At 46.1% G+C, this 57,671-nt stretch carries 55 protein-coding genes (2 of these 55 cut by a window edge); 14 read left to right on the forward strand and 41 right to left on the reverse strand.

What is annotated here, in order from left to right:
• Both KNO96_RS02380 and KNO96_RS02385 read left to right on the forward strand, forming a co-directional pair.
• On the forward strand, positions 1–380 hold the 3' portion of the coding sequence (locus tag KNO96_RS02380; RefSeq protein ID WP_214702092.1) for a hypothetical protein. 262 nt of this gene lie to the left of the window's left edge; the window shows 380 of its 642 coding nt (coding positions 263–642); its start codon lies off the left edge, out of view; the stop codon is at positions 378–380.
• 64 nt (positions 381–444) lie between these two features.
• On the forward strand, positions 445–717 hold the full coding sequence (locus KNO96_RS02385) for a hypothetical protein (protein ID WP_214702093.1): 273 nt from the start codon (positions 445–447) through the stop codon (positions 715–717).
• Positions 718–782: 65 nt separating this feature from the next.
• Here the strand turns inward: KNO96_RS02385 and KNO96_RS14400 are convergent, their stop codons facing one another.
• Together KNO96_RS14400 and KNO96_RS02390 are read right to left on the reverse strand one after the other, a co-directional pair.
• Positions 783–911, reverse strand: coding sequence for a hypothetical protein (locus KNO96_RS14400; protein WP_026826038.1), 129 nt, complete (start codon positions 909–911; stop codon positions 783–785).
• Between the two features lie 60 nt (positions 912–971).
• The gene (locus KNO96_RS02390) at positions 972–3,635 is read right to left on the reverse strand and encodes a cation-transporting P-type ATPase (protein ID WP_214702095.1); all 2,664 of its coding nucleotides are present in this window, start codon (positions 3,633–3,635) and stop codon (positions 972–974) included.
• A 262-nt stretch (positions 3,636–3,897) separates the two neighbouring features.
• Here KNO96_RS02390 and KNO96_RS02395 point away from each other — a divergent pair, with 262 nt between their 5' ends.
• A complete protein-coding gene (locus KNO96_RS02395; protein ID WP_026826040.1) occupies positions 3,898–4,932 on the forward strand; it encodes a PTS sugar transporter subunit IIC in 1,035 nt (344 codons plus the stop codon).
• 51 nt (positions 4,933–4,983) lie between these two features.
• Here the strand turns inward: KNO96_RS02395 and KNO96_RS02400 are convergent, their stop codons facing one another.
• The 4 genes from KNO96_RS02400 to KNO96_RS02415 form a co-directional block, all read right to left on the reverse strand.
• Positions 4,984–6,024, reverse strand: coding sequence for a lipid II:glycine glycyltransferase FemX (locus KNO96_RS02400; protein WP_214702096.1), 1,041 nt, complete (start codon positions 6,022–6,024; stop codon positions 4,984–4,986).
• A 218-nt stretch (positions 6,025–6,242) separates the two neighbouring features.
• Positions 6,243–7,238, reverse strand: coding sequence for a Gfo/Idh/MocA family oxidoreductase (locus KNO96_RS02405; RefSeq protein WP_214702098.1), 996 nt, complete (start codon positions 7,236–7,238; stop codon positions 6,243–6,245).
• Positions 7,239–7,294: 56 nt separating this feature from the next.
• Positions 7,295–7,783 carry a GNAT family N-acetyltransferase gene (locus KNO96_RS02410; protein ID WP_026826043.1) on the reverse strand — a complete coding sequence of 163 codons (489 nt, stop codon included), beginning with the start codon at positions 7,781–7,783 and terminating at the stop codon, positions 7,295–7,297.
• Between the two features lie 74 nt (positions 7,784–7,857).
• A complete protein-coding gene (locus KNO96_RS02415; protein WP_214702099.1) occupies positions 7,858–8,292 on the reverse strand; it encodes an OsmC family protein in 435 nt (144 codons plus the stop codon).
• Between the two features lie 84 nt (positions 8,293–8,376).
• Between KNO96_RS02415 and cls the strand changes: the two genes are divergently transcribed.
• Positions 8,377–9,840 (forward strand): cardiolipin synthase, encoded by a 1,464-nt coding sequence (gene cls / locus KNO96_RS02420; protein ID WP_483297746.1) that lies wholly within the window; start codon positions 8,377–8,379, stop codon positions 9,838–9,840.
• Between the two features lie 46 nt (positions 9,841–9,886).
• Here cls and KNO96_RS02425 read toward each other — a convergent pair whose 3' ends face one another.
• Positions 9,887–11,860 carry a methyl-accepting chemotaxis protein gene (locus tag KNO96_RS02425; protein WP_214702102.1) on the reverse strand — a complete coding sequence of 658 codons (1,974 nt, stop codon included), beginning with the start codon at positions 11,858–11,860 and terminating at the stop codon, positions 9,887–9,889.
• 235 nt (positions 11,861–12,095) lie between these two features.
• Here KNO96_RS02425 and KNO96_RS02430 point away from each other — a divergent pair, with 235 nt between their 5' ends.
• On the forward strand, positions 12,096–12,731 hold the full coding sequence (locus KNO96_RS02430) for a peroxiredoxin-like family protein (RefSeq protein WP_214702104.1): 636 nt from the start codon (positions 12,096–12,098) through the stop codon (positions 12,729–12,731).
• A gap of 24 nt (positions 12,732–12,755) precedes the next feature.
• Here KNO96_RS02430 and KNO96_RS02435 read toward each other — a convergent pair whose 3' ends face one another.
• The 11 genes from KNO96_RS02435 to adhE form a co-directional block, all read right to left on the reverse strand.
• Positions 12,756–13,316 carry a GNAT family N-acetyltransferase gene (locus KNO96_RS02435; protein ID WP_214702105.1) on the reverse strand — a complete coding sequence of 187 codons (561 nt, stop codon included), beginning with the start codon at positions 13,314–13,316 and terminating at the stop codon, positions 12,756–12,758.
• A gap of 60 nt (positions 13,317–13,376) precedes the next feature.
• Positions 13,377–14,024, reverse strand: a complete 648-nt coding sequence (locus tag KNO96_RS02440) for an alpha/beta family hydrolase (RefSeq protein WP_214702106.1) — start codon at positions 14,022–14,024, stop codon at positions 13,377–13,379.
• A 9-nt stretch (positions 14,025–14,033) separates the two neighbouring features.
• Positions 14,034–14,789: a UMP kinase gene (gene pyrH / locus KNO96_RS02445; RefSeq protein WP_214702107.1), complete on the reverse strand. Its 756-nt coding sequence runs from the start codon at positions 14,787–14,789 to the stop codon at positions 14,034–14,036.
• Positions 14,790–14,933: 144 nt separating this feature from the next.
• Positions 14,934–15,455 (reverse strand): GNAT family N-acetyltransferase, encoded by a 522-nt coding sequence (locus KNO96_RS02450; protein ID WP_026826051.1) that lies wholly within the window; start codon positions 15,453–15,455, stop codon positions 14,934–14,936.
• Positions 15,456–15,596: 141 nt separating this feature from the next.
• Positions 15,597–17,507 (reverse strand): PTS fructose transporter subunit IIABC, encoded by a 1,911-nt coding sequence (locus tag KNO96_RS02455; RefSeq protein WP_214702108.1) that lies wholly within the window; start codon positions 17,505–17,507, stop codon positions 15,597–15,599.
• Positions 17,504–18,433 carry a 1-phosphofructokinase gene (gene pfkB, locus KNO96_RS02460; protein ID WP_214702109.1) on the reverse strand — a complete coding sequence of 310 codons (930 nt, stop codon included), beginning with the start codon at positions 18,431–18,433 and terminating at the stop codon, positions 17,504–17,506. Before pfkB ends, KNO96_RS02455 begins: the two co-directional genes overlap by 4 nt.
• On the reverse strand, positions 18,430–19,173 hold the full coding sequence (locus KNO96_RS02465; RefSeq protein WP_214702110.1) for a DeoR/GlpR family DNA-binding transcription regulator: 744 nt from the start codon (positions 19,171–19,173) through the stop codon (positions 18,430–18,432). Before KNO96_RS02465 ends, pfkB begins: the two co-directional genes overlap by 4 nt.
• A 135-nt stretch (positions 19,174–19,308) precedes the next feature.
• On the reverse strand, positions 19,309–20,223 hold the full coding sequence (locus tag KNO96_RS02470; protein ID WP_214702111.1) for an alpha/beta hydrolase: 915 nt from the start codon (positions 20,221–20,223) through the stop codon (positions 19,309–19,311).
• A gap of 84 nt (positions 20,224–20,307) precedes the next feature.
• A complete protein-coding gene (locus tag KNO96_RS02475; protein ID WP_214702113.1) occupies positions 20,308–20,481 on the reverse strand; it encodes a hypothetical protein in 174 nt (57 codons plus the stop codon).
• Complete coding sequence (locus KNO96_RS02480; RefSeq protein ID WP_214702114.1) at positions 20,430–21,491, reverse strand: zinc-binding metallopeptidase family protein; 1,062 nt, start codon at positions 21,489–21,491, stop codon at positions 20,430–20,432. The genes KNO96_RS02475 and KNO96_RS02480 overlap by 52 nt, the downstream gene beginning before the upstream one ends.
• A 180-nt stretch (positions 21,492–21,671) precedes the next feature.
• Positions 21,672–24,263, reverse strand: a complete 2,592-nt coding sequence (gene adhE, locus KNO96_RS02485) for a bifunctional acetaldehyde-CoA/alcohol dehydrogenase (protein WP_026826057.1) — start codon at positions 24,261–24,263, stop codon at positions 21,672–21,674.
• A gap of 388 nt (positions 24,264–24,651) precedes the next feature.
• On the opposite strand from adhE, the gene KNO96_RS02490 reads away from it, so the two are divergent.
• The 3 genes from KNO96_RS02490 to KNO96_RS02500 all read left to right on the forward strand — a co-directional run bounded on the left by KNO96_RS02490 (position 24,652) and on the right by KNO96_RS02500 (position 27,354).
• A complete protein-coding gene (locus tag KNO96_RS02490) occupies positions 24,652–25,098 on the forward strand; it encodes a MarR family winged helix-turn-helix transcriptional regulator (protein WP_214702115.1) in 447 nt (148 codons plus the stop codon).
• 80 nt (positions 25,099–25,178) lie between these two features.
• Positions 25,179–25,892, forward strand: a complete 714-nt coding sequence (locus KNO96_RS02495; RefSeq protein ID WP_026826059.1) for a YebC/PmpR family DNA-binding transcriptional regulator — start codon at positions 25,179–25,181, stop codon at positions 25,890–25,892.
• A 142-nt stretch (positions 25,893–26,034) separates the two neighbouring features.
• Positions 26,035–27,354, forward strand: a complete 1,320-nt coding sequence (locus tag KNO96_RS02500) for a Na+/H+ antiporter family protein (protein ID WP_214702116.1) — start codon at positions 26,035–26,037, stop codon at positions 27,352–27,354.
• A 139-nt stretch (positions 27,355–27,493) separates the two neighbouring features.
• Here the strand turns inward: KNO96_RS02500 and KNO96_RS02505 are convergent, their stop codons facing one another.
• The 6 genes from KNO96_RS02505 to KNO96_RS02530 all read right to left on the reverse strand — a co-directional run bounded on the left by KNO96_RS02505 (position 27,494) and on the right by KNO96_RS02530 (position 37,046).
• Positions 27,494–28,945: a glutamate synthase subunit beta gene (locus tag KNO96_RS02505; protein WP_214702117.1), complete on the reverse strand. Its 1,452-nt coding sequence runs from the start codon at positions 28,943–28,945 to the stop codon at positions 27,494–27,496.
• Entirely contained in the window at positions 28,942–33,381 is a 4,440-nt protein-coding gene (gltB, locus tag KNO96_RS02510) for a glutamate synthase large subunit (RefSeq protein WP_214702118.1), read from the reverse strand. The genes KNO96_RS02505 and gltB overlap by 4 nt, the downstream gene beginning before the upstream one ends.
• A gap of 253 nt (positions 33,382–33,634) precedes the next feature.
• Complete coding sequence (locus KNO96_RS02515) at positions 33,635–34,384, reverse strand: tryptophan-rich sensory protein (protein ID WP_214702120.1); 750 nt, start codon at positions 34,382–34,384, stop codon at positions 33,635–33,637.
• Positions 34,385–34,500: 116 nt separating this feature from the next.
• A complete protein-coding gene (locus KNO96_RS02520; RefSeq protein ID WP_214702121.1) occupies positions 34,501–35,313 on the reverse strand; it encodes an aldo/keto reductase in 813 nt (270 codons plus the stop codon).
• A gap of 65 nt (positions 35,314–35,378) precedes the next feature.
• Positions 35,379–36,173 carry an ABC transporter permease subunit gene (locus tag KNO96_RS02525; RefSeq protein WP_214702123.1) on the reverse strand — a complete coding sequence of 265 codons (795 nt, stop codon included), beginning with the start codon at positions 36,171–36,173 and terminating at the stop codon, positions 35,379–35,381.
• Positions 36,174–37,046: an ABC transporter ATP-binding protein gene (locus tag KNO96_RS02530; RefSeq protein ID WP_214702125.1), complete on the reverse strand. Its 873-nt coding sequence runs from the start codon at positions 37,044–37,046 to the stop codon at positions 36,174–36,176.
• Positions 37,047–37,168: 122 nt separating this feature from the next.
• Between KNO96_RS02530 and KNO96_RS02535 the strand changes: the two genes are divergently transcribed.
• Entirely contained in the window at positions 37,169–37,732 is a 564-nt protein-coding gene (locus tag KNO96_RS02535) for a TetR/AcrR family transcriptional regulator (RefSeq protein WP_214702127.1), read from the forward strand.
• Between the two features lie 38 nt (positions 37,733–37,770).
• On the opposite strand, the gene KNO96_RS02540 is transcribed toward KNO96_RS02535, so the two are convergent.
• From KNO96_RS02540 to KNO96_RS02550, 3 genes are all read right to left on the reverse strand, one after another.
• Positions 37,771–38,880 carry an NAD(P)/FAD-dependent oxidoreductase gene (locus KNO96_RS02540; RefSeq protein ID WP_214702129.1) on the reverse strand — a complete coding sequence of 370 codons (1,110 nt, stop codon included), beginning with the start codon at positions 38,878–38,880 and terminating at the stop codon, positions 37,771–37,773.
• Positions 38,881–38,958: 78 nt separating this feature from the next.
• Positions 38,959–39,693 carry a Bax inhibitor-1/YccA family protein gene (locus KNO96_RS02545; protein WP_214702130.1) on the reverse strand — a complete coding sequence of 245 codons (735 nt, stop codon included), beginning with the start codon at positions 39,691–39,693 and terminating at the stop codon, positions 38,959–38,961.
• A 26-nt stretch (positions 39,694–39,719) separates the two neighbouring features.
• Positions 39,720–40,244 (reverse strand): type 1 glutamine amidotransferase domain-containing protein, encoded by a 525-nt coding sequence (locus tag KNO96_RS02550; protein ID WP_214702132.1) that lies wholly within the window; start codon positions 40,242–40,244, stop codon positions 39,720–39,722.
• 190 nt (positions 40,245–40,434) lie between these two features.
• On the opposite strand from KNO96_RS02550, the gene KNO96_RS02555 reads away from it, so the two are divergent.
• Positions 40,435–41,229 (forward strand): thymidylate synthase, encoded by a 795-nt coding sequence (locus KNO96_RS02555; protein WP_214702133.1) that lies wholly within the window; start codon positions 40,435–40,437, stop codon positions 41,227–41,229.
• A complete protein-coding gene (locus tag KNO96_RS02560) occupies positions 41,226–41,711 on the forward strand; it encodes a dihydrofolate reductase (protein ID WP_214702134.1) in 486 nt (161 codons plus the stop codon). Before KNO96_RS02555 ends, KNO96_RS02560 begins: the two co-directional genes overlap by 4 nt.
• 17 nt (positions 41,712–41,728) lie before the next feature.
• On the opposite strand, the gene KNO96_RS02565 is transcribed toward KNO96_RS02560, so the two are convergent.
• The 6 genes from KNO96_RS02565 to KNO96_RS02590 all read right to left on the reverse strand — a co-directional run bounded on the left by KNO96_RS02565 (position 41,729) and on the right by KNO96_RS02590 (position 48,172).
• Positions 41,729–43,219 (reverse strand): GGDEF domain-containing protein, encoded by a 1,491-nt coding sequence (locus tag KNO96_RS02565; RefSeq protein WP_026826073.1) that lies wholly within the window; start codon positions 43,217–43,219, stop codon positions 41,729–41,731.
• A gap of 168 nt (positions 43,220–43,387) precedes the next feature.
• Positions 43,388–44,788: a class II fumarate hydratase gene (fumC, locus tag KNO96_RS02570; protein WP_214702135.1), complete on the reverse strand. Its 1,401-nt coding sequence runs from the start codon at positions 44,786–44,788 to the stop codon at positions 43,388–43,390.
• 103 nt (positions 44,789–44,891) lie between these two features.
• Positions 44,892–45,284, reverse strand: a complete 393-nt coding sequence (locus KNO96_RS02575; RefSeq protein WP_026826076.1) for a reverse transcriptase-like protein — start codon at positions 45,282–45,284, stop codon at positions 44,892–44,894.
• Positions 45,265–46,047: a 5'-3' exonuclease gene (locus tag KNO96_RS02580; RefSeq protein ID WP_026826077.1), complete on the reverse strand. Its 783-nt coding sequence runs from the start codon at positions 46,045–46,047 to the stop codon at positions 45,265–45,267. The genes KNO96_RS02575 and KNO96_RS02580 overlap by 20 nt, the downstream gene beginning before the upstream one ends.
• Positions 46,028–46,978, reverse strand: a complete 951-nt coding sequence (locus KNO96_RS02585; protein ID WP_214702136.1) for a CobW family GTP-binding protein — start codon at positions 46,976–46,978, stop codon at positions 46,028–46,030. Before KNO96_RS02585 ends, KNO96_RS02580 begins: the two co-directional genes overlap by 20 nt.
• Positions 46,979–46,993: 15 nt before the next feature.
• Positions 46,994–48,172, reverse strand: a complete 1,179-nt coding sequence (locus KNO96_RS02590; RefSeq protein ID WP_026826079.1) for an HD domain-containing protein — start codon at positions 48,170–48,172, stop codon at positions 46,994–46,996.
• Positions 48,173–48,327: 155 nt separating this feature from the next.
• On the opposite strand from KNO96_RS02590, the gene KNO96_RS02595 reads away from it, so the two are divergent.
• Positions 48,328–48,840 (forward strand): hypothetical protein, encoded by a 513-nt coding sequence (locus KNO96_RS02595; RefSeq protein WP_214702137.1) that lies wholly within the window; start codon positions 48,328–48,330, stop codon positions 48,838–48,840.
• A gap of 38 nt (positions 48,841–48,878) precedes the next feature.
• On the opposite strand, the gene hfq is transcribed toward KNO96_RS02595, so the two are convergent.
• The 6 genes from hfq to KNO96_RS02625 all read right to left on the reverse strand — a co-directional run bounded on the left by hfq (position 48,879) and on the right by KNO96_RS02625 (position 54,839).
• The gene (hfq, locus tag KNO96_RS02600; RefSeq protein WP_012726185.1) at positions 48,879–49,127 is read right to left on the reverse strand and encodes an RNA chaperone Hfq; all 249 of its coding nucleotides are present in this window, start codon (positions 49,125–49,127) and stop codon (positions 48,879–48,881) included.
• 27 nt (positions 49,128–49,154) lie between these two features.
• Positions 49,155–50,090 (reverse strand): tRNA (adenosine(37)-N6)-dimethylallyltransferase MiaA, encoded by a 936-nt coding sequence (gene miaA, locus KNO96_RS02605; protein ID WP_214702138.1) that lies wholly within the window; start codon positions 50,088–50,090, stop codon positions 49,155–49,157.
• Between the two features lie 335 nt (positions 50,091–50,425).
• Positions 50,426–51,016 carry an AmiS/UreI family transporter gene (locus KNO96_RS02610; protein ID WP_214702140.1) on the reverse strand — a complete coding sequence of 197 codons (591 nt, stop codon included), beginning with the start codon at positions 51,014–51,016 and terminating at the stop codon, positions 50,426–50,428.
• Positions 51,017–51,221: 205 nt separating this feature from the next.
• Positions 51,222–52,751: a M4 family metallopeptidase gene (locus KNO96_RS02615; RefSeq protein WP_214702142.1), complete on the reverse strand. Its 1,530-nt coding sequence runs from the start codon at positions 52,749–52,751 to the stop codon at positions 51,222–51,224.
• A 176-nt stretch (positions 52,752–52,927) separates the two neighbouring features.
• Positions 52,928–53,926 (reverse strand): ABC transporter permease, encoded by a 999-nt coding sequence (locus tag KNO96_RS02620; protein WP_084483598.1) that lies wholly within the window; start codon positions 53,924–53,926, stop codon positions 52,928–52,930.
• Complete coding sequence (locus KNO96_RS02625) at positions 53,919–54,839, reverse strand: ABC transporter ATP-binding protein (RefSeq protein WP_214698369.1); 921 nt, start codon at positions 54,837–54,839, stop codon at positions 53,919–53,921. The genes KNO96_RS02620 and KNO96_RS02625 overlap by 8 nt, the downstream gene beginning before the upstream one ends.
• A 118-nt stretch (positions 54,840–54,957) precedes the next feature.
• Between KNO96_RS02625 and KNO96_RS02630 the strand changes: the two genes are divergently transcribed.
• Positions 54,958–55,707, forward strand: a complete 750-nt coding sequence (locus tag KNO96_RS02630; protein WP_214702143.1) for a GDSL-type esterase/lipase family protein — start codon at positions 54,958–54,960, stop codon at positions 55,705–55,707.
• 37 nt (positions 55,708–55,744) lie between these two features.
• Here KNO96_RS02630 and KNO96_RS02635 read toward each other — a convergent pair whose 3' ends face one another.
• On the reverse strand, positions 55,745–56,416 hold the full coding sequence (locus KNO96_RS02635; protein WP_214702144.1) for a hypothetical protein: 672 nt from the start codon (positions 56,414–56,416) through the stop codon (positions 55,745–55,747).
• A complete protein-coding gene (locus KNO96_RS02640) occupies positions 56,403–57,533 on the reverse strand; it encodes a mandelate racemase/muconate lactonizing enzyme family protein (RefSeq protein WP_214702145.1) in 1,131 nt (376 codons plus the stop codon). The genes KNO96_RS02635 and KNO96_RS02640 overlap by 14 nt, the downstream gene beginning before the upstream one ends.
• An 80-nt stretch (positions 57,534–57,613) precedes the next feature.
• Here KNO96_RS02640 and KNO96_RS02645 point away from each other — a divergent pair, with 80 nt between their 5' ends.
• On the forward strand, positions 57,614–57,671 hold the beginning of the coding sequence (locus KNO96_RS02645; RefSeq protein WP_214702146.1) for a helix-turn-helix domain-containing protein. It continues 1,145 nt past the right edge of the window; only the first 58 of its 1,203 coding nucleotides appear in the window; the start codon lies at positions 57,614–57,616; its stop codon lies off the right edge, out of view.

Raw genomic sequence — 57,671 nt, forward strand, 5'->3', positions numbered from 1 at the left:
TACTCGCCCCCTATTTGGCTTTTGCGAGACAATCTCCTTATCCGACCCCGGTCAAACCGCTTCCGACGCGTATCCTTGGTGTCGTGTTGCTATTAGTGACAATCGGACTGTTCATCGCTGCCGCGAATACGGGAAATGTCTCAGAATATTGGTCGTATGTAGAGAATAATCAGTTTGTGCGAACGATGACCGTTGACTTTTTCTTATTGGCGTTCATTCAAATCATATTAATGAATCGGGATGCGAAACGCTATAAGATGAGCCTTTGGCCACTTCCGTACATCCCGCTGTTCGGCTTAATCTTCTGGCTCATCATTCGACATCAGAAACCGTTTAACGAAGCTCCTCCGAAGCGCGAACGTGTTGAAATGCAACATTGATGTCCCGCTTTGTCTCATAAACGGCTATACTAAAAATTAGATTTGTTATAAAGGAGACCATCACATGCGCTATTTTCAGGTCACATCTTATGTGACTGTTAAAAATGAAGTACTCGAATTGAATGAATATGCTAAAGTGCCAAATCAAAAAGTAGATCAATTTTTAAAAGAAACACTAGAGCTTGATCTGTATGATGACAAGGTGACATTGCGTGAATGCGTTGTCGCAAAAGGAAAATGGGAATGTCCCGTCGGTGATTTTATCATCACAGAACATACAGATGAGAAAAAGTTCAACCGTCTACAAAACAGCCGTTCCTCAAAAATGACAAAGTAACCTCCACACCAAAAACCTCCTCGCCGATTCAGACGAGGAGGTTTTATTATACACAGGTAACTTGTTTATTCGTCCGACTCTTCTTCGGGATTTGGGTCAGGGTGTTGTGTCGGAGCTGGCTTCTTAGCCGGATTCGATTCATCATCTGGAATTGGGTCTGGATGTACCCCTGGTTGTGATTCATCTCGTTTCATCGTATCCCTCCTTCGTCGTTACTCCATTTGTTTATCCGTTTTCTACATACATGAAACGTATTAGTGAATGTTTTGATTTCCGATCACTCGTCTTGAGATAGCTTTTTCGATTTCAACGATGACAAACACCACGGCTCCAAATGCCACTGGGTAAATCCAATCTTCCCACGTAAGTGGTGCAGTCCCGAACAGCGTATGCATGAACGGCACGTACGTGATGAACAATTGAAGAGCGATGAGTAAACCTGATACGAGGAAAGCGATCTTATTGTCGAAGAACCGACGATTGAACGCAGGGACCAACTCGGTGCGACAGTTATATAAATGGAACAACTGTGCCATGACGATTGCATTTAAGGTAATTGTTTGTAATTTCTCGGTTGAATAATCGAAATCACCGAGCATGTAATTAATCCACAAACTACCTCCTCCAATCAATATCGACACGAATGTGACACGGAAAATGTAATAGCGACTGAGAAGTGGCACGTTCGCCGGTCGTGGAGGACGCTTCATCGTGCTCTCTTCAAGAGGTTCAAAGGCAATTGCCAGTGATAAGGTAATTGCGACGACCATGTTCACCCATAAAATTTGAACAGGACTGAGTGGTGCTGCTGCCCCAAGCAAGATACTCATCGCAACGAGTAACGCCTGTCCACCGTTTGTAGGGAGTAAGAAGAGGATTGTTTTCTTCAAGTTATCATATACTCGGCGACCTTCACGGACGGCGTTATAGATTGTTTTGAAGTTATCATCGACTAGAACCATCTGAGAGGCTTCTTTTGCGACTTCCGTCCCTTTGATTCCCATCGCCACCCCGATATCTGCACGTTTTAAGGCTGGAGCGTCATTGACGCCGTCTCCAGTCATCGAGGTGATCAACCCGTTCTCTTGTAACCCTTTGACGAGTCGAAGTTTATCGTTCGGGCTCGTTCTCGCGAACACGTCATTATGAACGGACGCCTCTTTGATTTCTTCATCGGACATATCCGTCAATTCGCGGCCTTCGAGCGCCCCTTCAACTTCCATACCGAGCTCTTTTGCGATTGCGACAGCCGTGTCCTTATGGTCACCCGTAATCATTTTAATTCGGATGCCAGCATCACGACACGCAGCAACAGCATCGATCGCCTCTTGTCGTGGCGGATCGACGATACCGAATAACCCGAGGAAAGTCAGACTATTTTCAACATCTTCATGGTCAATCGATTGTTTCGAACTGTCAACTCTCTTGAAACCGGCACCGAGGACACGTTGACCTCGGTCAGCAATTTCTTTACGTTTATCGTCCCAATACTCTTCAGTGAAATCTTCAGAAGATGCCATCTCAAAAAGACGGTCAGGTGCACCTTTGACGAAGATCATGCGCTCTCCTTTATAATCGACGAGCGTAGCCATGTACTTGTATTCAGAATCAAATGGGATTTTGGAGATGACTTTAAGTCGTTCGATCGGACGTTCCGCTTTTTCTGCGACAGTCAGTAAACAAGCTTCGGTCGGATCCCCATTGATGACCCAACCCCCATCCTCTTCGTTCAATTGTGCATCGTTACACGTCTTCCCGACAGTCAAGAGATCAATCATCGATTCATCGTCATCCAAATCAAACGGTTGACCGTTCAATTCTAGGTCTCCGTTCGGTGCATATCCACTTCCTGAGACTTCAATGTCATGTTTCGCCGTCACGATTTGTTTGACTGTCATCTCATTCTTCGTTAACGTACCGGTCTTATCCGTACAGATGACGGATACTGCGCCTAACGTCTCGACAGATGGTAAGCTTCGAACAATCGCTTTCTGTTCAGCCATATTCCGAACTCCGAGCGCTAAGATAATGGAGATGACAGCTGGTAATCCTTCTGGGATCGCTGCGACTGCCAGACCAATCGTCGTCAGCATCAGTTCGACAGGTTCATAATCTCTCATGAAATAACCAAATGCATAAATCACCACAGAGATGATTAAGATGGCAATCGATACGGTTTGACCAAATTTCGTCGTCTGACGAATGAGTGGTGTCTTGACGGTTTGTACTTCTGAGATGGATGCATTGATTTGCCCAAGCTCAGTTCCTTCGCCGATTGCTGTAACAATCGCTTTAGCGCTACCTGTCGCCACACTCGTTCCTGAGTAGACCATGTTTTTACGGTCAGCGAGTACGGCTTCTTCATTGACGATATCCGGTTTTTTCTCGACCGTTGTCGCTTCACCGGTCAGTGCGGACTCCTCTACTTTGAACTTTTCTGCCCGAACAACCCGTGCATCGGCTGGCACTTTATCACCAGCTGCGAGGACGAGTACATCTCCGACGACGAGGTCACTCGAGTCGATTTCGGATTGTTTCCCGTCACGAATGACGGTCGCTTTCGTTTCCAGCAACTTTTTGATTCCTTCTAGTGCTTCTTCCGCTTTGTTCTCTTGTAAGTATCCAACGACACCGATGACCGTGACGACTAAGACGATAACAATCGTATCGATATATTCACCAAGAAAACCGGTGACAACTGCCGCACCGATCAAGACGTACACAAGAATGTCATTAAATTGTCTTAAGAACTTTATGATTTCAGGCGTTTTCTCTTTCTCCGGTAACACGTTTTTACCGAACTCTTCCTGACGACTTGTGACACTTTCTTTCGAGAGCCCCGTTTCGATATCAGTTTCCACTCTTGCTTTTACTTCATCTACTTCGAGAGCATGCCACTGTCTGTCTGCATTCTGCATGATTCTTCCTCCTCGACCAATACTTTATGAAAAGTCTTTCCTCTACCTGTTCCCAATCTGATGCGGCTCGACACGTCAAAACTTGTACAATTGATGTCATTTTTAAAGTAAGCGCTACCATGATTCTTTGTTTCTTCATGTAAACGATATCATGCTTCAATTTTAATTTTTCTCGTCAAAATGGCTTTACAGAAGCGTTTCTATCATTGAATATAGAAGAAATTATGAATGAATACAGATAGATAGAAAGAAGGAAGAGTTTATGGTCATTATTCAAGGAGTTGCACTCTTACTGCTCATCCTGGCCTTGTTCACACTTTTCAGCTACAAGGCACCATTCGGAATGAAAGCGATGGGCGCCTTGGCAGGTGCGGCAATCGCAAGTTTCCTTGTCGAAGCGTTCAACGCCTACGCCATCGGAGGATTACTGCCACTTCCTTTATATGAAGAGGTTGGGCAGGCAGCCGGTTCGTTATCAGGTCCTGCTGCGGCGGCACTCGTTGCCATCGCACTCGGGATCAACCCCGTATATAGTATGATGATTGGATTATCCGTGTCTGGATTCGGTATCCTTCCTGGATTTTTCGCAGGATATATCCTTGCCTTAGTTGGTACACGCATCAATCGCTATCTTCCGACCGGGGTCGATATGATCTTCTACGTCATTGTGATGGCTCCACTCGCACGACTCGTCGCAATCGGCGTAGACCCACTTGTGTCAAACACTCTCGCTCAAATTGGTGCAGTCATTGAACTCGCGGCGACGCAAAACCCGGTCGTCATGGGGCTCGTGCTAGGAGGAATTGTCACTGTCGTGTCGACGTCCCCTCTCAGTTCGATGGCTTTAACAGCGATGCTCGGCTTGACAGGTGTGCCGATGGCAATTGCCGCACTTGCATTGACCGCATCGATCTCGATGAATTACTTGTTGTTCCGTCAATTGAAGATTGGAACGAAGAAAGATCAACTATCAGTTGCAATTGAGCCGTTGACTCAAGCTGATTTAATTTCCGCAAACCCAATTCCTATTTATAGTGTGAACTTTGTGGGTGGGGCTGTCGCAGGACTGATCGTGGCAATGACGGGTATGATCAATGATGCTCCTGGTTCAGCTGCGGGTATCCCGGGACTTCTCGTTATGTATGGATTCAATGACTGGCAAACGGTCACAATCACAGCTGTCGTTTTATTCATCTTAGGAATCGGTTTTGGTTTGATCGGAAGCCGCCTATTTAAAAACTTCCCAATCGTCCGTCATACTGAAAAAGTCGAATCGACAGAAGAAGATGCTGCATAACCAAAACAATCGATGCACGGAACGTTCAAGCGTTCTGTTGCATCGATTGTTTTATTTTGTCGATGAAAGTGGCGTATCAATCTTTACAGGTGCTCGATACGTCGGAAAGTAATCAGACATTCCATGCAGTTGAATATGGGCATCGTTTAACCTTTGATACACATCGTCCTTTAGAATACTTTTTCCAATATAATAAGTGAGCGGTTCTTCTCCAGAGAAACTCGATTTAAAATCGTAGAGAGCATCCTGTCCTGTCACCCCCCCACCAAGGTGCAAGTATACTTTTCCTTTATCACTTGAACGGCGAATCATCTCACTAAACAGAAAATGGTTTGGTCGGAGTGACAAAAAGTTATTTAACGATCCACCTAGATGATAATGAGCACCTGTCTCTCCATACAACAGCAACACTCCTGCAATCACGCTTTCACCATGAAGCGCAAATAAAAACTCGGCTTCAAACGACTCACTCGTGAGCAATTTTCTAAAATACGAAGTTGAATAATAATAATCACAATTCGCTGAACGACGATTCATGGTTTCTTCATATAATCTTATAAATGTTTGAATGTCTTCAGCGCCACCTTGTACAACGGTCAATTGTTCACGCGTCGCCCGTTTTACATTACGCTTCGTCATTTTATGAAATCGCTCTGTCAACTGTTCATAAGGTTTATCCAGCTGAACATGGACTGTTTTTCGAATAGGGAAAGCCTGTCCAAACGTTTTCATGATGGCTTCATCTATTCTAAGCGGATGGTAGCGAATTGTCTCTGTGACCGTCATTTCGTTTTCTTCTCGTAATAAAAAGGTATGGCGAGCGACCTTTACTTCGTCATCTGTGAACTCTCCAACTCGAAATGGTCCACCATAACCATAGGCTGTCACGAGATCATCATACCGCTGATCGATTCGTCTTCGGATATATGGATATATCAACATCCCCTTTGATGTATTGGCGACAAAAAGTTCTGGCGAGTCATGTGATCCACAATTCACTTTGACATAATCATAACTGTCATATACATCACATTGTGTTTGACTTAACCAATATTCCCACTCGGCTCGGTCTTTGATGATTCTTGTTTCCATCATCTCACCCCTTTATAAGTGATTTTCTTAACTATTTTTCCCATTTGAGGATGAGTACACAGATGAATAATGTAACTTTTTATTATTAACAATCAATTTCCGTACAGTGTAGTTTACGAAAAACATATCACTATTTCTTTCGTATGTTGATTCACTCACAATTAAAAAACGGACCCGCTATATAGCGAATCCGCATGTTGAAGGATATTGATACGACATCAGTCCACCATGATTACTACACCTGTTTCACTCGATTGACGAGCAAGTTCAATAATTTGTGTTGTCAATGCGGCATCTTTTAAAGAGACAATCGGGCGTCGTGTCTGATAACTTTCCGCCAACTGGTGATAATAAGTGAGGTAGCTTCCCTTCTCAACTTGAATCGTTTCCACATCTTCGACAGACAGGATACCAGTTTCTAAAATATCAGCTTCTAATTTCCCATCCTTCAGCGCCTCTTCCTGGGGATCAAGACCGTATTTCACAAAACTTCCATTCGTTCCATGCAGTTCAAAACGTAGAGTTTCTCCTGCGATGAACGGGTTTGAACGAAGATAGACTCGTTTATTTCCGTAATAGAGCGTCACATGAAACCCATCGTCAGATTGTCCACCCTCTCGTTGAGTCATCACATCCGCTTGAATCCGATCAGGCTTTCCAAACAAAGCGAGCGTTTGATCGATGAGATGACTTCCTAAATCAAATAAGATGCCTGAGCCCTGTCCTGCATTTTCCCGCCAACGGTCACGTACATTCGGTCGGAAGCGATCAAATCGTGATTCCATTACTTTCCAATCACCTATTGCGTTTGAGTCAAGCAACGACTTGATTGTTAAGAAATCACCATCAAAGCGACGATTTTGATACACATTGACGATTTGACCCGTCTCCGCTTCAAGTTTTATTAACTCATATCCTTCTGCAGTCGTCAGAAAAGCTGGTTTCTCTACTAATACGTCTTTACCTGCTCGTAGACAAGAAGCGACCATCTCTTTATGTAAGTGAGAAGGTGTCGTGATAATGAACAAGGATGCATCTGCTTGTAATGCTTCCTCTAACGTCTCATATACATTAGCTTCTGGTAGTTTGGCGTGAACTTCGCTCGGACGCGTTGAGACGACTCCAACCACTTCAAATGAGTCAACGGTATTTAAGAACGGGAGATGAAATGTGTTCGCAGAAAAGCCGAACCCCACTAAGATAGTTTTAATCATGGAAAACCCCTCCTTTTCGCTTTAATCATTATATCAAAAAAAGGGTCCAAAGACCCTCACGCACTCATACTCTCATCTAATCTGTATTCGAACGTATTGTACCCGTTTCGGGAGTCAACATAGACGAAACCAAAACGTGGATAATAACTATTGAGGAATTCATTATCAGCGACACAGTCGAGTCGGATCGGCTCATCCTCGTCGGCCGACTGTAACACGTGCTCCATGAGTTGCTGTCCAACCCCGCGTCCTTTTAACTTTTCACTGACGACGATTCGATGGATGTATTGTCCATACTCACTGTCATCCCATAAATTGTCGTCCCATTCATCAGGAGGCAACAATGCGATTGAAGCTAAAATTTGTTGATTATCTTCAAAGACATATACACTGCCTTCCGTAATATCAGTGAGCACACGCTCCACGAGGTCCTGTTCCAAATATTCGGTCCACTGGTCGCTTCCCTGTTCATTTAGCGCTACGGCTCGTTGTTCGATTAGGTTCGCGATGCTCTTGGCATCGCGCTTCGTCGCGAGTCGAATCATAACGTCCTCCTTTAATTACACAGTATTTGAAATACAAATATAACGGAGAACACTATGTCTTTCAACCATCTTGCTCACTCTTTCATTTCAAACGGAATGACTCCATTCTCGTTTAATTCATAACTATAGGTCAATGTCGCATTCAGACTGTGTGAAACGGAACAATATCGTTCAACAGACAGTTCGATTGCCCGTCGAACCCGCTCTTCCGACATATCGCCTTTCAAAATATATAAGATGTGAATGGCTGTAAAGCGTTTCGGATGATCGATTGCACGAACCCCATCAATCTTCATCTCGAACGACTCGAGCGGTTGACGCATCTTATGCAAAATCGATACGATATCGATTCCCGTGCAGGATGCAGTTGCGTGAAGTAACATCTCGGTCGGACGAGGACCGGTGTCATGTCCCCCAACATCCTCAGACGCGTCGAGTGTGACCTTGTGTCCCGAAGGCGTATGCGTTTCAAACGCCATCCCTTGCTTCCATACGACTTCCATATCCATCGTCTACTCCCCCTATTTCATTTGATAGCAATCTATTCCCTCATTTGATGTATGATTAAGCTACAAATTGATTTTTAGGAGTGTATGTCGTTGAATTTGTCCATTTTATTCAGCTGGGGACTGTATATCGTCCTTGGGTTAAATCTGTTGTTCGCACTCGCTGTCATCTTTGCCGAAAGAAGGGACGTCGGGGCGACCTGGGCCTGGTTGCTCGTCCTATTCTTTTTACCAGTGCTCGGCTTTATCATCTACCTCTTTCTCGGACGACAACTCAAGAAGGATAACTTCTACAACTTGAGTGTGGAAGAGCGTTCTTTCCATGCGCTTCAAGTAGAATCACAAATCGAACAGATTCATGCACGAGAAACATTGCTCGCTCAGCCATTGTTTGAAAAGTACGATCAATTACTTCAAATGAATTTACGTTCAGCTAAATCATTGATTAGCGTACATAATCGTTCCCTCATCTTGCACGATGGTGAACAAAAATTCAAAGCGCTAATGGATGATATCCGCTCTGCCGAAACCGAGATTAACATTCAATACTACATCATTCAACGTGACGCCCTCGGCCAAGCACTTTTGAAGGAACTGATTGAGCGTGCGAAAGCCGGTGTCAAAGTACGACTCCTTTATGATGCGGTCGGATCTCGGAGCCTTCGAAACTCCGACTTTAAGGAGTTGATTGCGAACGACGGCGAAGTCCGTGTTTTCTTCCCACCTACTCTCGGAATGATCAACTTTAAACTGAACAATCGAAATCACCGTAAGGTCGTCATCATTGACGGGAAGATTGGATATGTCGGCGGCTTCAACGTCGGCACCGAATATCTCGGACTCGTCGAAAAATTTGGCTATTGGCGCGACACGCATTTGCGAGTTGAAGGTGACGTCGTCTATCACCTTCAACACCGTTTCATCTTGGATTGGAACTATTCAGGTCATCGCGACCATGAACCAGAAAATACATTTTGCTTTGCGCGACACGAGATTAAAGACAAGTCTCCAATGCAAATCGTCACGAGTGGACCGAACTCGGATACGGAACATTTAAAAAATATGATGGTGAAGATGATCATGTCGGCAAAACGACGGGTCGTCATTCAAACGCCTTACTTCATACCTGATACAAGCTTCATGGATGCTTGTAAGATGGCGTTACTCTCCGGGATTCAAATCGATATCATGATTCCCGGAAAACCGGATCACCCGTTCGTCATGTGGGCTTCCCTCTCTTTCCTCGGAGAGTTGCTCGATTATGGTGCGAGCGTCTACTTGTATGATGAAGGATTTCTGCACGCAAAAATCCTAGTCGTCGATGATGAGATCGCGACCGTTGGGACGACGAATTTAGATGCCCGGAGCTTCCGTCTCAACTTTGAAGTGAACGCTCTCATTTATGATGAACGTGTCGCCCTCGAACTCGTCTCTTTGTTTGAAACCGACACCGCGGTCAGCCGAGTTTATACGATGGAAGACTATGAAACCCGTAAATGGACGGTCCGTGCACGGGAAGGGGTGTCACGACTCCTCAGTCCAATTTTATAAAAACGACGACATGAGGCAGAGCAAAGCGCTCTGCCTCATTGGTGTTTCAAAGTTTAAAGCGTGAAACGAGTTCTTGAAGTTCCTCCGCCATCGTTGCGAGTGATTTTGCTGATTGTGACACTTCTTCAATCGACTTCAATTGGTCATCAGTCGTCGCTGCGACTTGTTTTGAGACATTGGAGTTTTCGTCGGCGATGTCAGCGATTTGTGACGCGGTCGCGGCCACTTCCTGAACGTTCGCCGCAATCTCCTCGACAGTTGCGGTCACATCTTCGATGCGCGGTGTCATCGCGACTGTACGCTCTTTAATTTTCTCGAAGCGGTCTGCTGTCATCTCAGATGACGTCAATCCTGCTTTCGTATGAGTAGATACTTCTTTCATCAAGTGAACGGATTGTTCCGTCTCATGTTTGATCCGATCAATCAGTCCTGCGATTTGTTTTGTCGACTGTTGTGACTGTTCGGCAAGCTTTCGGACTTCGCTCGCGACGACCGCGAACCCTTTTCCATTCTCACCTGCACGTGCCGCTTCAATCGCAGCGTTCAAGGCCAACAGATTCGTCTGTTCTGCAATGCCGTTGATGACCGTGACGATTTCCCCGATTTCATTCGAGCGATTCGCCAACGACTGAATAACCCCTTCAAACGTCACGACTGACGCATCGATCGCCTGCATCTGCTTGACGTTCTCTTTTACGGTCGTCGATCCGTCCTCGGCTTCATTTGACGTTTCACGCGACAGTTCGGATACATCCATCGAGCTCTCCGAGATGCGCATGATACCGGATGTGATTGCTTGAAGTGATGTCGCATTGTCGTCGAGTTGTCGCTTCGACCCATCGGCGCTGAGCGCCATTTGATCGACCGCTTGAACAATCTGCTCCGACGACATGGTATTTTGTGCCGAGTTGGCCATCAGTTCTTGAGAAGATGCGGCCACTTGACTGATTGAATCATCGAGATGAAGTAACACCATACGGAGTGAATCGCTCATTTCGTTAAAACTTTCTGAGACACGACCGATTTCATCGTTCGATGAGACGGTAATCGGCTCTGTCAAATCACCTGCCTTGATCCGTTCTGCTCCCTCAGTCAATACACGCAATGGACGTAAGATTGAACGAAGGACGAAGTAGAGAAGGATGGCTGCGACACCAAACATTCCGATGATGACAAATCCAGTCGTCCAGAGGATACCGACCGTCTCGTCCTGAATCTCACCGTCATATAAAGTACCTGCAATCTTCCATCCTGTGATCGGGTTCGTTGCGAACGCTTTCTCAACACCTTCCCCGTTCTCAGTTGCAGATAGAATACCCTCTTCCTCGGCAAAGAGAGATTTCGCCCAAGGCTCAGTTATTTTTTCACCGACAGCCGTCGACGGATGGATGACAACTTGTTCTGCCTCGTCGAAGATGGCAACGTATCCTTCTTTACCGATTTGAATGGTTGACGCCACTTCAGCTATATCATTCACATCAACGTCAACGGCGACTACCCCACTATCGTCAGCTGTCTTCTTCGATACGGTAATCATCATTTTTTGAGAAGAGGCATCGACATACGGATTCGTGATGGCGACATCTTGTCCACTTGCTTCAGCCGCTTCATACCAAGGACGAATTCGTGGGTCGTATCCTTCTGGCAATCCCTGCTCAGGATAGATTGTCATCGCGCCTTCCGCTGAAGCAAAGTAAATGTTCGTCACTTTTGGATGCGTCTCTAAATACTCGGTAAACTTCTCTGCTAACGCCTGATTCTCTTCTCCTTCTTCATAAATCGAAGCATCAATCCGATTCGCAAAAAACGAGATGTCCGTTTGAATCGGCTCGATGAGGTTCGTGACCTCATTGTTCATCCGGTCTACCCCCGAATTGGCAGACTGGATCATTTGAGACTCAATCTTACTTTTCGCCTGCGAATAAGCGACGATTCCAATCAATGTGGCTGGAATGAGTAATAATAGAACGGATAAGACAATCAACTTTTGCTTGATACTAATCGTACGTTTCTGTTTCATAAAACATCTCCTACCTCGAATAAAGTGTTCAAGGAGTGTCGTTGACCTACCGAGGCCTCCTTGGGTTATTCACAATATCGGTTAAGAAATATATATTTTAATAGTTGATTGAATTATTCGAAAATTATTTTTCGGAACTTGAAATGGAGTTTCATACGTACAATATAAAATTTAAAATCAAATCATTCGAATTAAATATAAAATTGAGTTAACCTATCAGGAAAGGGGTAAAAATATGAATTCATTATTGGAAGAAATTAAAAGTTATAAGGAACAGTTCAAACAAAAAGCACCTGCCGAGAAGCAACGATTGATGGCAAAGGCAACGCAGGAATTGAAAGATTCGGGAATTGCGTCAGGATTAAGAGTAGGTGAATCAGCACCTCTGTTTGAATTGCCTCACGCGGACGGAACAAAAGTCGAGTTGCAGTCGTTGCTTGAAAAAGGACCTGTAATTGTCACGTTTTATCGTGGCGGATGGTGTCCATACTGTAACCTCGAGCTTCGCGCATACCAGCGCGAGTTGCCAACGATTCAAGAAAAAGGGGCGACTCTTGTCGCAATCAGTCCTGAGACGCCGGATTATTCCCTTTCAACGAAAGAAAAGAACGAACTTGATTTTTATGTATTGAGCGACGTGGATAATCAAGTCGCACGCCAATTCGACCTCGTCTTTGACATGCCGGATTACTTGATCGACGTTTATAAGGCGTCTGGGCTGCACGTCGATGCACATAATGGGAACGAGGATTGGCAGTTGCCGAAACCGGCCACGTTCATTATAGAGTCAGACGGAACGATTTCATTCAGTGACGTCCCTGCGGATTATACAGAACGTGTCGACCCGTTGACGGTGATTGGAAAATTGTAAAATAAAAAGAGGTGGCGCGTCACGTCATCTCTTTTCCCATTCGCATTTTTCATCCATTTTATTGACAAACTCCTCGTGCAACATGGCGTACACCATGCTGTCAGTCCACTCCTGTTTACTCCAGTAATCTTTGATGAAATGGGCCTCTTTTCTCATCCCAACCCGTTCACATAATTTCTGAGAAGCAACATTTCTGGCGTCGAGATTGGCTTGCACTCGATGTAGATTGAGCTTCGTAAACAACTCCCCAAGCAATCCGCTCACCGCCTCCGTTGCATATCCTTTTCCTGAATGTGAATCAGAAAAACAATAGCCGATCTCGACGGTTTCTTTCATCCCCGTGTACCATACCGTAAGATCACCGATTACTTTTTGTTGATGGAGCACCGCCAGACTCAACGCACTCTTTTCGGAGAGCGTACGCTGATCTCGTTTCTTTCTAAACTCTGTCTCCACGTTCTCAGTAGTCCAAGGCTCATGCAAAAGATATCTACATACTTCTGGCTTGCTATACATTTCGAATGTAGCATGCAAGTCTTTCTCCGTAAATGGTCTGATTTCTAGACGCTCAGTGGTAAATATCACGTTGTCTCCCCTTTACATTTGATCGCAATCGCCCTGTGAAACTCCCCACCGGTTCACGACCTATGAGGAAATCATAAATTGCTCAACTCGCTTGAGTAGTGTTTCAAGTAGCCGTAGTGACTCGTATGTGTTACCTGTGTACTCGAGACTATGATTCATCTGCTCGACAATCTCGAGTTCAGTCAATGCTAGATGTTCAAGATGCTCGATTCGTTCCAGTACATAATGTTGGTCCGCTGTTCCCATGAGAACAATCTGTTGACCTTTATGAGACTGGATCGCTTCGTATATGTCGTCTTGTTTCAACAAAGGTGTCAACCAAATCAGTTTAGCATCATGAAACACGTTTCGGGTAAGTTCACTTGCCATCGCAATCGTACCGAGCGATTTTCCGACGACGATGTATTGTTGAACGGAATAGTTATGTAACACTTGATCGATGACGAGTCGAACGTCTTCCACAACCACCTTAAATACATCGACTGAATCATACCGCTCATCCCGATAATTATAGTTGATTTCAAGAACGTTCAACCCGTTCTCTAGGCATAATCCAGTCGTATACCGAAACATTGGAGAATCATTCGTATATCCGTATCCCGGTAACAACATCACGAGTGTGTCGGATGACGAATCAGCCTGCAGGTACGAATACGAGACGGGTATTCCGTTTGTCCCTTTGACGTGACCAACTGTTACTTCATACATGCTGTCTCCTCAATTCTGCAAAAGTTGCGTGTCATGGTGATGAATCAGCGTTCCAATGGTCTCTCCTTGGAGAATCCGATGAATGGCGTTCCGTTCCTTGAAGTCGAACAAGTGAATCGGCAAACCGTGGTCTCTAGCGAGGAGTAATGCCGATTGATCCATCACTTTCAAGTCATGAGCGATGACGTCGTTATAGTGTAGGGTTTCAAATTGACGAGCGTCCGAATCCAAACGAGGATCTCGGTCATATACGCCGGAGACACCGTTCTTTGCCACGAACAAGGCATCGCATCCCACTTCGATCGCACGCTGAACAGCCGGATAGTCTGAAGAGACGAACGGTTGACCGTTATTGCCTGCAAAAATGACGATATATCCTTTTTTCAAATGATTGATGGCTCGAAGTTGAATGTATGGCTCGGCTACACTCGGCATTGGAATCGACGTCATGACGCGTACTTCTCGATTGGCATCACGTTTCAAGATACCACGTAGCATCAATGAATTCATGACCGTCCCGAGCGTCCTGATACTGTCAGCCTCCACTCGATTGATCCCCCACGCTTCTGCTTGATTCCCGCGAAAGAGATTTCCCCCACCGACCATGACACATACTTCAACCCCACTTTTTGCGAGTGACAATATTTCTTCTGCTATCAGGCTGAGACTCATTTCGTCAAAATTATCCATTCTATCACCAGCTAGAGCGGCTCCACTTAACTTGATACAAATTTTTCGGTGCTTCAATGTCTCCCAACCCTTCATTTGGAAATTTTTGTTCAATTCAGTATAGAAGAGATTGTTTGATTGAACAATAGTATTTCCAATTGATTTATAATGACATTTCTTTATTTTCTTTCCTACATCGGGCACAAAAAAAGACCGTAGAATACACTACAGTCAGTAAGCTTAAGCCCCTAATATTGAACCGTGACGAGTCTTTTCCCATCCATACGCCACTTCTCGGAGCATCAATTCGCCAAACTCTCGATCTTTTTGGTCGATGACCTGCCCCTGTTTTCGCTCATAAAACGTTCGGAACGGATTCATCTCAAGTGCCCAGATCAAGAGACCTGCTTCACACATCGATTGCACGGCATGTTCAAGGAGAGCGGACCCGATTCCGTTCCCTTGATGGTTCTCTAAAATATAAATGGCATACACTTCGTTCGTATGGTCTGGATACTCACCCGTACGTTCTTCTCCGTATAGGACGAAGCCCACAATCTCGTCATCGACAATCGCCACAAAGCCGGCTACCTCTTGACGACGAAGTGCTGTCCGCAACCGTTCTGCCCATTCGATGGAACCGGACGAAAGTTTCAATAAGTACTCGGTCGGTACGATCCCCCGATAGGTCGTGCGCCATCCGTTCACACGCACTCTCGCAATCCCATATACATCGTCTGGTTTGGCGACCCGAATGTCCAATGTGACCCCCTCCTACCCGAATCTTTACAAATAGTTTACCACAAATCCCCAACATGCAATCTCGAATTATGTGAATTCTATTCGATCACCTATCATAAAAAAATAGACGCTACCTCTACTGAGGCAGTGTCTATTCACTAATTACGCAACTTCTTTTGACTGAACCGGTGTAGCCGTTGTTAACGGTTTTTTCAAGAACGAGAGGAGCAATGCTCCGACCACTGCACCTGCCAAGATGGCGAGTGCGTAAAGACCCATACTCACCGCGACGTTTCCAGCTCCTTCAAGAAGTGGGAAGACGAAGATTCCACCGTGTGGCGCCGGCAATTGAATCGTGAAGAATGCGGACAATCCGCCTGCGATGGCAGAACCGAGAATCGCTGATGGAAGAACGCGAATCGGGTCCGCAGCTGCGAATGGGATCGCCGCTTCCGTGATAAACGAAGCTCCCATGATATAAGCGGTTTTTCCTGCTTCGCGCTCTTGTTTCGAGAACTTTTGACGAGCGAAGACTGTTGATGCGAGTGCGACGAGGAGTGGTGGTACCATCCCTCCAGCCATGACCGCTGCCATGACTTCTTGGTTACCCGCTGTAAGTGCTGCCGTACCGAAGACGTACGCTGTCTTGTTGATCGGACCACCCATATCGACTGCCATCATCCCACCGACGATGACTCCTAAAAGGATGGCGTTCGCGCCACTCATGCTGTTCAACGTATCCATCAACCATGTCATGAGTGCTGCAATCGGTTCATTGACGACGAGCAACATGACCATACCTGAGATAAACGAACCGAGTAACGGATACAAGAGGACTGGTTTGATTCCTTCAAGTGAAGCAGGCAATTTTGCGAGTGCTTTTTTCAAGAAGAGGACGACATAACCTGCCAAGAAACCAGCGATGAGACCACCGAGGAATCCTGCGTTCCCTTGACTTGCGAGTACCCCGGCCACGAGACCTGGTGCGAGACCTGGGCGATCGGCGATCGACATCGCGATGAAACCGGCGAGAATCGGAACGAGGAAGCCGAATGCAGCTCCACCGATTGTCATCAACTGTGCAGCAAATTCATTGTAAGACGGGTCATCCGGGTTGGCGGAGTTGATGCCCCAGAAGAAGCTGATGGCAATCAAGAGTCCACCTGCGACAACGAGTGGAAGCATCGCGGATACACCGCTCATCAAGTGCTTGTACACGCCTGTACGTTGCTCTTTCGAAGCACCACCTGACGATTTCGAAGCCTCATATACCGGCGCATCTTGTTTCACCGCACGATTGATGAGTTCTTCCGGTTTCCGAATCCCTTGTGCAACAGGAACTTCAATGACTCGTTTACCAGCGAAGCGATCCATTTCAACAGCCTTGTCCGCTGCGACGATGATTGCTGTTGCCCGGTCAATGTCCGCGCGCGTCAATTCATTTTTGACGCCAGTCGACCCGTTCGTTTCGACTTTGATGTCGACGCCCATCGATTCCGCTTTTTGCTTCAAGCTATCTGCTGCCATATACGTATGAGCGATACCGGTCGGACAAGCCGTGACCGCCAAAATGAACGGTGCATCCGTGTTTGTCGGTTTGACGACCTCTGGCTTCTCTTCTGCTGCTTCTTTTTCTTCGATTGCACGGATGACATCGTTTTCAGAAGTAGCCGCATAGAGCCGTTCCTGGAATGCAGGGTCCATCAAGTAAACTGAAAGTTTAGAGAGTGTTTCAAGGTGTTCATTATTAGCGTTTTCGCCTGCCGCAATCATGAAGAAGAGGCGGCTCGGTTGTCCGTCTAACGCTTCGTAGTCGACACCTTCCGAGCGACCGAACGCGATCGCTGGTGACTTGACTGCACTCGTTTTCGCGTGCGGGATGGCAATGCCTTCACCGAGCCCAGTCGTGCTCTCGCTTTCACGTTTTAGGATCGCATCGCGATAACCGTTGCGGTCCGATAGTTTACCGGCGCGGTCGAGGACATCGACAAGTTCTTCGATGACCTCACGCTTAGAACTCGCGCTTAGATTCAATTGAATCGTGTCGCGTTGGAGCAAGTCCGTGATTTTCATGTTGTTTCCTCCATTCGTTTAAGTGGTGTGAGTTGTACTTGATCGATCAAGCGATCGATCTCTTGTTTCGAACATAGACCGAACGTATATGCAGATGCGCTTCCTGTCGTGACCGCATATCGAAATGCTTCTTGTTCGCCTTTTTCTTTCACATTCGCGACAAATCCGGCGACGAGCGAGTCTCCTGCACCGACCGAATTGACGAGCTTCCCTGTCGGTGTGTTTGCTGTGACGGCTCCGTCCTTGTTAACGAGTAGCGCCCCGTCTCCCGCAAAGGAGATGATGACATTTTTCGCCCCACGTTTGACGAGTTGTTCCGCATAAGGAAGAGCTTCCTCGAATGTTTCAATTTCGGTATCAAACAATTCACCTAATTCATGGTGGTTCGGTTTGATCATGAGTGGTTCGAGGGCGAGCACTTCGAGCATGGCTTCTTTCGTCGTATCGACGACAAAGTCAGCCCCTTTTTCGCGAATCGATTCGGCAATCGTCCGATATAGCGAGTCTGGTAAGTTACTTGGAATACTACCCGCGAGGACGACGATATCGCCTTCTTGAACTTGATCGAACTTGGCCGTCAACAGTTCGAGCTCGCGCTCTGTGATATTCGGTCCGCTCGCATTCAGTTCTGTTTCCTCTTTCGCCCGAATCTTGACGTTGATCCGGGTGTTCCCATTCACCTCTACGAAATCGGTGTGTACACCGTGATCGACGAGTGACTTTTTAATGAAGTCACCTGTCGTCCCACCGATGAAACCAAGTGCCTTTGTGTCTTGTGCATACTCCCGGAGAACGATTGAGACGTTGATGCCTTTCCCACCTGCTCGCTCTGTCGTCTCTTCGATTCGGTTCACTTCTCCTAGATGTACTTTAGGTAATGTTACGTAGTAATCAATAGAAGGGTTGAGTGTTAACGTATAAATCATTTCGCGTTCACCACCTTTGTGATTGTTTGGATGGAACTCATTGACTCACTGCTTGATGTGATCAACTGTGCGGCATCTAACGTCGCGACTCGGCTGAACGTCCGTTTCCCGATTTTCGATGCGTCAGCGAGTACGAAGGACGTTTGTGCCAATTCGATTGCCGTTTTTTTGACAAGCGCTTCTTCTGGGTCTGGGGTCGTGTAACCCGCATCAAGGTCGATTCCGTTCATTCCGAGAAAGGCGAGGTCGACTCGATAATTCATCATGCTCTCGCGTGCGTTATACCCGACAAGCGCCTGGGTGGAACGCTTTAATTCTCCGCCAATCACAAACGTCTTAATATCAAGATCAAATAATTCATTCGCAATCGGTAGACTGTTTGTGACGACGACAATCTTTTTCCCTTCTAAAAACGGAACCATCGCCTGAGTGGTTGTACCGGCATCTAAATAAATCGACATCCCGTCTTCGATGAACGTTGCGGCCTTCCGTGCAATCGCAACTTTTTCATCTACGAACCGGTCTCGCTTTTCTTCAAATGTCGGTTCCTCATCTGGAGTCGCAATGAGCGTTGCGCCTCCGTGAACCCTTGCCAGATACCCTTCCGCTTCGAGGTCCGTCAAATCTCGACGAATCGTCGACTCGGATGAATCCGTCAAATCAACCAATTCTTTTAATTTGACAACCTTCTGTTCAGATAAGCGTTGCAAAATCAACTGATGTCGTTGTTTCGTTAACATCTTGTTCCCTCCATACGTCTAATATAAAGCGTTTTCATTATAAAAACAACTAAAATCATTCAAAAACATTCAGTTTCATTCAATTTGTCACAATTATAACATAAAAAACGGTCAATATATGACCGTTTTTCGAGTTTATGACTGTTTTTTTAACCATTCATCCAATTCTTGAACGAGTTTTGGATGAATCGGCGCATCGATCGCTTCTCGATACTCTTTATGCAGCATGAGAAGCGAATGGGGTGACTCCCGTGTCACGAGAAGATGATTCATATCATCAATGATCGATGAGGTGACCTCCCCTTTTGTTTGTATCATATGAACGTGTTCTGGTGGGACTTGGACATCACGTCCCCCGGTAATCGCAAGAACCGGGACGGTCACATGCTCCAACCGCTCTCGGACGTCATAGGATGCATGTTCTCGAATCCATTTCGCATTTACGACTTGACCTCGATATTTGAAAGACGAGACGTTCGTCCGTAAAGACCGCTCTAACAAATCGTCCTGTCGTTGTCTGACCTTTTTGGCAACGCCCGTCAACCGATAGAAGAGACCTTTTATTCCCTTCACATGTTCGATGTCTTTAGCGAGTGCATCTGCTTGGTATAGGAACATCTGCTTGGACGATTCATGGAAACCGGAAAGTAAGATCAGTCCATCCGCCTTCGTCTCAAGCTGAACGGCAGGAGCAAGGACGGCCCCTTCACTATGACCGAGTAGATATAAGCGATTTACATCGGCCAGTTGTCGAATGGTGCGCACGACAAGAATCGCATCGTTAATCAAATCATGTAAGCCAACTTTATTGAAGTCTCCGTCTGACTTCCCGATTCCTTGTTTGTCATATCGGAACACGTTGTATCCGTGGTCGTACAACGCTTCTGCCAACTTGGCATACGTATTAAAACCGACACCACCCATGTTACCATCACGGTCACTCGGTCCACTCCCACTCAACATGACGATTGTCGCCCGAGGCTCCTCATGGGAAAGAAAAGTTCCTGCAATCGTTCCGTATGCTGTCGTAATCGTCATCTCTTGTTTCATCGTATCGCCTCCATTACTATCATACCCGAAACCGACATCTAAAAAAATATGTCGCCGTCAAATGAGACAGCGACATCTATGAGGTCAGTCAGTAAGCCAAGCATGTAGCCAATTGACGGCATCGGATAAACCGTCTTTCGTCAGACGTTCGATTGTGTCCTTCTCCGTAAACACATGCCAACTTCCTTCAAGTGAATCACTCAACATCAGATAAGGTATTCCTTCATCATCGTAAGCGTCACCCGGTGAACTTGCCAACGAACGCACCTCCAGTTCAGCGAATGGCCCTGTTCTAGTACAGGATAGGATTTCATTCCTTTCGTACGAACGTATAGTGGACCGTCACCAGTCCCAAGAATATCGAGCATGACGACCATTTCCACTTTTTCTTTTTGTCCCGCTAGCCGTTCAAGGAAATCGTCACTCGCTTCTCTAGAGTCGCCGTTCCCATTCAAAAAGACATATCGAATCGTATAGTCTGGCACTTCCTCGTTCATCACCTGCATGAGGTGATATAAGACCGTAGACGGACCGACGGCAGACAAATAATGGGCTCCATGCCAGGAAGAATTGAGTCGTGACATGAGAATAATTTCTTGATTACTCTTCCCTGTTTGAACAAATTCGACATATGGGATCTCTTCACGGTAAGGCTCTACTTTTATCGATTGTCCATCCTTCAGCTGTTCAGCCGTATCGGAGTCTACACCCGTGCCATCTAACGGCATGTAGGATGACGTGAAAACAAAGCCCATCTCATATGGATCATCTTCATATGGTGTGATCAAGTATCCTACAGCTCCTGCAGATGCGAGCTCTGACAAGTATGCATTCGCTTCCTGATCATTCAATACTTCACCCGCGTAATCGACGGTATACGCATCCTCGATATTGTCATATGAAAACTTTGTCGTTGGTAAGACAATCACTTTCTCTTTGACGTCCGGAATATCTTGTCCCCATTCCATATGTAAAATTGTTCCTTTGAACGGTTGATCAAATGTCATCGATGAAAGACCTTCATACGTTCCATCTCCCACCTCAATCTCAGTCCAACCGGTCACCCGTTCTGTATAAAGGACGTTCCGGTTCATATCGATGGATAGTTCGGTTCCGAAAGATTCAAAAAAGTCGGCACTCTCCCAACTATCCGCATTTCGATCGACTGATGAAATATATTCCGCGGTCTCAAGCGGCGTCGGATGGATTGGATTGAAGAAAAGAACAACTGTCGCGATTGAACGCAACAAACTAATCAAGATTAACATTACATGATCCCTATTCAATGATATTGACTAAGTATGTCAATATTTATTATAGACAGCTATTTATCGTCTGACTATTTAATATTTTATCTATTTAAATATAATTTTAGAAACTGAATATCATGTTCTGACCACAAAAAGAGCCCGTTCGAGTTGAACGGGCTCACGCGTAACTATTGATTCTTATACGCCTTCGTATGCTGCGTACATGATCTCTTTCAATTCTTCAACGAGCGGCATTTTCGGGTTCGCCGTCGTACATTGGTCTTCGAATGCGTCGACCGCCATCTTGTCGATCTTCGCATCGAGATCTGCTTTCTTGATGCCTTGTGCTTTGAACGAGAGTTTGATGTTCAAACGTTGTCCGAGCTCAATGATTGCTTGGACGAGTGATTCGACACCTTCTGCTGTCGTGCTTGCCGGAAGACCGAGGTAACGTGCGATTTCTGCGTAACGCTCGTCGGCGATGAATGACTCATATTTCGGGAACGCCGCAAGTTTTGATGGGCGTGTCGCATTGTAACGAATGACGTGTGGCATGAGGATTGCGTTTGTACGACCGTGCGGTACGTGGAACTCTCCACCGATTTTGTGAGCGATCGAGTGGTTGATGCCGAGGAACGCGTTCGCGAACGCCATACCTGCCATTGTTGACGCGTTGTGCACTTTCTGACGAGCTTCCGCGTCGCTACCGTTTTCATACGCTTTTGGTAGGTAGTCGAAGATCATCTTCATCGAACGGAGCGCAAGTCCGTCCGTATAGTCGTTTGCCATGACTGATACGTAAGCTTCGATGGCGTGTGTCAACACGTCCATTCCTGTATCTGCCGTGATTGATGCTGGTACGGTCATAACGAACTCAGGGTCGACGATGGCGACGTCTGGTGTGATCGCATAGTCAGCAATCGGATATTTCACATTACGTTTTTTGTCTGTAATGACGGTGAACGGTGTTACTTCTGAACCTGTACCAGAAGTTGTTGGGATTGCGACGAACATTGATTTGTTACCGAGTGTCGGGAACTTGTATGTCCGTTTGCGAATATCCATGAATTTCTGACGAAGGTTTGAGAACTTCTCTTCTGGACGTTCATAGAAGAGCCACATCCCTTTCGCAGCATCCATTGGTGATCCACCACCGAGTGCGATGATCATGTCTGGCTGGAAGTGACGCATCGCTTCAGCACCGTTCATGACCGTCTCAACAGATGGATCTGGTTCGACTTGGTCGAAAATACGGTACTCAACACCTGCTGGTAAGTTTTTGATGACTTTATCAGCGAATCCGAGTTTGACCATCATTTCATCCGTTACAATCATCGCCCGCTTTTTCGTTGTGAGTGATTGAAGGTATTGGACAGAGTTTTTCTCAAAGTAGATTTTTTCAGGTACTTTAAACCATTGCATATTCACGCGACGTCTCGCCACCTTTTTCACATTGAGTAGATGTTTCGCCGTCACGTTTTCAGAGACGGAGTTTTTACCGTAAGACCCACAACCGAGCGTGAGGGATGGTGTCATTTCGTTGTAAAGGTCACCGATTCCACCGTGTGCTGATGGTGAGTTGACGATGATGCGACAAGCTTTCATACGAAGACCGAAATCAAGGATGGCATCGTCGTCCGTTGAGTGGATGACAGCTGTATGGCCGAGACCACCGATTTCAAGCATTTTTTCAGCAACCGCAAATCCTTCTTCACGTGATTGAACTTTATAAGCACCGAGGACCGGGCTCAATTTTTCATGTGAGAGAAGTTCTGTCGCGCCAACTGTTTCAAGTTCAGCAATCAAGATTTTTGTGTCAGCCGGGACTTTGAGACCTGCTTTTTCTGCAATCCACGCTGCCGGCTTCCCGACGATCTCTGGGTTGACTGCGCATGTGTCCGTACGGATGACGAGTGTTTCAAGTTTCGCTTTTTCTTCAGGTGAGCAGAAATAGCAACCGAGTGCTGTCATTTCCGCTTTCACTTCTTCGTATACTTCTTGGTCGACGATGATTGCTTGTTCAGACGCACAGATCATCCCGTTGTCGAACGTTTTTGAAAGGATAACGTCTGAGATGGCACGTTTCACTTTTGCTGTTTTGTCGATATAGGCTGGTACGTTACCCGGTCCGACACCAAGAGCCGGTTTACCAGTCGAGTAGGCGGACTTGACCATCGCTGCTCCACCAGTAGCAAGGACCATCGCGACACCAGGATGATTCATGAGTGCTTTCGTCGCATCAAGTGACGGGACTTCTACCCATTGAATCAAGTTTTCAGGAGCTCCTGCGGCTACCGCTGCGTCACGGAGGACCCGCGCTGCCTCACTAGAACATTGTTGAGCTGACGGGTGGAAGGCAAAGATAATCGGGTTACGTGTTTTAATGGCGATGATCGCTTTGAACATCGTAGTAGAAGTAGGGTTCGTGACCGGTGTGACACCTGCAACGACACCGACCGGCTCTGCGATGTATGTGATTCCGTTTTGAACGTCATCTTCTAAAACGCCAACCGTTTTCTCTCCACGAAGTGAGTTATAAATATATTCTGTCGCAAAGATGTTTTTGATCATCTTATCTTCAAAGACACCGCGACCTGTTTCTGTATATGCTAGTTTCGCAAGTTCGACGTGCTTCTCTAGACCTGCGAGCGCCATCGCTTGTACGATGTGATCAATTTTCTCTTGGTCGAACGTCATTAACGTATCGAGTGCGGCGTGTGCGCCCGCTACGAGCGTATCCACCATTTGTTCTGCCGTTGTTTCCACTTTTGCTTTCTCTTTAACTGCCATGTTAGGTTCCTCCTCATAAGTGAGAGCTTTTAATGAACATATTGACTTGATGGAAGCACGATGTGGTGCTTGTTTTCAAGAGATTGTGCTTTCCTTCACATTCATAGAATACAATGTTTTCCCGGTTTTGTGGGTGACAACAATGTGAACTCTTTCACAATATTTTTTTATCATTTGTTGATAGCTCTTGATTTTTACATGCACCCTCAGTAAAATCGAATACGTTTTCATGAAAACATGAGTAACAATTCATGTAAACGCTTACATTAATTGTGTCAGTTCTATCTCTTATAAGATGTATCAATCATCACATCAACCCGTTTTTAGGTTCAAATGCACCTGACTCGTGTATAATGAACATAGAACCTAACTAGGAAGTGAATCTATTATGCCGAAACAAGATGCAGCGGACCAGTTTGTCAAACTAATCCCTTTAATTCGTCGTAAATTGCTACGTCGATCTGATTTTCCTCAAATTCCAAACTTGAACTTTTCTCATTTCCATCTATTAATGTTGATTGAAGACGAGGGGGCAGTCACGAATGGACGAATTAGCGAGACACTCTCCATCGCACCACCGAACGTCACCCCTCTCATCACGAAACTGTTGAACGAGGGCTTCATTACCCGCGTACCCGACGAACGGGATCGTCGAGTGATATGGAACCAGCTGACGGAGAAAGGTGAGCGAATCTTACTTGAACGAAGAGACTCGTTCCGAACGCTATTCGAAGAGCGCCTCGCATTTTTAAATGAAGATGAGACAGACCGGCTGATTGAAAGTTTGAAGACCCTCACTGAGATTGTAGAGAAAATGGACAAAGGCGACGAGTAAATCTTTACTCGTCAATTCAGCCAACTTCTTATATAATCTGTAATGAATCTACGTACAAATGGAAAGAGAGATGACATGTAATGGGTCGTAAATGGAACAACATTAAAGAGAAGAAGGCGTCTAAAGATGCCAACACGAGTCGCGTTTATGCGAAGTTCGGTCGCGAAATCTATGTGGTCGCCCGACAAGGGGAACCAGATCCTGAATTGAACCAGTCATTAAAATTTGTGGTGGAGCGCGCTAAAACATATAACGTGCCTCGCGCAATCATCGATCGTGCAATCGATAAAGCAAAAGGCGGCGACGAAGAGAACTTCGACGAACTTCGTTATGAAGGATTCGGACCGAATGGTGCGATGGTCATCGTCGACACGTTGACGAACAACGTGAACCGTACAGCATCAGAAGTTCGTGCTGCTTTCGGTAAAAATGGAGGCAACATGGGCGTCAGTGGTTCGGTCGCTTATATGTTCGATGCAACAGCCGTCATCGGTGTCAACCAAATGTCTGCAGATGATGTTCTTGAACTTATGATGGAACACGACCTTGACGTTCGTGATGTCATCGAAGAAGACGAGACGGTAATCGTCTATGCCGAGCCTGAAGCGTTCCACGCCGTTCAGACCGCATTCAAGGCTGCCGGGGTTGAGGAGTTTGCCGTCGCAGAGTTGACGATGCTCCCACAGAACGAAGTGTCGCTCGATGACGCATCGAAAGAACAATTCGAAAAATTAATTGACGTTCTCGAAGACTTGGAAGATGTGCGCCAAGTGTATCACAACGTCGATATGTAACACGCAAGCGATAACTTTTACGAGTTATCGCTTTTTTCATGAGCGATTTGACAAGGGTCATATCCTATGTTAAATTTCAAAAAGTCTTTATCGTGTTAAAGTGATACTAAGAGAAAGAAAACATGAAAGGTGTTGGATGTATATGAACGCAGTGTTACTTGCAGTCATCGTCTTATTCGCGCTCGCCATCAGTCGAGTGCACATTGTATTATCCTTAATATTAGCGGCGCTAGTCGGAGGGCTTGTTGGAGGACTTGGGTTTAACGATACGTTGACCGCCTTTAGCAATGGCCTCGGGGGCGGAGCGAGCATCGCGCTCAGTTACGCACTCCTCGGCGCATTCGCCGTCGGGTTGTCGAAGACGGGTCTACCAGACGTCTTGGCCGAAAAACTGATTGCCATGTCGGGTCGTGACGTGTCGGGTAAACGCGTGAGTTATGTCAAAGCGTTCTTATTGTCGCTACTCTTATTATTGTCGATCAGCTCACAGAACGTACTCCCGATTCACATCGCCTTTATCCCGATTGTGATTCCACCGTTACTCGTCTTATTCAATGAATTGAAACTAGATCGCCGTCTCGTAGCGACAATCTTAACTTTCGGTCTTGTGACACCATACATGTTGTTACCAGTCGGATTTGGCGGTATTTATTTGAATGAGATTCTCATTGCGAATGTCGAAGCGAACGGCTTGACAGTCGGCGACGTCAATATCATCTCAATCATGGGAATCCCGGCATTAGGTATGGTCGTCGGATTGATCGCAGCGTTCATTCATTACCGGAAACCGCGAACGTATGAAACAATTGCGCTCGGACCGTCTGACTATGAAGTTCGTCAAATGGGCGGTTTCAAGATGATCATGACGCTTGTCGTTGTTCTCATCGTTCTCATCGTTCAATTACAGACCGAGTCGATGATCGCCTCGGCAGTGACAGGACTGATGTTACTCTCGATTTTCCGCCTCATCCCTTGGTCGGAGGCAGATGACATTTTCACGAGCGGCATGCGCATGATGGCGTTCATCGGTTTCGTCATGATTGCCGCAAGCGGATTCGCAGCCGTCATTCGTGAAACAGGCGCGATTGATCCGCTCGTCAACGGTGCGAGCAATCTGATGGGTGACTCGAAAATGATTGCCGCTCTCGTTATGCTACTCGTCGGACTAGTGATCACGCTCGGAATCGGGTCAAGTTTCTCGACCATTCCAATCATTGCAGCCATCTTTGTACCTCTTTGTGTACAGTACGGTTTCTCTGTGGAGGCGACGATTGCCATCATCGGGACTGCGGGTGCTCTTGGTGATGCGGGGAGTCCTGCAAGTGACTCGACGCTCGGACCTACGAGTGGATTGAACGCTGACGGCCAACACGATCACCTACGTGAGACGGTTTGGCCAACGTTCCTACACTACAACATCCCTCTCATCATCTTCGGGGTGATTGCGGCAATGGTCCTTTAATCATTTCTTCCGTCGTGAATAAATCGTTCCTAGTAAAATTAAAATGAGGATAAACCAGATTCCGGTGTACATGAGGATTTCGGTAAACATAAAACTCCTCCTAAACAAAAGATAAGGAGCGACGGTTGTCGCTCCTTTTTTATGATGAGGTTTTTAAGACAGTCTTGCAAGTATCGAGATAGGAGTCGACCACTTCTGCCACTTCTCGCCCTTCTCGAATTGCCCAAACGATTAAGCTTTGACCTCGCTTCGCATCCCCGGCGACAAAGACATTATCCGTTACTGTATGGAAATCCTTCGTCTTTTCGACGCCGATTTTCCGCAATTCATGCTCCGGTCTCTCAAACCCAATCGCAACGAGGACGAGATCCGCAGGATACGTCTCTATCGAATCTTCTTCCACGAAGAAAGTCGCCTGACCATCCGGGTTGACAACTTTCGTCATCCGTTCCGTTTCAATCCCAGTGACACGTCCTTCTTTCGTGACGATTTGGTTGGAACGAATCAAATACGTTCTCGGGTCTTTCTCATACACCGCGAGCGATTCAGCGTACGCATAATCTGTCGTTAGCGTGTCAGGCTGCAGCGGCCAAGGTTTCTCAGGTGCACGAAGCAACCCTTTTGATGGGTGCTTACCAAATTGAACGACTGATTTTGCGCCTTGACGAATCGCAGTCGCCACGCAATCGGCGCCTGTGTCCCCACCTCCGATGACGATGACATCTTTGTCTTTGGCGTCAAATTTCGATTCGAGATACACTCCTTTTCGTTCATGCATCGAGGCTGTCAAATAGTCCATTGCCATTTCCACGCCAATGGCATCATCTCCATCAATCCCAAGTGTACGCTGTTTTTGTGCGCCAGTCGCCAAAATGACAGCATCGTACTCGTTACGAAGCGATTCGACCGTCACGTCGGTACCGACCTCTACATTCGTCCGGATGACGATTCCCTCTTGCTCGAGCAGACGAACACGACGTCTTACGACACCTTTATCCAGTTTCATGTTCGGGATTCCGTACATGAGGAGCCCACCCGCTTCGTCCGCCTTCTCAATGATGGTGACCGAATGTCCAAGCTGGTTCAATTGATCGGCTGCAGCCAATCCGGCTGGACCGCTTCCGACGATGGCGATTGTCATCCCGGTTCTATGCTGAATCGATCTCGGTTTCACCCATCCTTCTTCAAAGGCACGGTCGATGATTGTCCGTTCAATCGATTTGATGGCGACAGGATCTTCACTAATGGCGAGCGTACATGATCCTTCACACGGCGCCGGACAAACCCTTCCCGTGAACTCCGGGAAGTTGTTCGTCTCCATCAATCGATGATACGCACCCATCCAGTCTGCTTTCGTCACAAGCTTGTTCCATTCTGGAATAAAGTTATGAATCGGGCAACCGATCGTCTCCTGACCAATCAACTCCCCGACATGACAGAACGGCGTGCCGCAGTCCATACAACGTGCGGCCTGTTGTTGGACGGATTCATCATCCATCCGTGTCGCATATTCCTCATAATCTCTCACCCGTTCATCAACCTGACGCTCTGGTAAGGTCGTTCGCGCGATATTCAAAAAGTTATGTTTCATGCGGTACCTCCTTCAGTCACGACGCGGAACAATTCAAGTGCTCTGTCGGCCTCACTCAATTCCGGACGTTTTGCTTCAATCTGACGCATCACGTCTAAGACGTTCGCATAGTCTCTCGGAACGACTTTCACAAAGTTTAGACGCACTTGTTCAAACGACTCTAAAATCGTCCGCGCTTTGACACTGTCTGTATGGAATTGATGCGCTGCAAGAAGTGTATAAATTTGTTCCATGTCCTCATCGTCCAGTTCTCGTTCGACGGAAACGAGTTCCTCATTGACGAGTTGTTCATACGCTTGTGCTCCGTAAATATAAGCTGTTCCACCAGACATACCAGCCGCAAAGTTTCGCCCAATCTGTCCGAGTACGAGAACAGTACCACCCGTCATATATTCGCAGCCATGATCTCCGACTCCTTCGACGACTGTCGCTGCACCTGAGTTACGGACGGCAAAACGCTCGCCGACGTGCCCGTTAAAGAAAGCTTGACCGCTCGTCGCTCCGTATAAGCAAACGTTACCAGCAATCATTTGTTCACTCTCGTCAAACGGGGCATGTTTTTCAGCAATCAACGCCAGTTTCCCTCCACTCAAGCCTTTACCGATATAATCGTTTGCATCTCCAATCACAGAAATGGTGATTCCACGTGGTATGAATGCTCCTAAACTTTGTCCGGCCGACCCACTAAGTCGAAGTGAAATCGTATCGTCCGGAAGACCAAACTGACCATGAACTTTCGTTACTTCAAATCCTAACTGCGTCCCGACCGCTCGATCGGTGTTGCGAATCCGGCCAACGAAGAATGTCGGCTGCAACGAGCTAATCGACCGGGAAACTGCTGGAATCAATTTCCGATGATCATAGGAATAATATGCCGGATGAGGTAGCTCTTCAGATTCTGGGAGTGGTGTCGGCATTGAGAGCATCGGTGATAAATCCAACCGTTTTGCTTTCGGATGAGTCGTCTTCCACTCACTTTCTTCGAGTAAATCCGTTCGACCAATCACTTCGTCGAGTGACGTCACACCAAGTGATGCTAAGATCTCCCGTACTTCTTCAGCTAAGAATGTCATCAAGTTGACGACATGTTCTGGTTTCCCCATGAATTTTTGGCGAAGTACCGGGTCTTGCGTCGCTACACCGACCGGGCAAGTATCTAAGTGACATGCGCGCATCATGATACAGCCGAGAACGACAAGCGGTGCTGTCGCAAAAGCGAACTCTTCCGCTCCGAAGATTGCGGCCATGACGATATCCCGCCCTGTCATAAGCTTTCCGTCCGTCTCAAGCGTGACTCTCCCCCGCAATCCATTCAATGCAAGCGTTTGATGTGTCTCTAAGAGACCGAGTTCCCAAGGGAGTCCCGTATGCTTGATTGATGTCTTCGGAGAAGCACCGGTCCCGCCATCATATCCACTGATGACAATCGTATCCGCGTTCGCTTTTGCCACACCTGCCGCAATCGTCCCGACCCCTGATTTCGATACGAGCTTGACACTGATTTTTGCGTTCGGATTCACATGCTTTAAATCAAAAATCAGTTGTGCCAAATCCTCGATGGAATATATATCGTGGTGCGGAGGCGGCGAGATCAGTCCAACCCCAGGAACCGAACCTCGAACTTCCGCTACCCATGGATACACTTTGTTCCCCGGAAGTTGTCCACCTTCTCCAGGTTTTGCTCCTTGAGCCATTTTAATTTGAATTTCATCGGCATGATAAAGATATTCGGCTGTCACACCGAAACGTCCACTCGCGACTTGTTTGATGCGACTGATTCGCTCGTTTCCAAATTCATCTGCCACATAACGAGCGCGGTCCTCTCCCCCTTCACCAGAGTTACTTTTCGCACCAATCTGGTTCATGGCGATGGCGAGTGTTTCGTGCGCTTCTTTCGACAACGACCCGAACGACATCGCGCCGCTCTTGAATCGTCCCACAATCGAAGTGATAGGTTCAACTTCGTCAAGCGCCACAGGACGTTGTGCTTTGAACGTAAACAACTGGCGGATAAACTGTCCTGAAGACTCATGCAATTTAACGTAGGCGTCGTAGTACTTTCGATCATTCTCGCGGCAAGCTCGTTGCAACAAATGAATTGTCTTTGGATTGAATGCATGCTCTTCTCCGTCTGCCCGCCACTGGAAATCGCTCCCCGCTTCTAGCGGACGATTCGTCTGGTAAGCGGATTCGTGCAACACTCTCGCCTCGCCCTCTAGTTCAACGAATCCAATCCCAGATAGTTGAGATGTCGTTCCTCGGAAATGCCTTTCAATCAATCGACTGTCTAATCCGATCGCTTCGAAAATTTGAGCCCCACGATAGCTTTGAATCGTCGAGATACCCATCTTCGACATGATTTTGACGATCCCTTCTACGACCGCTTTCTGATAAGATCGAACAGCCTCTTCAAACGTATGAGCGATTTGACCATGTTCAACTAAGTTTTGAATCGTTGCATACGCGACGTATGGATAGACCGCATCTGCTCCGTAACCAATCAACGTCGCTGCCTGATGCACTTCTCGAACTTCTCCACTCTCACAAATGATGCTACAGCTCGAGCGTAAGTTCTCCCGAATTAAATGCTGGTGTACCGCACTAAGTACGAGAAGTGAAGGCATTGCAATTCGCAACTCATTCATGAGGCGATCAGATAGGACGATGACGTTCGCACCTTCTTGAACAGCTTGACTGACGCTCTTCAAGAGTGCGTCAAGTGCCGATTCTAAATCACTCGCAAATGTTGCATCGATTCGTTTGAGTGTAAGTCGCTCATCAATCTGATCAAGGGTGGTGCCATCAATAATCGGATGGTCTAACCAGACACGCTTCGCATGCCCGCGTCCTGTATGGACCGGATCTCCTTGCGGACCAATCCAGGTGAATGTCGCCGTGACAATCTTCTCTCGCAATGCGTCAATAGGCGGGTTCGTCACTTGTGCAAAATGTTGTTTGAAGTAATGGAACAGCGATCGTGGGCGTGTCGAAAGCACAGCGATTGGTTGATCGTGTCCCATCGACCCGATTGGATCTTTCTCGTCATTAATTAAAGGAACCATGTATTGTTCGATGTCCTCTTTTGTATAACCGAATGCACGCTGCACACGGTCTAGCTCTGAAACCGTTTGCTCCTGAACACCTCTGTCCTCAATAATCATCATTTGCTTTAGCCATTTATGATATGGCTCTGACTTCGCAATCGTCTCCTTGATTTCACTGTCTGGAATCAATCGCTTCTCAATCAGGTCAATTAACAACAACTGCCCCGGTCTGAGACGTTGCTTTGATTTGACGTTCTCAGCATCGACCGGAATGACCCCCGTCTCAGACGACAGGATCAATTCCCCGTCCAATGTTTCGATGTAACGCATCGGACGCAAGCCATTCCGATCTAAAATTGCCCCGATTTGCCGACCATCTGTAAAGACGACACCAGTCGGACCATCCCACGGTTCCATGATTGAAGAATGATATTGATAGAAGTCACGTTTGAAAGGTCCCATTTTCGCTTCCACGAATGGTTCTGGAATTAACATCATGGCTGTGTGCGCTATCGAACGACCGGTCCGCGTGAAAAATTCAAAGGCATTATCGAGCATTGAGGAGTCACTGCCATCCTCTTGGAGAACAGGGAACAAGTGATTCACGTCTTCAAACAGGTCTGTTGAGGTGACTCCTTCACGTGAACGCATCGCATCGATGTTTCCTCGTAACGTATTGATTTCACCATTATGGACAATCATCCGGTTTGGATGCGCTCGTTCCCAGGACGGGAATGTATTCGTTGAGAATCGAGAATGGACAATGCCGAATGTACTCTTATAGTGAGGCGATTGTAAATCCAAGTAAAATGCGGAGATTTGGCTAGGCGTCAACATTCCTTTATAGACAATTGTCTTCGTCGACAAACTAGCGATATATAAGTTTAACATTTCGACTTTTTCGATTTTTCGTCTGAGTTCATAAAAAACCCGTTCATTTGCATCTTCATCTAGGAATGGGCATGAGATGAACCACTGATAGATGACCGGTTGCGTCACACGGGCATGTTCACCGATTTGTGTGGAGTCCACGGGTACTTCGCGCCACTCGATCGTCGAGCAATCCAATTCATCCGCCATACGTTCCATTAATTTAACTTTTTCATTCAGTCGATCTTCTGACGGCTGAAAAAAAACCATTCCGACAGCGTAACGACCGAGTGACGGAAGGTTCATCGTTTGCATGAACAACTCATGTGGAATCTCTGTCATAATGCCAGCACCATCTCCGGCATCGATGACGCCTTGTCCACCTCGGTGCTCTAAATTACACAACATCGAAAGTGATTTACGGACAATCTCATGTTTTTTAAGTCCGTGTAAATTGACATATAGTCCAATTCCGCACGCATCTTTCTCAAATCTTGAGTCATACAGTCCAACTCGACTCATATCATCGACCCCTTTCACTCACAGTTTCGTAATTAACATTTTGTTCTAAATATTCTGATAAATCAAGTACACTGTATGTATTTTTGCATAATAAGAATATCAAAGAATATATATGAAAGCGCATACATCATTGATATCAATGAGTTACTCAGTTTTAGTTATATTAGATAAAGAATAAATATCCATCAATATTATTTATTTATAGGTTCTTAAGAACGTAAAAAAAGGATATCACTTAAGATATCCTTTTTTATTATTCAACTGTTTTACGCGTATGGTGTATAAACGATTTCGGTCGCTTCCACAAAATCAATCCGATATACCCAATTGCAAGCAATGCGAGCGCACTAACGATGACGACATATAGCGTCCCCTCTTCGATTCTTGCAAAAATACCGATGTATGCCCAAACGAATACGAGAGGATAGATGAAGTCGTGATGCCACCACATGAAGAGAAGGGCTAGTACGACCCCAACCATGAGCATGAGTGACGTCCAAGCAAGTTCATCGAGTCCTAACAGTGAAGTAATCTGCTCCGTCTTCATGACGACAAACGTATTGACGATTGTTGCAACCGATACCCAACCGATATAAATGGAGAATGGGAAGCGGTCGAGCCAACTTGTAGACGTTCGGAACGCGATATAGTACAGCCAACAAAGAGAAGCTAAGAATGATACCATGACGACGAGAGAGATGATGAACCACTCATTCGTGAATGCAAGTAGCCATAACCCGTTCAATACACATGAGATTAGAAATCCTGCCTTCATTCGATTTGCTTGTTGATTCGCCACCGTCCCTTTTTTCACTTGCAAGACTAACCATACAAGTAACGCCACATAGATGACTCCCCAAATCGAGAAGGCGTATCCCGCTGGCTTAAAGTAAATATCGATTTGATCTGAAACCGCGGCATTGTCACCACTCGCAAAATAATTGATGACAACCGTCGCCAAGAAAGCGACCCAGTTCACTATCGGCCATTTAGATAAGTCCATATCCTCGATCTTCTAAACGAAGATCAAACACCTCCTTTTAGCAACATAATAATCAATACCCCGATCCGTGTGACTCTACACGTCAAAAGGGACTTGCCTAAGCGAGTCCCTTTTGATTAAAAATCGATTTCATCTGGGTCTGGTCCGAGACGTTCACCCGTCGCCACTTGGTCGATTTTTGCTAAATCGTCTGCATCGAGTGAAAAGTCAAACACGTCAAAATTCTCACGGATTCGGTGTGGTGTAACCGACTTTGGTAAGGCGACGTGACCCGACTCGAGGTGCCATCGAAGCACAACTTGTGCAGGCGTCCGGTCATGCTTTTCAGCTATTTCCGAAAAGACAGGAATGTCTAAGAACTTTCCTTGCATAAGTGGACTCCACGCTTCAATTTGAATGCCTTCATCTTGGCAATAGTCTAGCAAATCTGGTTGTGGTAGTTGTGGGTGTAGTTCCACCTGGTTAATGAGTGGTGTCATAAGTTCCGCTTCTTTCAACGCTTCAAGATGATGCTCTTTGAAGTTTGATACACCGATTGCTTTAATCTTCCCAGCCTCATACAAATCGATGAGGTCCTTCCATGCCTCGACAAAGCCATCTACCGGCCAATGAAGTAGGCAAAGGTCCAGATAATCTGTCTGGAGGCGCTTCAATGAGTTTTCAAAAGCTACTTTTGTTTTCCCCTCACGAATATCATCGTTCCAAATCTTCGATGTGATGAACAATTCTGAACGGTCGACTCCTGAAATTTTAATTCCTTTTGCGACGCCATCTTCGTTTTTATAAATTGCAGCCGTATCGATATGACGATAGCCCGTTTTAATGGCCTCAACGACAGCTGCTGGTGCTTCAGTATCATTGTCGACTTGCCACACTCCAAAGCCGATCATCGGAATTTCTACCTTGTTTCTTAACGTAGCATATAACATCTAGTTCATCCCCTTTTTATTCTATCGAACTGATTCTATCATACCCGAGAATTTATTTTGAAAAACTAAATCGTCAAATCTTTTCGGATAAAACGGATGAACGAGAGTACTGAAAAGAACATTAATAAGCCGATTAACCATATGAAATGAATGCCACCAAATTCTTCACGCATGATGGCCGGAGCATCAAAGAGAGAGAAGAAGGAAATGTTCCCTAGCCATTCGAACTGCTCACTCACTCCGTTAATGATATTCACCATTAAGAAAAACGTAAAGATTCCACCCGTCACTATATAGGATTTGCTACTATCATCGAACAGACTTGCCAACATATAAGCAACGACACCTAATACGAGCAGCATGAGTGCTCCGTTCAATTGAAGCATCCATAGAACAGAATAGTCGATTTGTAAATCAAACAATACATCTGCTGCCATGAGACTGAGCCCATTTAATCCGACAAAAAAACTTACTGCAATGATGAGGATGACAAATGTGGACAATACATACGTGACTCGAGAAATCGGTGCCGCCATGTAAAGCATGATTTCTCCAGAATCGACCGGTTTGGCGAGGAGTTTTGAGGCAAACGTCAACGCAAACAACACAGCGAGTACATAAAAGATCAATCCATAATAATTACTCGACAACAAATTGAGCAAATTATCCATCGCCATCGTCGCATCGATTTGGAACACGTCGAGCAGTTCCGGTGGTAACGACTCTAACTTTGCCTCAATCAATCCCGTTTCCTGAATGGACGGGAAAATAGCCGCCAAAAAGAAGAGGTAGATACTTGTTCCGATTGAATAACCGAGAATCCAACTGCGATTTTGTCTAAACATAGATCTTATTAACATTTATGTCCCCTCCCCGTAATACTGCATAAACAAGTGTTCGAGTTCGTCTGCGCCACTCTCAAGTGAACGAATCTCATAGTCGGCAAGCGTTCGGATTAAGTTGTTTAATTCTCGTGGCGACGTGATCGCGACCTCGACGTGTACTCCATCTCGCGATCCGGAATCTTCGATGAATCGGATCGCCTCTGTCTCTGATGAGAATTCGATTCGATATCGTTTCACACTATGCTGTCGAAGTTCTCCCATGTTTTCCTCGATGATAATGCGGCCGTCTTTAATCAATGCGGCACGATCACACGTCCGTTCCATCTCTGGAAAATGGTGTGAACTCATGAGAATCGCTTTTCCTGCTCGTTTTTCTTCAATCAACCAATCGATTAACCGTTCCTGCATGAGCGGGTCAAGTCCACTCGTCGGCTCATCTAAAATATAGACAGGCACATCTTTCATGAAGCACGTGATAATAGCCAACTTTTGCTTCATTCCTTTTGACATCTTCCGTACTTTCGTCGCTTCATCAAATGAAAATCGTTCACGAAGCCGCCGTTCGCGGTCAGTATCTGTTTTGTGCAAATGACGGGTCAACCGAATGATTTCTTCTCCGGTCATGTTTTGTGGGTAATTGATTTCTCCCGGCAAATAGCCAACGCTCTCTTTCACCTTCTCTGTTTCTTGCCAACAATCGAATCCATTGATTGAGGCTTTCCCTTCATTTGGTTTCAAAAGTCCCATCAAATGCCGAATCGTTGTTGATTTACCCGCACCATTCGGTCCGATGAATCCAAAGATCATTCCCGGTGATACGTTAAGCGAGACGTCAAAAATACCGTGTGTCGAATCGAACCGTTTCGTCAATTGCTGAATCCGAATCATCTCGAATCCCCCTTTTTTTGAAATATTCATTTAATATGATTACAAAATTAGTATATCACGTTCTTTTTTGAAATGGTAATGGTATATTTATTACAAAACTATAGAAAGGAGCGATTATACAAATGGATGGATTCGCAAAACGCACTGAAGAAAAACGACAGGCCATTTTAAGCGCGGCTTTTGACTTAATGACAGAGAAGCAATCTCGATTTACCGTAAGCGAGCTCGCTAAAAAAGCACACGTTTCCCCCGTATCCATTTATAATTATTTTGGTTCAAAAGAGCAGGTCATCATTGAAGTATTGAAACAAATGACGGAGGAACAAATGAGTTGGATTGATCAAAAAATCGAATCGAATGCTCCCTTCGACGCGTTACTCGTAGACATCTTGAAGCGAAAAATTAAGACAGCGGTTCTCTTTGATGAGACCATTACGAAGACAATGCAACAGGACCCGAACTGGGAACAACTTGCGACCCGGGGATACACCGCCTTCGCCCGACTGATTGAGTACGGTAAGCAACAAGGATCAATCGATGTGACCTTATCGACCGCCTCTTATCTTCGCTATGTTCAGTTAATGCAGCAGGCCATCCTGTCCGACCCTCATTTTTCAATCGGTGATATGAAAGAAACGATGGAAGATTATTTTCATTTCTTTTTAAACGGGGTTATTAAACGTTAAAAGGTGACTGTCTAAGATTTTCAGACAGCCACCTTTCTTCATGTTTTATAGATAAAGTCTTCGATCGGATAAAGCGATAGATCCACTTCGGCGTCGCCTGTAAGAACGAGATCACTTAATACTTTCCCGATGAATGGGCCTACCGTCAATCCGGATGAGCCTAGACCGTTCGCGACTAGCAGGTTTTCTGCCCCGGGCACCCTTCCAAGCACAGGGATCGAATTCGGTGTGACTGGACGGAAGCCAACTTTCGTTTCAATGAGTTCTGCTTCAGCAAGACCGGGTGAAGACTCCAAACCTTTTGTCAGTACTTCATGAACACCAATCGCCGTCGGTCGTGCATCGAATGCTTTTCCTTTCTCATGCGTTGAGCCGATGACAACCTTACCATCGTCAAATCCAAGTAAATACCGTCTCCGTGGTGGCATGACAACCGGCCAATTCGATGCATCGGTGTCCTTTAACTGAACGTGAACGAGTTGCGCCTTCTCTCCGTCGACACGAGCTGTATATCCAATAGGCTGTAACAGTTCCGGTAGCCACGCCCCCGCCGCAAGGATGATTTCATCCGCTTCATGGAGAACTCCGTCACACTCTACGCCAATCTCATCCCCACCAGTCAATCGTGCCGAACCATAGACGAACTTTGCACCGCGTTTTTGGGCGACACGCTCGAGTGCTCCTCGGAATTTTCCACCGTCCACACGTGCTCCACCTGTTACTAGAAGCGCATCATATTCATCAGATAACGGAGGAAAGCGGAGTTGTGCCTCTTGTGCGGTCAATCGTTCGAGGTCGCCGATTTCCGGGGCCTCTTCACGTCGTTTCATCGTCCGCTCCATCATCTGGTCAAGTTTTGCTTCTTCATGTAGCGCAAGAGTCCCGACCCGTTTGTATCCGGTCTCCGTTTCCCCTTCAGCTTCCAACTCTTTCACGATCTGCGGATAATAGTGCGCACCTCCTTTTGCGAGTGCGTACCATGCTTTATTGCGTCGTTGCGCAATCCACGGACAGACGATTCCTGCTGCCGCATCTGTCGCACGTCCTTCTTCTTTACGGTCGATGACCGTCACGTCAGCTCTACCTGCTAAATGATAGGCTGTCGATACACCAACGATTCCCGACCCGATAATCACAATTTTCTTCATCATAAATCTGTCCTTTCAGACAGATGGACACATCCTTTCGTGAAAAAATCATCGACCCAATGGATCGATGATTAAATGTTATTCTCTCATCGCTAGACGATACAATAAGTCTAACAATTCAATATACAACCAGACGAGTGTGACGATTAATCCGAACGCCGCCACCCATTCTAATTGTTTCGGCGCACGAGCTTCGACCTGACTTGCAATAAAGTCAAAGTCTAAGACGAGCGCGAGCGAAGCGACGATGACAATGACAAACTGTACGCCGATTGCAAGCGGGCTCGAACCGGTCATAAACGCCAACCCTGAACCGAATAGACTCATGACGAGTTGCACGAGATATAGCAACATGACTGTGAACATGGCAGCCATGACACCGGCTCTGAATTTTTGTGTCACTTTGACGAGCCCTGTCGTATAGACAAACCACATCGCAAAAGCAACGACAAACGTCGTCAATACGGCACGTCCCACAATACCAGGGACCATCGCTTCAAAGAAATACGAAATCGAACCGACAAACACACCTTCAACAATACCGTAAAGTGGTGCAACGACCGGCGCTGTATTCGGTTTAAACGTGATGACCAAGGCAAAGATAAACCCGAGGATGAGCGATCCAATCATGATCGGGAACAAGAGTTCTTCCCCAATTGTAGGGACGACAAGCCATGTCGTACCGGCTGCCGCCGTCACGAGAAGAAGCAATGTAAACACTTTGGACCATGTCCCTGCTTTTGTCATCGGCTCGGCACTATAAGCTGTAGAGTGCATAGATTTACGAAGTAATGGATTCGATTTTAAGTTCAACGTTGTATAGCTCCTTTATGATTCAGTTACTGTTTTGCGAATACGTCGATGAACGCGCGCATATAATCTGGTAAATCTGGTGGTCGGCGACTCGAGACGATATGTCCGTCAACGACGACCGGCTCATCATGCCAAATCGAACCCGCATTTTCCATGTCATCTTTGATTCCCGGCGTGCTCGTCACGTTCACCCCGTCTAAAATGTTCGCTGAAATCAGCACCCAACCAGCATGACAAATTTGACCGATCGGTCGCTTTTGTTCATCCATATAGCGGACGAACCCCTTCACCGAATCAAAACGACGTAACAAGTCAGGTGACCAACCACCCGGAACGAGAATCGCATCGAACGAAGTGATGTCTACATCATCAAACGATACGTCTGATTTGGCAGGGACACCATATTTACCGATATACGCATGATCGGCTTTCTCTCCCGCGAGGATCACGTGCGCTCCTTCTTCACGAAGACGGTGCACCGGATACCAAAGTTCTAAATCCTCGAAGTCATTACTGACAAGTTGAAGAACTTTCTTTCCTTGAAGTTTCATCAAACCCCTCCTTATATTCATTCACCATTATACCCGAAACCGGGAGTGGCGAAAACGAAGAATCGTGATTGTTGTTCCATGATATTGATTAGGGATGATTCTCACCACTATATCTTGTGTTTCCACTCTACAATATTGATATTATATGATACCTTTAGTGGTAGGAGATTGAGAAGGAGGCACATCACGTATGAAGCAATATCATGACTTATGTCGACATATTCTCGACAATGGAATAGCGAAAGAAGACCGGACTGGTACAGGGACGACGAGCGTTTTTGGCTATCAAATGCGCTTTAATCTGCAGGAAGGTTTTCCCCTTATCACGACGAAAAAATTACATACTCGTTCGATCATTCATGAACTACTTTGGTTCATTTCGGGAGAAACAAACATTCGTTATCTACAAGAGAATGGAGTCCGTATTTGGAACGAATGGGCAGATGAAGAAGGTAATCTAGGACCCGTATACGGCTCACAATGGCGTTCGTTCCCGCGCCCGGACGGCTCGACCGTCGATCAGTTGGCTCAAGTGATTGAACAAATCAAGACAAATCCTGATTCGAGACGGTTGATCGTCTCCGCATGGAACCCTGGACAACTAGAGGAGATGGCCCTCCCACCTTGTCATCTGTTGTTCCAATTCTATGTCGCCGACGGGAAGCTATCTTGCCAATTGTATCAGCGGAGTGCCGACACCTTTTTAGGAGTTCCGTTCAATATCGCTTCCTATGCGCTTCTGACGCACATGGTTGCGCATGTGACCGGCCTTGAGGTTGGTGATTTTGTCCACACAATCGGAGATGCACATATTTACCACAACCATCTCGAGCAAGTGGAGCTTCAACTGTCACGTGAGCCACGCCCGTTACCACAACTCAAGATTGTCCGAGACGTCCCCTCAATCGAATCATTCCGTTTTGAAGACTTTGAGATTCTCGGATATGACCCGCATCCACATATTAAAGGGGAAGTGAGCGTATGATTTCGCATGTCGTTGCGTATGGGCAGAGCCGAGAAATCGGAAAAGACAATGATTTGTTATGGCGCTTGCCAGATGACTTGAAACACTTCAAGACCGTCACGTCTGGCGGGACCGTCGTAATGGGAAGAAAGACGTTCGAATCAATCGGAAAGGCTTTGCCAAACCGACGCAATATCGTCGTCACGTCCGATTCTTCATTTGAAGCAGATCAAGTCGAAGTATGGCATGACTTGGACCGTCTTGTTGAATTGAGTGAGCAGGAAGAATGGTTTGTCATTGGTGGTGCCACCTTATATGAGCAGACGATGCCGATGACGAGTCGAATCTATGCCACGGAAGTCGAATCTAGGTTCGAGGCCGACACGTATTATCCTGAACGCACAGGGGAATGGACAGTCACAAATCAAATCAATCATCCACAAGACGAAAGACATGCATATTCCTTCACGTTCAAACAATACGACAAAGCAGACATCGAGTAATCATTGATGTCTGCTTTTTAGTCTGGTAGTTTTTCTAGCCACTGTTCAATTTTTTTCGTAATGATTTCGTCATGTTCTTCATCCGCATAGTCATCATAAATCGCTTCAAGCTCAGATGCGGTACGTTTCGATACTGCGAGAATGTGGCTATATTTCCCCCGCTGCTCCTTCACGGCAGACAATGTACCTCTCGCTTCATCTACCCGGGCATCATCCAAGACGAACATTTCAATGTTATCGTTACAAGAATACGCTTCATAAGGACGATACACTACTTCATATCGGCGGTGTTCTTTAGGCAGTCGGTCCGCGAGCGAAATATATGTATTCGTTGACATCGTCACATATGCAATCCGCTTCTCTTCACGGACTGCAGATGAATAACGGACAACACGATTTCGTCCATCTCGTTTCGCTTTGTATAACGCCTCATCTGCATAGGCGCACCATTCACCAAGTGTATAGCCCGTCTGGCAGACGCGCGTGTAGCCAATCGATACCGTCACTTGATGGTCATAAGGAAACTCCATCGTTTCGATTTTTGAACGGACACGCTCCAACACCGTTTCGACAATCGCCCGATCTGAAACATTTAAGAGAATTAAAAATTCTTCTCCACCATAACGAATGAGCTCATCGCTCGAGCGAATCGCATGGCGAATTTCCTCTGATACACGATGAAGGACGTCATCTCCGTATGAATGACCGAACGTATCGTTCAATTGTTTGAAATGATCGATATCAAGTAAGGCGACAGCAAAACTCTCTCCAGAGCGCTCCAATCTCGAGATGAATCGAGAGAATGTCGGTTTCAAATACTTGCGGTTAAAGGCTCCTGTCAATTCATCCACGAGTAACGCCTTTGATACGAGACGGGATTTTTCAATATGTAATCCGAGACGTACCAACCGTTCCTCCATCGGAACCCACGATTCCCAATAATCATCGAATCCGTAAGAATATGCAGCAAGACGATAGTGTTCATTCGTACCGATGACGATGAGCGGCACATAGAGTTTTCTCATTTTGCTGACGAATGATTGGATGTCTCGTTCTTTGAACTGCGGCCATAGTTCGACGTCCATGATGATGGCTTTTGGCACATCCTCATAATCGTATTCAACCGCTTCTTCGAGGGTTTGTAAAAATACCGGACGAGCTCCTAGTTTTTCGACACGCGATTTATAGCGACTAAATGTAGAAAAACTTGCTGATAAAATCAGGACAAGGTCTTCATCTTCTTGTTCAATTCCTAGGACTGTATGGATATACCGCTTCACAGGTGAAATCAGGGTCAATGCTTCCGCTTGGGTGAGGACACTAGGTAACTCCTTCGCGTCAGACTCGACACGACTAAAGATTTCTAACAAATGCATCAAACGTCGTTGTCTAACTTCCTTCTTCATCCAATCGAGTAGAAATTCGATATCGCTTTTTGGAATTTGTCTAGACTCTGATATCTTCTTCAAAATCATATGTATACGCTCAGTGAGTTGACCTTGCTCCATTTTCGTCCCCCCTATGTTCGTACTCCCCGAATTATCTTATGCTTCGATTATGCGACTTCGGCGGTTAAAATACAACTATTTCCTTATTTATTTTCTATTGTTTTACATATACATAGGTCATATGTCCTAAAATAGACATACAAAAAGCGGTCTTGCGACCGCTTTTCGTTATTTTTTCACTTTTAGATTTGGAGTAGTCATCTCTTCGGGACGAATCCATTGATTGAATTGTTCTTCTGTCAATAAACCTGTTTTCAATGCCGCTTCTTTTAAAGAGGTGCCGTTTTTGTGTGCCGATTTTGCAATTTTTGCAGCGTTCTCATATCCGATATGCGGATTGAGTGCTGTGACGAGCATGAGTGATTGCTCTACGTTTCGTGAAATCACTTCCTGATTCGGTTCAATCCCGACAGCACAATGATCATTAAATGAATGTAAGCTGTCCGTCAATAGACGGCATGTTTGTAGGAAATTGTACATGATGACCGGCTTGAAGACATTCAGTTCAAAATTCCCCTGACTCGCCCCAAAGCCAATCGTCGCATCATTACCAAGTACTTGCGCGGCAACCATCGTGAGAGCCTCGCTTTGCGTTGGATTTACTTTACCAGGCATAATCGAGCTTCCCGGTTCATTTTCTGGAATCGTAATTTCTCCGATTCCCGCACGCGGACCAGAAGCCAACCAACGCACATCGTTCGCAATCTTCATGGCGTCCATCGCTAGTGCTTTTAAAGCACCGTGCGTGAAGACGAGTTGATCGTGACTCGTTAGAGCGTGGAATTTGTTCACGGCTGTAATGAACGGCTTGCCTGTCTCTTCTGAGATTTTCTTGGCTACGACTTCACCGAACTCAGGGTGCGCGTTGATACCTGTCCCGACGGCCGTTCCTCCGAGAGCAAGCTCAGTGAGTGGTTCTATCGTCCGTTCAATCATCTGTTTTGACAGTTCTAGCATCCGCACCCAGCCGCTGATTTCCTGTCCGAGCGTGACCGGTGTCGCATCTTGAAGATGCGTCCGTCCGATTTTGACGATACCCATATTCGCTTTCGCTTTTTGCGAAAGGGTTTTGTAAAGCGAGTCGATTGCCGGTAGGACATCATCTTGTACAGAAAGGATGGCTGCGATGTGCATCGCTGTCGGATACGTATCGTTAGAGCTCTGCGATTTGTTGACATCATCATTTGGATGAATCGTGATCGATTGTCCTCGTGCCTGTAACTTTTCATTGGCAAGATGCGCGATGACTTCGTTGACGTTCATGTTGGACTGCGTTCCTGAACCCGTCTGCCAGACGACAAGCGGAAATTCGGCGTCGTGTTGCCCTGCTAAAATCTCATCCGCAACTTCCGAGATGATGATCGCTTTGTCTTCCTCAAGTACACCAAGTTCGGCGTTCGCTAAAGCCGCTCCTTTTTTCAAAATGGCAAAAGCGTATACAATCTCAAGCGGCATCTTCTCAGCACCGATTTTAAAGTTTTCAAGACTTCGCTGCGTTTGCGCTCCCCATTTCGCATTAGCTGGGACTTTAATTTCCCCCATTGTGTCCCGTTCGATCCGATAATCCATTGTAAATTCCCCCTCTATAGTTGAGTACGCTTTCATTTTAGCGAAAAACCATCTAAAAAGAAATGACTCCGTCAAAAAAGCGACCAAGAATGATCTTAGTCACTTAACTCGTTCCATTCAATGCCTCACGGGCAATCAAATCCGCTCGATTTTCCACACGCGGAATCCATTTCAAAAAGATAGTGGGTAGTTCATCATACGCAATCAACGCTTTAAGAAAGAGCGGCTTCGCCGAATCATCTTTCATGAAGCGTTGCTCTAATGCACGAACAACCACGTCAGCATCAGAGTAGAGCATGAATGACGTCTCCTCTTGCATCAAATGCGCCTTTTCAAGTGCATAGGCACAAGCTGCTAGTTCAGCATGGACGCTCGACAGCCCTAGCACCCGTTGCTTGAATGTTGATACTGTACCGTCTGATGACTTGATCCAAACACCGATGCCGTTTTCTCCAGTTGTTTGATTGGTTGCCGCGTCAAAATAGATGTGAACCAAAGCGGTACGCCTCCCAGTCCGTATTGATTGGAGCATAAATGTCAATCTGCGACAGACGTTTTGACAATAGCGCAATCTCTTCATGACCGTCTAGTTTTTTTGCAAACTTTTGGTGGGTCGCTTCAAGCGTTTCATTCTGCACGTGCATGTAAAGCGTCTCAATCGTATCGTAATGTTGAATCAGGATAGTTGCCGTTTTCGGACCGATTCCGCGCACACCTGGAATATTATCTGAAGCATCTCCTTGGAGTGCCTTCACATCAACAAACTGTTTCGGCTTTACTCCGTACATCAATTCAAACGAACCTTCGTTGACGAGCTGTTCTTCTCCCTTTTTCGGCATGATTTGAAACACGTTCGGTGATAACAACTGAAGTAAGTCACGGTCAGAGGAATAAAGGTATGATTCCCCGGGAAAAGCTGTCGCGACCGCACCCATCAAATCATCGGCCTCGTATCCGGTCAACTCGGATTGTAAGATGCCTCGTTCATCCAAAGCGACCCTCAATTTCAAGTAGTCATCAAACAATGGTTCAGGCAGTCCATTACGCGTCGCTTTATATTCAGGGTACATGGCATAACGATGTGTGGACTCTCGCGTTCCGTCCCAAAAGAAAGCAATATGCGAAAAGTCTGTCGTCCATGAATCTACTTTTCGAAGCAAGCCTTTCACCGTTACGTCCGGATCTTGTGCCCGCCTACGCTCCGTTGCAAAATAATAGCGTGACAATAAGTTAAATCCATCAACTAGAATGAGCTTCATTCTGCTCCACCTCACATGATTTTAATCCTAGTGCCAATGCTTCGGCATCTAATTCCTTCCCGATCCAGACGAATACCGAACGGTCCCCTTCATGTACCTCGTTTGCAAACGTCGCACCCATCAGTTGATTCGTTGCTTGAATGACGAACTTTCGATTCTCGTCTTTTAGTCGGACAATCGCTTTCATCCGATAAATCGAATCCTCATAATGCATCAGTACCTCACGGACATAACGGGTCACCCGCTCCCGAGACAAAGGGCGCTCAGCATTCAGTGTGATCGCACGAAGGGAAGACACCGATTCACTCATCTCCGTCAGTCGACTCAACTTCTGTTCGTCGACTCGTGACAGTTGGAACGTATTTTCGAGTAGTTCGTAATCGCCTACTGTTTGGACAGTCTCCACAATCCGAACAGTCGGGTTGAGTTGTTCAATTCGCTGATGTGCCTGGTCCAGCTCTTCCACTGAGACTAAATCCGTTTTATTTAACAAAATCAAATCCGCATAGGCGATTTGATGAATGCCTTCTTTAAACAGTTCGCGATCCATTTGGCTTGCATCCACGACAGTTAAGATAGCATTCATCTTGAAGTGTTGTCGTAAATATTCATCATAATAAATTGTCTGGATGATTGGGGCCGGGTCGGCAACACCAGTCGTCTCGATGATGATTCGGTCAAATGTCTCCTTCTTCGCCACGAGTTGATAAAACGTCTTGCTCAAGTCATTTTGAATCGAACAACAAATACAGCCGTTCGAGAGCTCGATTTGCTCCTGGTCCATCTTCACAATCAACTGTTCATCGATATTGACAGACCCAAGTTCGTTAACAATCAAACAAATCTTCTCATCGGTCGCAGCGAGTAAACGATTCATATATGTTGTCTTGCCTGCTCCTAAAAACCCGGTCACTAATTGTACGGGAATCATGTTATCACCCTTTTCTTACAGTTCTTCGTGTGCGCGAGCCCATTTCTCATAGCGCGCATCCAATAAATCAATCAAATGAAGCATCCAAGCTTCCGTCGTCATCGGCAAGACACTTGATCCCCACTCACGCTTCCCGTGATGCGATAAAATCATATGCCAAATACGATGATGAACGTCGATCGGCAGTCGAATCTTTGATTGGCGTAACGTCTCTTCGAACAACAGGCCACCGTATGGCATATGCCCAATTAATGTCCCAATCGGATTGATCGAGATGCCGGTCGTTTCACTTGTACCCTCAACAGGAGATAGTTTCTCAAAACGATTCGGACTAGATAGCAGATGACTGTATTCATATATTTTTCCGATGTCGTGGAAAAGGATTCCAAGTGCGAGTTCGTCCCAGTTCAATGGCTCTTTCCGTTCTGCCATCGCTTCGCATGCGGCATACAATGATTCGAACGTTCCTTTATAGGCCTGTTCAATTTTAACCCCGTTCATCGTATTCCAAAGGTCGACTTTATGCAACTGCTCGGCTTCTTTGATTACACGGAACACCATGGCCAAATAGTCATCCTGTTCTTGAATCCGATATCCGAGACGTAACATACAAACGGTATGCTTCAGCAATCCTCCAGCGTAATTATGATGATGGTAAAGCGCTGCTGGCGACAGTACGAAATCATCCCAAACGAAATCAAGGAGACCATAGGCGATCTGTTGATAAGTCGGCGACAACGTATCGATTAAGCTGAATAACTCATCAGCAAATTGTTCCATCGTTTCGTCACCCGGTAAGCCAGGGAGTAAAGAGATGGCTTCATCTTTTGAGATGGGATGAACCCGGTCGATAATGATTGATTTTGCACCATCTGGTTTTGGATAGATATCGATTTTTCCTGACAATTCAATCACGCCAGACTCATAGATTGGAAGTAGTTCGCTCTCGTTCCCACGGAGCCAATGTTTCGCGCGCATCATCCCGGTCGCCGTCGTGACACTTAGTTGTAGCCACTTCGCACCGCTCTTCCCTTCCTTCACTTCAACCGTACTGACAAGCGCTTTCGTCTGGACAGGTGCGCCGTCCTGTAACCGGTCTAAACGTTCTTTCGATTTTTCAATTTGAGGTATTCGAAATCTTTCTTGGTTCGTAGAAGTACCTATGATCGGATCAATCTGTTGGTAATAGTTCATATACATTCCCTCCTCGCATCTTCTGACATTGTATCGTGTTTCCACACATTAGGCGAACATACTTTCTAGTAGGGTTTCAATTTCGTCTCCACCATATTGAAAGCGCTTACGATTATTGGTACGATAAAGGTAGTTCTATAAAGGGGGAAACGAGAATGATTTCATTAATCGATACGTATGAACGTTTCATCGCCTCGGGGGAAGCGACACGTTATGCACAAGAACAGCAATCGATTGAACATATTTTACAAGCGTCTGCTTGTCCGGTGGGAATGCAAGATTTAGAGCAGTCTCTTACGCACCATTCCGGTAATCCATATGCAAAAGATGAGTCACTCGACAAAATCGTCGAACATGAGATGAAAGGGGCGATGGCTACTCTCGAGCTATCCGGGTACCCACTTCAGACCCCTCTAGCGAAAGCAGTGATTCTGTCGGCCTTCGCACGTACGAACCGCCTCAACATCGATAAGTTAAAAGAATTAAGCCATGCTGACCTTCTCGTCCGAATTCAATCGGCTGAACGGGCATGGAAACGGACATACACATTGTTACATCGGTCAACACCAACTCAGATTTGTGGTCAAGTAGATTCTCTACTCGGTGGATGCGCCATTCAGCGTGTACTTGAGGCAATCAAACAGCCAGGAACATCAAAAACGGCATAAGAAAAGGAGCGGTCCCCGGCCCGCTCCTTTTCTTATGCTCATCCTTCTGTTACTTCTACTGCATCCGGCTCATAAAGCGTCACGTTACGTGCCGGTGAAAATGTCGAAATCGCATGTTTATAGATCAACTGTTGACGCCCTTCCGATTCGACGATGACAGTAAAGTTATCAAATGATTTGATGACACCTCGAATTTGAAACCCACTTACTAAAAATACAGTCGTTGGCACCATTTCTTTTCGAAGTTGATTCAAAAAATGGTCTTGGATGTTGTAGCTCGCTTTCATGCTGGATTCCCCCTAGTCTTTATCTCTTTAAAATAATCGGAATTTTCGAAAAAACTCCTCTACATCATCATAAATACTTTTATATGATAGTTCAAATGATTTTCGTCCCATATCTACCCAAATTCCATCAAATTGATGTCGGAACCACGTCAACTGCCGTTTGGCAAATTGTCTTGTATGTTGTTTTAACAAATCTGTAGCCCGATCTTTTGAGATTTCTCCTTCTACGTATGGAATAATTTCCTTATAGCCGATGGCTCGCATCGCCTGCGTATCACGATATCCTTGTGCCAAAAGTCGTTCGACTTCTTCGACAAGCCCTGCCTCCATCATCGCATCGACGCGTTGATTGATTCGGGCGTATAGCATCTCACGATCCGCATGAAGGACGAACAATCGATAATCATAATGTTCGGATGGAGCACTGTCCGTCGTCTGTGTATCACCTTGCATCGCCACCTCGAGCGCACGCACGACGCGACGCACGTTATTCGGGTGAATCGTAGCCGCACGCTCTGGGTCAAGTTGAACCAATCTTTGGTGTAGCGCCTCACGCCCTTCGATTTCTGCCAATCGTTCGAGGTCAGCCCGCAACGCTTCATCCACAGGTCGCTCCACAAATTCATAGTCATATAAGATGGAGCGAATGTATAGCCCCGTCCCGCCGACGATAATCGGTAACTTGCCACGGGCATAAATATCATCGATGGCGGCACGTGCTAACTGCTGAAACATCGCGACGCTCATGGCGTCATCCGGGTCACATATATCAATCAAATGATGTGGGATCCCTTCGGCCTCTTCTTTCGTCACTTTCGCTGAACCGATGTCCATACCTCGATACACTTGAACCGAATCACCCGAGACGATTTCGCCGTCGAACGATTTCGCCAGTTCGATACCCGTCTTTGTTTTTCCAACGGCGGTTGGTCCGACGATGACGACGACAGGTGTTTTTTTCATACTCTTCACTCCTCAATTAAAAACCCGTCTCCTCGCGAGACGGGTCATCAAATTCTTCTTTTTATTCTATCATCAAATACGACGGCAAACAGCATCCAGCCACATAAAAGTAATCCGAGTAATAACACGAGTCCATCACTCATCTGCTTTCGCCTCCTTTAGCTTCCTCATTCCCATTTTTCACAATTTAGACACAAAATAAAACACACTCATAAAGAGTGCGCTAAGAAGAACAAGAAAACCATCACTATATATATCGAACTACTGGAACTAAAAAAGTCACCCGGTGCGATTGAATCACACTAGATGACCTCGTATGATTTTATAAACGTTATTTACGCAACCTCAACAGATTGTTTCGTACGCTTAACGGATACGATGAAGTAAAGAATTGCTGTACCACTCGCAGCCCACCAAATCATCTCGTATAACCCGTTCAAAAGTCCTGCCAACCCGATCATCGCTGGAACAATAAGAGTTAACCATGACAATACAAGGGCAACACGAGCTGTAAATGCCTCGTTTGGTCGACCAAGTCCCATCCCGAAAAAGAAGAGCGACCATAAGAATGACCAGAAGAACCACGTCAACGCACCCATTGAATCGCCGCCAGCAATCGCCATCACCCCATAAAATGAAGCTGCAATCGATACGAATAACGAGAACCAGCCGACTCCACGACCGTCTAAATTCAAAATAAATGTCACACCAACGTATAAATAAGTGAATGAAAACAGATAAATGCTTGCGAGACCGAACTGCTCTTCAGGACTTGCCCCGATCAATAACCACGTGGCGATAAACGTTTGTAAGATTCCTGTAAACAGACTAAATACCCCAGCACTTTTTGTATCTACCTTCCCGAGAAGGACAAGACTATTTAAAAATAGCGCGACGCCACCAAATAATAAACTTACGTTACCCACATTCATTACCCCTTTTGTACAGATGTCTGACCTCTATTCTACTGTATCACTTTAGCTTGAATTCGCTTACAGTGCAAGGGGAATTTTTATTGTTCACGAGAACGTCATCCATTACTCGTTTTCAAGCATTTGAATCATTCCATCAATGACCCTTTCCTATGTAAAAAAAATCCTTTCCGGAACATCCGGAAAGGATTTCGAGGTATTAATAGATTCCGACAGCGTCAAATGATTTCGCAGCCGATACCGCTTGCGGGCTCGTTGAACCGTAAAGGTCTTTTGCGGATTGCACAACCGCTTGACGAAGGCTTGAGAAGTTTGATGTTGGCGTCAAGTAAACGTTTAGAGCGCGGTAATAGATATCCCCCATCTCCATGACTCCTACACCCTGTACAGATACGCCGTAATGTGATCCACCGTTACCTAAGAGGTATGCCGCTTTGTTGACGATACCCGAGTTGATGTGAACCCCACCATTGTCTTGTGTCCCTGTGTAACGTTTCGAGTAGTGATCTGGGTCTCCATATGCGGCAGGGTTTGCCATCGAACGAAGTCCGTCGCCTGCAACTCCCGGTGTGTAGATGTCTTCCCCTACCAACCAATCGAAGTTTGTACCGACACTATATTCGGCAACCGTTCCTAAAATATCTGATATTGCCTCATTGATTGCACCAGATTCGTTTTGATAGATCAACCCTGCCGTATACTCCGTGACCGCGTGTGTCAATTCATGAGCGACTACGTCAAGTGCACCTGAAAGGTATGTGAACGTCTGACCATCTCCGTCACCATATACCATCTTGCTACCATCCCAGAACGCGTTGTTGTAACTACGGCTATAGTGAACCGTCGAGTTGAGGGCAGCACCAGCGTTATCATAACTGTTACGTCCATACGTATTCTTATAGAAGTCATACGTTTTCGTTGCGTTGACGTGTGCTGAAACCGCTGCACGGTCATATGTGGTGTTCAAGACGTTATCGACATCAGCCCAAAGTGAACCCGGAAGGCGTGTACGGTTTCCAGCATCGTACGTATAAATCCCTTTTCCTCGTGTTGAATCCTGTAAATAGTAATATGAACCACTCTTTGTCGTTTTGAACGTCTGACTGTATCCAAGAACATCGATTCCCGTTCCTGTATATGTTGTGCCCGTCACACCGTTCGTCGGTTTAGCGTGTGCCAATTGATCGTATTTGTTGAGAACTTCTCCAGTGCTCGCATCGATGAAATATGTCCAACGTGACGGTTCTTCCGCTTCAAGGATTGTTCCGGTCACTTGATACGCATAGACCGACTTGTCACCTTTTGGATAAACAATCAATTCCGCTTCAGGTTCGAGCTCGTAAGCCCCTTTATGTCCAACGAGCTTTTTATAACTCGCGATGGCTTTCTTCTCGCTTAACTTGATTGACTTATGTAGGTTTTTCACCGATTTGGCATCGTCTACAACCGTCTTCAATTGACCCGCTTCATCTACGACACCGACTACTACACCACCGAATACGGGCACGCCATCAACTGTTTGTTGAAGCTTAACCACTTTCCCGACTTTGTCCGACTTCGACTCGATCGTCTTGAATTCACCTTTTGATTTGACGTACTCTTTGACGATCGTCGTTGGTGCACTTTCTGATGGTTTCGTCAATGTGCCTGACTTCAATTCTGCCGCACCGACCAGTTGTGGTACGAGCAAGATGCCTGCGATTAATGATGTAGATACAACTTTTTTCATGTGTTTCCCTCCTTTGTGATAACTCTTACTTTACACACTTTACCAAAAGGCTTGTATCCATCTTTTTAATTATTTTGACAATTCTAAATATTGAGTCATCCGGACCACAACCTATTCTCTTATCCTCATTTCAGCCAAAAAAAAATAGTACTACCTAGGAAGGTAGCACTAACAAATTAATAGACATCTTTTTGCGTAAAGTGATAAAACGCATACGCCAGGGCGGCCATCGACCAAATGAGAATGACAAGTAGAGAAAACGGTAATGTCATCCCATCAATGGGTGGGGCTTGTCCCTCCAAATAGGTATGAAGGCCGAAGTTGACGTTCACCAGGTATTTCGAGCTATCCCAATTTGAGCCTAGTGATGTCAAAAGCGGCCCAGAGATGAGGACGGCCATCATAATCCCGATTCCAGTCGCCGTGTTTTTCACCAATACAGAGATCATAAGTGAAATTGTTCCGACTGCGGCGACGACAAGCCACGACAGTCCCATCGACATGAGCAAGTATTCCCACATCGGCAAAGTATGCACAAAATCTGTCGAGAACGTGCCGGTCGGTGAAGCTTGGAAACCAGTCAGAATCGGAGCGGTCCAACCGTCCCAACCGAGAACGATTCCGGATATGGCGTAACTGACGATGGCGGTCACAAAAATTAGGATCGATGTATAGAGTAGCGTTGTCAGCCATTTTGCGAGCAGAATCTTAAATCGCCGGACCGGACGGGATAACAGTGTCTTGATTGTCCCATCGTTATGTTCCCCGCTGACGATATCCGCCATCAATACGATGATAAAGAGCGGCAAGACGAGCGTCGTCCCTTGGGAGAAGAAGACACGCATGAACGTCGGGGCCCCCGGATAATTCGGATTGATATCATTATCAAGATAATATTGATTCTGTTGGACTTGAAATTCGAGAATCTGCCTGAACTCGTCTTGGACGTTCGCAGAGGCGAGTCGGTTTTGCGTATCGATGATCTCTTGCTGGAGATCGACACGCCAATCAATCGTGCCTTGTTCTTCACGTTGCTTCTCGATTTGACGATAGTTTGCGTACGTAAACATGGAGACGAGTACGATCAATATAATAGAGACAACCATCAATCTGCGTTTCCGATGAATCTTTAATACTTCATTACGAATAAGGCCAAGCATCGATGGATTAGGCAATATGATCACCGCCTGTCAATGTGATGAAGAGGTCTTCTAGTGTCTGCACCCGTCGTTCGAGTCCGAACACTTCGACGTCTCTTTCTATTAAATAGCGATTCAACTTTGCCGTCTCTTCAACGTTCATCGAAATGCGAATCGTCCGCTCATCAACCACGTCCGCTTGATCGATTCCAACGTATCCTTGAACGATGGGTAACACTTCAAAACTATTAGTGACATGCAAGTCAACTGTCGATGCAAGTTCTTCAATTAATGATTCAACTGTACCTACTTTGACGATCTTACCTCGGGACATGATAGCGACTCGATCCGCAAGTAGTTCAATCTCCGCCAAGATGTGACTCGATACGAGAACACTCAGTCCCGTCTCTTCTACAAGACGACGAATGAATAATCGCAAATCTCGAATCCCCATTGGGTCGAGTCCGTTCGTCGGCTCATCTAAAATGAGAACTCGTGGGTTATTCAACAACGCCTGAGCAATTCCGAGCCGTTGACGCATCCCAAGGGAGTACGTTTTCACTTTATCATCAATTCGAGCAGTCAAGTCGACGAGATCGATGACTTCCTGAATCCGTTTGTCATCCACATTAGGTAACATCCGTGCAAATGCTTCTAAGTTCTCACGTCCGGATAAAAATTTATACAGTTCTGGATTCTCGACGATGGCTCCGATTTGGTTCATCGCTTGAACAAATTGTTTGTCGACACGATACCCACAAATCGATACATTTCCTTTCGTCGGTTTGATCAAGCCAACAATCATTCGAATCGTCGTCGTCTTCCCGGCGCCGTTTGGTCCTAAAAATCCGAATACCTCGCCTGGATAGACGTCTAACGAAATATTATCGATAATCGTCTTTTTACCAATCACTTTTGTTAGTTGATGTAGCTTTAACGTCGGTTCCATTGTCTCACCTCTTCTCTTATTCTATCGGACAAAAGCGAATCTGTCCTATTCGAACATTCACATAGGGCACATCCATACATTTTTGATATGATATGTGTATAGAAAGCGAGGTCAGCCCATGAAACAGTCGAAATGGTATGCATTTTTAAGTGGTGCCGTTTTATTAACGGTAATCGCCTTATACGGTCTATGGATTGGTTATCAGGATATCGTCACCCCCCCGGAACGAACACTTTCCGTCTCCGAAGACGAACGCCCTGAACCAGAAGGAGACGTCTACGTCGCACTTGGCGATTCGTTGACGCGCGGGGTAGGGTCAACGTCTGGTGCTGGATATGTTCAACCCGTAAGTACGGTACTTGAAGAAGACGGTGTCCGTACCCAAAACCTGGCCATCTCTGGAGCACGCACAGAAGATTTACTCACACAACTCGAGCAGCCTGAAGTGCGTCGGACAATCGAGAACGCCCGATATATCACGTTGACCATTGGAGGAAACGATTTGTTCAACCGTGGAGAAAATGTCGATAATTTCGAAGAGGTCGATATTCAACAAGTCATCACGGATGCGAAGACAAATCTTGAAACCATTTTTTCTGAAATTCGATCATTGAACGACTCGGCGACTATCGTCTATATCGGTCTATACAATCCGTTTCAAAATGATGAGAACGGACAGGCGTTCAATCAACTCATCCTCGATTGGAATGCATCTGCGAAACAATTAGCGAATGCTCAAAACATCAATGTGATTGACCCGTTCTCCTACATCTCTGATTTATCACGAGATCTCGCGACCGACCAATTCCATCCGAGTGACCGCACGTATGAAAAATTCGCGAATGATGTACTCTTCGTCCTTGAGTAACAAAAATCCTCGTCAGGCTAAGCTTGACGAGGATTTTTTACTTCTCATATCGAACGACCCACTGTTCCCCTTGTTTCATCATGTCCGTCCCGACCCAACCTGCTTGAAGCAACTCAACTTGTCGCGCCCGATCTTCCATCGGCACCTCCGTCACTTCTGAAGTAGGTTGCCACATACGATGCATCTCTTTGTAAAAAATATATCGAAGTTTCCCACCATACTTCTCTTTAAACGCACCGATTCGGAGTCCAAGAGAGAATTTGTCTTTCATACTTGGAATATTGAATGGGGCGACGGTTGCACAGACGACATCGAATCGGTTATCCGATTCAACTTGTGACATCAACAGTTTGCCTAAATGTGTCTGTAGTCCATATCCACGGAATTTTGGATGGACGTTCGTCACTTCTTGATAAATGACACGTTCAAGCAAATCCTCTGGCCAACCGATATCTCGCCCTAAATGTTCGTTGTCAATCGGCGGGATGAGCATCGCTCGGAATGCGATGATCCGACCATCTGATTTTGCCCCAATCAATGTCTGATCCTTCAATAGTTTCGTGAACTCTTCGATTGATAGAGATTGATAATGTTCTGGTTCAGCCAACACCTGAATGACCGCATCTTGAACGGACAATAGTTCAGGTAAATCTGACAAGCTTAGAACGTCTACTTGAAGTGAAAGGTCTTTGATTTCACCTTGCCACATGTGAATCTTCTCCAATCACGTAAGAATCCGTCGTCAAGTCACGTAACACATCTTCATCGACGTCAATACCGAGTCCGGGACGATTGTTCAGCGAGATGATTGGTAAATCATATGATAAGTTTCCGACATCTTTCCCGAACCGGAGCGGTCCCGTCAACTCGACCGTCTTCACGATTTTACTCGAGAAAGCGACGTGGAATCCTGCACTCGATGCAATCGATGATTCGACCATTGAACCGATTTGACATTCAATCCCCGACATTTCCGCCATATGGACTAACTTCTTCGCCGGATAGATGCCACCACACTTCATCAGCTTGATGTTCGCTTTATGGGCTGCCTGCATCATCGTCAAGCGTCTCATATCGTGAACGTCTTTCAGCCCTTCATCGATCATGAGTGGGACGGAGATTTTTTGTTTCACTTCGAACATGCCTTCAAAATCATCCGCCTTGACCGGTTGTTCGACCCAATCGATTCCATACGGTTCGAGTAGACGCATGGCTTGAACCGTATTGGCCGCATTGACCCATCCTTGGTTAACGTCGACTCGAATCGGCACGTCATTTCCTACTGCTTCCCGTACCGCCTTGACACGCGCCACGTCCGTTTGCACATCGACTCCGACCTTCATCTTCACTGCCGTATAGCCTCGTTTCATTTGTTCGAGTGCCTCTTGTGCCATATGGCTCGGCTCTCCGATACTCAAGACGTGAGTGACTGGGAATGACTCATGGTACCGACCGCCAATCCATTCGTAGATTGGTTGATCCAGCTTTTTCCCAATCACATCATGACACGCGATATCGAGCGCTGCTTTGGCAGCCGGAACACCACGAATCGCACGGTCCATCTCGTCATGAATATGCTCTAGATGCATCGGATTTTTTCCGATTAAGAGCGGCGCCAACAGATGACGGAGGACACTGACAGTGCTCTCTGCCGACTCCCCTGTCACATGCTCATCCGCCACGGCTTCTCCATAACCAATCAGTCCACAAGACGTGGTCATTTTGACAATGACAGACGGCATATCATCATAACGGTGATAACTGACGATGAATGGTACTTTTAACGGAAAGCGAACCGAGAAAATTTCTATTTTTTGAATATTCATTTTCATCACTCCTTTACTTCAACTGCTCTTTCCTCTATATTGTCGTTATATAGTCGCTAAATTGCAAGGGGGATTTTTATATGTCCATCCATATCGCCGTCGTCGGCTCACCAGCGTTTATTCAACAGGTACGGAAAG

Source organism: Exiguobacterium sp. s89, assembly GCF_018617735.1.
Classification (GTDB): domain Bacteria; phylum Bacillota; class Bacilli; order Exiguobacteriales; family Exiguobacteriaceae; genus Exiguobacterium; species Exiguobacterium marinum.

Excerpts from the sequence above, each read along its gene's own strand:
- KNO96_RS02385 (WP_214702093.1), top strand. The coding sequence starts at position 445 with ATGCGCTATTTTCAGGTCACATCTTATGTGACTGTTAAAAATGAAGTA.
- KNO96_RS14400 (WP_026826038.1), bottom strand. The coding sequence starts at position 911 with ATGAAACGAGATGAATCACAACCAGGGGTACATCCAGACCCAATTCCA.
- KNO96_RS02390 (WP_214702095.1), bottom strand. The coding sequence starts at position 3,635 with ATGCAGAATGCAGACAGACAGTGGCATGCTCTCGAAGTAGATGAAGTA.
- KNO96_RS02395 (WP_026826040.1), top strand. The coding sequence starts at position 3,898 with ATGGTCATTATTCAAGGAGTTGCACTCTTACTGCTCATCCTGGCCTTG.
- KNO96_RS02400 (WP_214702096.1), bottom strand. The coding sequence starts at position 6,024 with ATGGAAACAAGAATCATCAAAGACCGAGCCGAGTGGGAATATTGGTTA.
- KNO96_RS02405 (WP_214702098.1), bottom strand. The coding sequence starts at position 7,238 with ATGATTAAAACTATCTTAGTGGGGTTCGGCTTTTCTGCGAACACATTT.
- KNO96_RS02410 (WP_026826043.1), bottom strand. The coding sequence starts at position 7,783 with ATGATTCGACTCGCGACGAAGCGCGATGCCAAGAGCATCGCGAACCTA.
- KNO96_RS02415 (WP_214702099.1), bottom strand. The coding sequence starts at position 8,292 with ATGGATATGGAAGTCGTATGGAAGCAAGGGATGGCGTTTGAAACGCAT.
- cls (WP_483297746.1), top strand. The coding sequence starts at position 8,377 with ATGTCGTTGAATTTGTCCATTTTATTCAGCTGGGGACTGTATATCGTC.
- KNO96_RS02425 (WP_214702102.1), bottom strand. The coding sequence starts at position 11,860 with ATGAAACAGAAACGTACGATTAGTATCAAGCAAAAGTTGATTGTCTTA.
- KNO96_RS02430 (WP_214702104.1), top strand. The coding sequence starts at position 12,096 with ATGAATTCATTATTGGAAGAAATTAAAAGTTATAAGGAACAGTTCAAA.
- KNO96_RS02440 (WP_214702106.1), bottom strand. The coding sequence starts at position 14,024 with ATGTATGAAGTAACAGTTGGTCACGTCAAAGGGACAAACGGAATACCC.
- pyrH (WP_214702107.1), bottom strand. The coding sequence starts at position 14,789 with ATGAAGGGTTGGGAGACATTGAAGCACCGAAAAATTTGTATCAAGTTA.
- KNO96_RS02455 (WP_214702108.1), bottom strand. The coding sequence starts at position 17,507 with ATGAAAATCACGGACTTGCTCCAACGCGACACGATTCAATTGAATCTA.
- pfkB (WP_214702109.1), bottom strand. The coding sequence starts at position 18,433 with ATGATTTATACGTTAACACTCAACCCTTCTATTGATTACTACGTAACA.
- KNO96_RS02465 (WP_214702110.1), bottom strand. The coding sequence starts at position 19,173 with ATGTTAACGAAACAACGACATCAGTTGATTTTGCAACGCTTATCTGAA.
- KNO96_RS02470 (WP_214702111.1), bottom strand. The coding sequence starts at position 20,223 with ATGAAACAAGAGATGACGATTACGACAGCATACGGAACGATTGCAGGA.
- KNO96_RS02480 (WP_214702114.1), bottom strand. The coding sequence starts at position 21,491 with ATGTTAATCTTGATTAGTTTGTTGCGTTCAATCGCGACAGTTGTTCTT.
- adhE (WP_026826057.1), bottom strand. The coding sequence starts at position 24,263 with ATGGCAGTTAAAGAGAAAGCAAAAGTGGAAACAACGGCAGAACAAATG.
- KNO96_RS02490 (WP_214702115.1), top strand. The coding sequence starts at position 24,652 with ATGCCGAAACAAGATGCAGCGGACCAGTTTGTCAAACTAATCCCTTTA.
- KNO96_RS02495 (WP_026826059.1), top strand. The coding sequence starts at position 25,179 with ATGGGTCGTAAATGGAACAACATTAAAGAGAAGAAGGCGTCTAAAGAT.
- KNO96_RS02500 (WP_214702116.1), top strand. The coding sequence starts at position 26,035 with ATGAACGCAGTGTTACTTGCAGTCATCGTCTTATTCGCGCTCGCCATC.
- KNO96_RS02505 (WP_214702117.1), bottom strand. The coding sequence starts at position 28,945 with ATGAAACATAACTTTTTGAATATCGCGCGAACGACCTTACCAGAGCGT.
- gltB (WP_214702118.1), bottom strand. The coding sequence starts at position 33,381 with ATGAGTCGAGTTGGACTGTATGACTCAAGATTTGAGAAAGATGCGTGC.
- KNO96_RS02515 (WP_214702120.1), bottom strand. The coding sequence starts at position 34,384 with ATGGACTTATCTAAATGGCCGATAGTGAACTGGGTCGCTTTCTTGGCG.
- KNO96_RS02520 (WP_214702121.1), bottom strand. The coding sequence starts at position 35,313 with ATGTTATATGCTACGTTAAGAAACAAGGTAGAAATTCCGATGATCGGC.
- KNO96_RS02525 (WP_214702123.1), bottom strand. The coding sequence starts at position 36,173 with ATGTTAATAAGATCTATGTTTAGACAAAATCGCAGTTGGATTCTCGGT.
- KNO96_RS02530 (WP_214702125.1), bottom strand. The coding sequence starts at position 37,046 with ATGATTCGGATTCAGCAATTGACGAAACGGTTCGATTCGACACACGGT.
- KNO96_RS02535 (WP_214702127.1), top strand. The coding sequence starts at position 37,169 with ATGGATGGATTCGCAAAACGCACTGAAGAAAAACGACAGGCCATTTTA.
- KNO96_RS02540 (WP_214702129.1), bottom strand. The coding sequence starts at position 38,880 with ATGAAGAAAATTGTGATTATCGGGTCGGGAATCGTTGGTGTATCGACA.
- KNO96_RS02550 (WP_214702132.1), bottom strand. The coding sequence starts at position 40,244 with ATGAAACTTCAAGGAAAGAAAGTTCTTCAACTTGTCAGTAATGACTTC.
- KNO96_RS02555 (WP_214702133.1), top strand. The coding sequence starts at position 40,435 with ATGAAGCAATATCATGACTTATGTCGACATATTCTCGACAATGGAATA.
- KNO96_RS02560 (WP_214702134.1), top strand. The coding sequence starts at position 41,226 with ATGATTTCGCATGTCGTTGCGTATGGGCAGAGCCGAGAAATCGGAAAA.
- KNO96_RS02565 (WP_026826073.1), bottom strand. The coding sequence starts at position 43,219 with ATGGAGCAAGGTCAACTCACTGAGCGTATACATATGATTTTGAAGAAG.
- fumC (WP_214702135.1), bottom strand. The coding sequence starts at position 44,788 with ATGGATTATCGGATCGAACGGGACACAATGGGGGAAATTAAAGTCCCA.
- KNO96_RS02580 (WP_026826077.1), bottom strand. The coding sequence starts at position 46,047 with ATGAAGCTCATTCTAGTTGATGGATTTAACTTATTGTCACGCTATTAT.
- KNO96_RS02585 (WP_214702136.1), bottom strand. The coding sequence starts at position 46,978 with ATGATTCCCGTACAATTAGTGACCGGGTTTTTAGGAGCAGGCAAGACA.
- KNO96_RS02590 (WP_026826079.1), bottom strand. The coding sequence starts at position 48,172 with ATGAACTATTACCAACAGATTGATCCGATCATAGGTACTTCTACGAAC.
- KNO96_RS02595 (WP_214702137.1), top strand. The coding sequence starts at position 48,328 with ATGATTTCATTAATCGATACGTATGAACGTTTCATCGCCTCGGGGGAA.
- hfq (WP_012726185.1), bottom strand. The coding sequence starts at position 49,127 with ATGAAAGCGAGCTACAACATCCAAGACCATTTTTTGAATCAACTTCGA.
- miaA (WP_214702138.1), bottom strand. The coding sequence starts at position 50,090 with ATGAAAAAAACACCTGTCGTCGTCATCGTCGGACCAACCGCCGTTGGA.
- KNO96_RS02615 (WP_214702142.1), bottom strand. The coding sequence starts at position 52,751 with ATGAAAAAAGTTGTATCTACATCATTAATCGCAGGCATCTTGCTCGTA.
- KNO96_RS02625 (WP_214698369.1), bottom strand. The coding sequence starts at position 54,839 with ATGGAACCGACGTTAAAGCTACATCAACTAACAAAAGTGATTGGTAAA.
- KNO96_RS02630 (WP_214702143.1), top strand. The coding sequence starts at position 54,958 with ATGAAACAGTCGAAATGGTATGCATTTTTAAGTGGTGCCGTTTTATTA.
- KNO96_RS02635 (WP_214702144.1), bottom strand. The coding sequence starts at position 56,416 with ATGTGGCAAGGTGAAATCAAAGACCTTTCACTTCAAGTAGACGTTCTA.
- KNO96_RS02640 (WP_214702145.1), bottom strand. The coding sequence starts at position 57,533 with ATGAATATTCAAAAAATAGAAATTTTCTCGGTTCGCTTTCCGTTAAAA.